This is a genomic window from Pseudomonas sp. (genome assembly GCF_035497915.1).
Classification (GTDB): Bacteria; Pseudomonadota; Gammaproteobacteria; order Pseudomonadales; family Pseudomonadaceae; genus Serpens.
Genome location: NZ_DATJCS010000039.1, coordinates 171,087 through 212,957, shown reverse-complemented (window position 1 = coordinate 212,957; position 41,871 = coordinate 171,087). Strand labels below are relative to the sequence as shown.

The following is a 41,871-nucleotide window of genomic DNA, read 5'->3' as shown; positions in this document are numbered from 1 at the left end:
AGACTCGGGTCGCTCATAGCTACGCTATGCCCGCCCGAGTCTCTATACAGCGGAATAGCTGCTTTTTCGGCTTTCCGCCACCCTGATTCCTTGCCATTTACAGTTCCACTACTACATTGCGTCATATTGTCTGGGCAACAGCGATTAGATGGAATCCATGCCAACGGATAACGATGGAGGTCGATATAACCCCCCTCGGCGCTCCGCAGCCTCCGAAAAATTCTTTTTTAATTTCATACGGATAAAGCCTTCCAGCCACAACCAGGCGTATTCGCTTGGCTTCCATATAACACTCAGTCCGACGCTACTATTACGCCATCACCCTGTCCACCCCATCTTTCCTCCCTTCCCTTTTCCCAAGCCCAACAAAAAACCCCGCCCGGCCTGCGCCGAGCGGGGTTTTCTTTATCCCGAACTAACAGTGCGTAAGGCAGTACGCCTTACAGCCCCGCCGCCGCGCGCAGGGCTTCGGCCTTGTCGGTCTGTTCCCAGCTGAAGGTGGTAAAGGTGTCGTTGCCGACGGTCTTCTGTTGCGGAGTGCGGCCGAAGTGGCCGTAGGCCGCGGTGGCCTGGTACATCGGGTGCAGCAGGTCGAGCATGCGGGTGATGGCATACGGACGCAGGTCGAACACTTCGCGCACCAGGTTGACGATGGTGGCTTCCGGGACCTTGTTGGTGCCGAAGGTATTCAGGGAGATGGACGTCGGTTGGGCCACGCCGATGGCGTAGGACACCTGGATCTCGCAGCGCTCGGCCAGGCCGGCGGCGACGATGTTCTTGGCCACGTAGCGGCCGGCGTAGGCGGCGCTGCGGTCGACCTTGGACGGGTCCTTGCCGGAGAAGGCGCCGCCGCCGTGGCGGGCCATGCCGCCGTAGGAGTCGACGATGATCTTGCGGCCGGTCAGGCCGCAGTCGCCCACCGGGCCGCCGATGACGAACTTGCCGGTCGGGTTGATGTGGTACTGGGTGTCCTTGTGCAGCAGCTCGGCCGGCAGGGTGTGCTTGACGATCAGCTCCATGACCGCTTCCTTCAGGTCGGCCTGGCTGATCTCCGGGTTGTGCTGGGTGGACAGCACCACCGCGTCGATGCCGACCACCTTGCCGTTCTCATAGCGGCAGGTGACCTGGCTCTTGGCGTCCGGGCGCAGCCACGGCAGCAGGCCGGACTTGCGCGCTTCGGCCTGGCGCTCGACCAGGCGGTGGCTGAACACGATGGGCGCGGGCATCAGCACGTCGGTGTCGTTGCTGGCATAGCCGAACATCAGGCCCTGGTCGCCGGCACCCTGGTCTTCCGGCTTGGCGCGGTCGACGCCCTGGGCGATGTCCACGGACTGCTTGCCGATGATGTTGATCACGCCGCAGGTGGCGCCGTCGAAGCCGACTTCGGAGCTGGTGTAGCCGATGTCGCAGATCACGTCGCGGACGATCTGTTCCAGGTCGACCCAGGCGCTGGTGGTCACTTCACCGGCGACGATGGCCACGCCGGTCTTTACCAGGGTTTCGCAGGCCACGCGGGCGTGCTTGTCCTGGGTGATGATGGCGTCCAGCACGGCATCGGAGATCTGGTCGGCGATCTTGTCCGGGTGCCCTTCGGAGACGGATTCGGAGGTGAAAATCGAGTATTCGCTCATCGGTTCATTCCTGTGAGGGGCTTCGTGCATCCGTCCGGGCGAAATGCCGCAGCTGAATCTGAAAGCCGTTTTTCAAGCCTATGTACACGCTTTCGCCGCAGGCCAGGCCGGCGGCGGTGGCCCAACGGGCCAGGTCTTCCTGTTCGAACCCCAGCCAGACATCCCCGCAGGCGTCGCGGGCCCAGCTCTGGTCGTGGCTGCACAACTCGCTGACCAGCAAACTGCCGCCCGGCCTCACCAGGCCGGCCAGCGCACGCAGCGCCTCGGCCGGGGCGGCGAAGTGGTGCAGCACCATGTTCATCACCACGCAGTCGGCCTGCACCAGGGGCGATGCCAGGGCATCGGCCAGGCGCAGTTCCACATTAGCCAAGCCGTCCCGCAGGCAGCGCTCGCGGGCCAGCTCGAGCATTTCCGGGCTGTTTTCCAGCGCGGTGACCCGGGCGAAGCGCCGCGCCAGTTCCGGCAGGAAGGCACCGTCGCCGGGGCCGACTTCGATGGCGCTCGCGTCGCCGGCGAAACCCAGCGCGTCGATCAGCGCCAGCAGGCTGTCGCGGTACTGGCCGATGCTGGCGATCAGGTCCTGGCGCGCCTGGAAGCTGCCGGCCATGCGCGCGAAGAAGTCGCGGCTGGCCTCGGCGCGCCGGGCATGCACCTGGGCGATGCGCGCCTGTGCGTCCAGAGGCAGTTCGAGGCGGTCCACTTCTTCCAGCAACGCGCTCTGCAGCGCGCCGCCCAGTTCTCCGGCCTGCGCCAGCGCGCGGCGGTAGAAGATGGCGTTGCCTTCACGACGGGTGGCCACCAGACCGGCCTGCGCTAGCACCTTGAGGTGGTGGCTCATGCCCGACTGGCCAACGGCGAAGATCTGCGCCAGCTCCAGGACGCCGAACGAATCGTTGGCCAGCGCGCGCAGGATGCTCAGCCGCAGCGGATCACCGCCGGCCTTGCACAGGGCGGCGAGGGTGTCGCTGGCGGGCGGCGCGGAGGCGGGAAGCGGCAGGTTCATGAGGCCGGCAGTCTAGTCGGTCAACTTTTCAGCGGCAATGACCAATATCAAAATCATTTGATATAGCCTGCTGGCATTGTGGTTATAAGGTGAGAATTTGTTGATCCTTTGGCTGCTAACGGTTTTACCCGTATCCTCCGCCCCCGGACGGCCTGACCGCCGCCAGCCCGCCTGTCGTACCCAGGATGACCATAGAAAATGACCCCACGCCTTGCTTCCCTGCTACTGGCCGCCGTCTGCCTGTTGGGCGGTCCGCTGGCCTTCGCGCTTGAACACCCCGCCGCGCTGCTCAGCGCGGAGCAACTGAAACCACTGATTGGCCAGCCGAACGTGCGTCTGCTGGATATCCGCGCACCGAAGGATTTCGCCGCCGGCCATATCCCCGGCGCGGTGAACACGCCCTACGGCCAGTACCGCGGCCCGGCCGACAACCCCGGCAAGCTGCCGACCGCCGAGCACCTGACCCAGGTGGTGCAACGCGCCGGCATCCGCGCCGACCAGCATGTGATCGTCATTCACGGCGGCAGCAACCACACCGAATTCGGTGCGGCGGCCCGCGTGTACTGGACGCTGAAGGTCGGCGGCCTCACCAAGCTGTCCGTGGTCGACGGCGGCACCCGCGCCTGGAAGGACGCCGGCGGCGAGCTGGCCACCGAAGCGCGCCAGGTCGAGCCCAGCGACTTCACCTACGTCTACGACCAGCGCCAGATCGTCACCCGCGAGGAGCTGGCGCAGATCATCCGCAGCGACGACACCCCGCGCCTGCTGGATGCCCGCCCCGCGCCCTTCTTCAAGGGCGAGGTGAAGCCGGCCACCGCCGCCCGCTACGGCACCCTGCCGGGCGCCGACTCCTTCGACAACGCGCAGTTCTTCGCCGCCGACGGTTTCCGCCTGAAGCCCCGCGCCGAGCTGCTGGCGCTGGTGCAACAGACCGGCGCCGACCGGGGCGACACCGTGTCCTTCTGCAACACCGGCCATTGGGCCGCCACCAACTGGTTCGTCATCTCCGAGATCGCCGGCAACAAGGCGGCGCGCATGTACCCGGCGTCGATGGTGGAGTGGAGCCGCAGCGAGCTGCCGATGAAAAACCAGCCGTCGCGTTTCGGTGCGCTGCTGCAGGACCTGACCCACGCGATCAACAAGTAATCCCGGAAGCCTTCCCATGCTGTCTTTCACCCGTCTGTTATTCGTTCTCGGCGGCCTGACCGGCGCGCTGGCCGTGGCCTACGCCGCCGGCGTGCGCCAGGGTCTGCTGGTGCTGTTGGGCATCGGCTTCGGTGTCGTGCTGCAAGGCGCGCGCTTCGGCTTCACCACCGGCTGGCGCGATTTCATCGAGTCGCGCAACCCGCAGGGCCTGTGGGCGCAGATGCTGCTGCTCGGCCTGGCCGCCGCGCTGACCCTGCCGCTGATCGCCGGCAGCGGCGGCGAGCTGGTCGGCGCGGTGTCGCCGCTGACCATCAGCCTGATCCTCGGCGCCTTCCTGTTCGGCCTGGCCATGCAGATCACCGATGGCTGCGGCTCGGGCACCCTGTACAAGGCCGGCGCCGGCGCGCCGCTGTCCTTCGCGGTGCTGCCGACCTTCATGCTCGGCAGCTTCCTCGGTGCCTCGCACCAGCCGACATGGATCGCCCTCGGCGGTCTGCCGGCGGTGGATCTGCTGCAGTTCGGCGTGCCGACGGCGGTGCTGATCACCGTGGCGGGTTGTGCACTGGTGGCGCTGGTCGCCGGTCTGATGGCCAGGCGCGAACCGGTTTCCACCGCCCTGAACGTTTCCTGGTTGGGCGGCGCGGCTTCGGTCAGTTGCCCCACCCCGCCGGCCCTCTGGGCGCGCCGCTGGTGGCTGGGCGCGCTGCTGCTTGCCGGCCTGTACGTGCTGCACCTGCTGGTTGCCGGTCAGCCGTGGGGCATCGTCTACGGCATCGGCCTGTGGGGCGCGAAGATCGCCGGCGCGGTCGGCTGGAGTCCGGTCGGCGATGCCTTCTGGGGCGTCGATCCGCATGCGCTGCGCCTGGCCGAGCCGCTGCTGGCGGACGTTACCTCGGTGACCAACATCGGCCTGATCTACGGCGCACTGGCCGCCTCGCGCTGGAACGGCACGCCGAACATCAGCTCGCCGTCGACCAAGCGCCTGATCATCGCCTCCATCGCCGGCCTGGTGCTGGGCTACAGCTCGCGCATGGCCTTCGGTTGCAACGTCGGCGCCTACCTGGGCGGCATCGCCTCGGCCAGCCTGCACGGCTGGGTGTGGTTCGTCCTGGCCTTCATCGGCTCGATCTATGGCGTGCGCCTGCGCAAGCGCCTGGCCCAGTAAGCGGAGCGATTTTCCATGAGCAAGCAAGCCTTTCTGACCTGCACCCTGCTGTTCTGGCTGGTGGCCGTGGGTCTGGTGATTCTCGATACCGCCGCCACCGCCACCGTGCGCGTCGAGCCGCCACCGTTCGCCTTCGGCAGCGGCCAGGCCGCCTCCGGCGGCCACTGTTCGGGACGCTAGTTCTGCAAAAAGGGTGTCGGGCAACCGACACCCTTTTTTTCCAGGCGCCTACAGGCGCTGCAGCCCGACACTCAGCGCCAGCCCGCCGAAGCCGATCAGCACATAACCGGGCAACTGCCGCAGCCAACGATCCACCTGCGGGTGCCCCGCCAGGCGCTGAAACAGCAACCCGTAGCTCAGCAGCACGGCCAGATCGATGGCCACCCAGATCAGCAGCAGGATCAGGGCCTGCTGCATGAACGGCGCCCCGACCCGAATGAAGCCGGGCAGGAAGGCCAGGAAGAACAGGATGTCCTTGGGGTTGGACAGACCCACCGCCAGGGCCTTCCAGAAGCGCCGTACCGCAGGTTGGTCCGTGCACTCTCCGGGACTTTCCGGCGCCGCACGCAAGGCGTCGAGCCCCAGCCACAGCAGATAGCCGCCACCCAGCACCTGTCCCCAGCTCAGCACCCCGGGGTGGACTTGCAGCGCCATGGCGATCATCACCAGGGCGCCAACCATCAGCACCTGCGCCGACAGCACGCCGCCAAGCAGGGTCCACCACAGCCCGCCCCGACGGGCATCCGCGATCACCAGCGCAACCACGGGACCGGGGGAGGCGATCAGCAGGGTCACGGCCCCGGCAAAAGTCAGATACGTTGCACTCATGATTGTTCCCGGCCGTCGAAGGCGTTGCGAAACGCTGAAAGGCCGTGAATTATCCGCAGGCAACCCAAGGGGCCAAAACGGATAAGACGCCCCATTTCTATGACTCAAACTCATGGACTTGCGCATGCCTGGCCGACTGCCACCCCTGTACGCCCTGCGCGCCTTTGAAGTCGCCGCCCGCTGCGATTCGTTCACCCAGGCCGCCGAGGTGTTGTGCCTGACGCAGAGCGCCGTCAGCCGCCATGTCAAAGGACTGGAGCAGGCGCTGGGCTGCCAACTGTTCGAACGGCGCGGCCCGAAACTGCGCCTGACCGACGCGGGCACCCAGCTGGCCCAGGAGCTGAGCCGCAGCTTCCGCCGCATGGAGCAGGCGTGCAGCGCCGTCCGCCAGCAGGGCGGCGCATTGCGCCTGAAGGCGCCCACGACCATTACCCTGCGCTGGCTGCTGCCGGCGCTGGAAGGTTTCCATGCCGAGCATCCCGATCAGCGCGTGCAACTGACCAGCGTGTGGATGGACCCGGACGCGGTGGACTTCCAGGGCGAGCCCTTCGATTGCGCCGTGCTGCTGGCGGACGGACGCTTTGCCGAAGGTTGGGGCTATCAGAAGCTGTTTGATGAATGGCTGGTCCCGGTGTGCTCCCCGGCCGTGCAGGCCAGCCGCAGCTGGACAACCGACGCACTCGCTTGCGCTCCCCTGCTCCATCCCTCCCGGGACGGTCGCGACTGGCGCCGCTGGCTGCAGCGCCTGGGCCTGGAAGAGACCGTGGACTGGCGCACCGGCACGCGCTTCGACAGCCTGGAACTGGGCATGTCGGCCGCCGCACAGGGGCACGGTGTGTCGATTGCCGATCTGGCGCTGGTGAATGCCGACTTGCAGCGGGGCGCCCTGAGCATTCCCCTGCCGACGGCGGTGCGCACGGGTGATGCCTATTATCTGGTGTGGCCGCAACAGCGCGCGAACCACCGCGCACTCGAGGCGTTGCGGGCCTTCCTGGCGGAGCGCGCGCCGGGTCCGCCAGAAGCGCACCTGGATTTTCTCGAATAGCCGCGAACCGCAAGGAAACGTTTATCCGCCCCGGCATTTCAGTCGTTGCCCCGCCTCTCGCGCTGGGGGAAAATGGCGGCCTTTTTAACCGCACTACCCCCCGCAGGAGAATTCAGCGATGCCCAGCCGTCGTGAGCGAGCCAATGCCATTCGTGCCCTCAGCATGGATGCCGTGCAGAAAGCCAACAGCGGCCACCCGGGTGCCCCGATGGGCATGGCGGACATCGCCGAAGTCCTGTGGCGCGATTACCTGAAGCACAACCCGAGCAACCCGCTGTGGGCCGACCGCGACCGCTTCGTGCTGTCCAACGGCCACGGCTCGATGCTGATCTATTCGCTGCTGCACCTGACCGGCTACGACCTGTCCATCGACGACCTGAAGAACTTCCGCCAGCTGCACAGCAAGACTCCGGGCCACCCGGAGTTCGGCTACACCGCCGGCGTGGAGACCACCACCGGCCCGCTGGGTCAGGGCATCGCCAACGGTGTCGGCTTCGCGCTGGCCGAGAAGGTGCTGGCCGCGCAGTTCAACCGCCCTGGCCACAGCATCGTCGACCACCACACCTACGTGTTCCTCGGCGACGGCTGCATGATGGAAGGCATCAGCCATGAAGTCTGCTCGCTGGCCGGCACCCTGGGCCTGGGCAAGCTGATCGCTTTCTACGACGACAACGGCATCTCCATCGACGGCGAAGTGGAAGGCTGGTTCACCGACGACACCCCGAAGCGCTTCGAAGCCTACGGCTGGCAGGTGATCCGCAACGTCGACGGCCATGACGCCGACGAGATCAAGCAGGCCATCGAGACCGCGCGCAAGAGCAACGAGCAGCCGACCCTGATCTGCTGCAAGACCACCATCGGCTTCGGCTCGCCCAACAAGCAGGGCAAGGAAGAGTGCCATGGCGCGCCGCTGGGCAACGACGAGATCGCCCTGACCCGCGCCGCGCTGGGCTGGAATCACGGTCCGTTCGAGATTCCCGCCGACATCTATGCCGAATGGGACGCCAAGGCCGCCGGCGCCAGCCGCGAGAACGAGTGGAACCAGCGCTTCGCCGCCTACGCCGCCGAGTTCCCGGAACTGGCCGCCGAGTTCAAGCGCCGCATGGCCGGTGAGCTGCCCGCCGACTTCGCCGAGAAAGCCTCGGCCTACATCCGCGACGTGGCCAGCAAGGGCGAAACCATCGCCAGCCGCAAGGCCAGCCAGAACGCGCTGAACGCCTACGGCCCGCTGCTGCCGGAACTGCTCGGCGGCTCCGCCGACCTGGCCGGTTCCAACCTGACCCTGTGGAAGGGTTGCCAGTCGCTGACCCACACCGACCTGTCCGGCAACTACGTGCACTACGGTGTGCGCGAGTTCGGCATGAGCGCCATGATGAACGGCGTGGCCCTGCACGGCGGCTTCATCCCCTACGGCGCCACCTTCCTGATGTTCATGGAATACGCCCGTAACGCGGTGCGCATGTCCGCCCTGATGAAGCAGCGCGTGCTGTACGTGTTCACCCACGACTCCATCGGCCTGGGCGAGGACGGCCCGACCCACCAGCCGGTCGAGCAGCTGACCAGCCTGCGCAGCACCCCGAACCTGGACACCTGGCGTCCGGCCGATGCGGTGGAATCCGCCGTGGCCTGGAAGCACGCCATCGAGCGCAAGGACGGCCCGAGCGCGCTGATCTTCAGCCGCCAGAACCTGCCGCACCAGCTGCGCGACTCGGAAACCGAGGCGGCCATCGCCCGCGGCGGCTACATCCTCAAGGACTGCGCCGGCGAGCCGGAACTGATCCTGATCGCCACCGGCTCGGAAGTCGGCCTGGCCATGCAGGCAGCCGAAAAGCTGACCCTCCAGGGCCGCAAGGTGCGCGTGGTCTCCATGCCCTGCACCAGCGTGTTCGACGCCCAGGACGCCGGCTACAAGCAGCGCGTGCTGCCGGTGGAAGTCGGCGCGCGCATCGCCATCGAGGCCGCCCATGCGGACTTCTGGTACAAGTACGTCGGCCTGGAAGGCCGCATCATCGGCATGACCACCTACGGCGAATCGGCCCCGGCCGCCCAGCTGTTCGAGGAGTTCGGCTTCACCGTCGACAACCTCGTGGCCACCGCCGAAGAACTGCTGGAAGACTGATGCCGCACGGGGTGGATGGCTGCGGCCCTTCACCCCTGCCCGGTGTAGGGTGGAAAACCCGCAACGCGGTTTTCCACCCATTGCCTCCCCCAAACAGAGCCGCCATGCCCAACCGCCCCTACAACATCGCGCTCAACGGTTACGGCCGCATCGGCCGTTGCGTGCTGCGCGCCTTGTACGAGCGCAACGCGGGTAGCCTGCGGATCGCGCTGATCAACGATCCGGCCGACCTGGCCAGCATCGAGTACCTGACCCGTTTCGACTCCACCCATGGCCGCTTTCCCGGCGAGGTCGGCCTGGACGGCGACGCCCTGCTGCTCGGCGGCCAACGCCTGCCCGTGCTGCGCGAAAGTACCCCGGAAGCCGTCGACTGGGCCGCCCATGGCATCGACCTGGTGCTGGAATGCTCCGGCGTCTACCACACCCGCGCCGAGGGCCAGCGTTTCCTGGCTGCCGGTGTGCCCCGCGTGCTGTTCTCCCAGCCGATGAACAGCGAAGCGGATATCGACGCCACGCTGGTCTACGGCATCAATCACCAGAGCCTGCGCGGCGACGAGCGCCTGCTCTCCAACGCTTCCTGCACCACCAACTGCGGCGTGCCACTGCTCAAGCTGCTGCACGAGGCCATCGGCCTGGAGCAGATATCGATCACCACCCTGCACTCGGCGATGAACGACCAGCCGGTGATCGACGCCTACCACCACACCGACCTGCGCCGCACCCGCTCGGCGTTCCAGTCGATGATCCCGGTGTCCACCGGCCTGGCGCGCGGCATCGAGCGCCTGCTGCCGGAGCTGAGCGGACGGGTGCAGGCCAAGGCGATCCGCGTGCCGACGGTGAACGTCTCCTGCCTGGACATCACCCTGCAGACCCGCCGCGACACCAGCGCCGCCGAGGTCAACCGCATTCTGCGCGATGCCGCCACGGCGGGGCCGCTGAAAAACCTGCTGGCCTACACTGAACTGCCGCACGCCAGCTGCGACTTCAACCACGATCCCCACTCGGCCATCGTCGATGGCAGCCAGACCCGCGTGTCCGGCCCGCGCCTGGTCAACCTGCTGGCCTGGTTCGACAACGAGTGGGGCTTTGCCAACCGGATGCTCGACGTGGCGGAACATGTTCTGCGCGTCGCTCACCGCCCACAGCCCAAGGACTGATCCATGACCGTTTTGAAGATGACCGACCTCGATCTCGCCGGGAAGCGCGTGCTGATCCGCGAGGACCTCAACGTCCCCGTGAAGGACGGTGTGGTCACCAGCGACGCCCGCATCGTGGCTTCCCTGCCGACCATCAAGCTGGCCCTGGAGAAAGGCGCGGCACTGATGGTCTGCTCGCACCTGGGCCGTCCCACCGAGGGCGAGTTCAGCGCCGAGAACAGCCTGGCGCCGGTGGCCGCCTACCTGAGCAAGGCGCTCGGTCGCGAGGTACCGCTGGTCAAGGACTACCTGGACGGCGTGGACGTGCAGCCCGGCCAGATCGTGCTGTTCGAGAACGTGCGCTTCAACAAGGGCGAAAAGAAGAACGCCGATGAGCTGGCGCAGAAGTACGCCGCGCTGTGCGATGTGTTCGTGATGGACGCCTTCGGCACCGCGCACCGCGCCGAGGGCTCGACCCACGGCGTAGCCAAGTTCGCCAAGGTCGCCTGCGCCGGCCCGCTGCTGGCCGCCGAGCTGGAAGCCCTGGGCAAGGCGCTGGACAAGCCGGCCCGTCCGATGGTCGCCATCGTCGCCGGCTCCAAGGTGTCCACCAAGCTGGACGTGCTGAACTCGCTGAGCCAGACCTGCGATTCGCTGATCGTCGGCGGCGGCATCGCCAACACCTTCCTGGCCGCGGCCGGCTACAAGGTCGGCAAGTCGCTGTACGAGGCCGACCTGGTCGACACCGCCAAGGCCATCGCCGCCAAGGTCTCCGTGCCGCTGCCGGTGGACGTGGTGGTGGCCAAGGCCTTCGCCGAAGACGCCGAAGCCACCGTCAAGGCAGTGGCCGACGTGGCCGACGACGACATGATCCTCGACATCGGCCCGCAGACCGCGCGCCTGTTCGCCGAGATGCTCAAGGCCTCGCAGACCATCCTGTGGAACGGCCCGGTCGGCGTGTTCGAGTTCGACCAGTTCGGCAATGGCACCCAGGTGCTGGCCCAGGCCATCGCCGCCAGCCCGGCGTTCTCCATCGCCGGCGGCGGCGACACCCTGGCGGCCATCGACAAGTACGGCGTGGCCGAGCAGATCGGCTACATCTCCACCGGCGGCGGCGCCTTCCTGGAATTCGTGGAAGGCAAGGTGCTGCCGGCGGTCGCCGTGCTGGAAGAGCGCGCCTCGGCCTGAAAACTTGAACCCGGCCTGCCCCTGCGGCAGGCTGGCCCCGAATAAAACCCCCTACATCTGGGAGCTACACCGATGGCCCTTATCAGCATGCGTCAACTGCTGGACCACGCCGCCGAATACGGCTACGGCGTGCCGGCATTCAACGTCAACAACCTCGAACAGATGCGCGCCATCATGGAAGCGGCCGACAAGACCGACTCCCCGGTGATCGTCCAGGCCTCGGCCGGTGCCCGCAAGTACGCCGGCGCGCCCTTCCTGCGCCACCTGATCCTCGCCGCGATCGAAGAATTCCCGCATATCCCGGTGTGCATGCACCAGGACCACGGCACCAGCCCTGACGTCTGCCAGCGCTCCATCCAGCTGGGCTTTTCCTCGGTGATGATGGACGGCTCGCTGAAGGAAGACGGCAAGACCCCGGCCGACTACGACTACAACGTGCGCGTGACCCAGCAGACCGTCGCCTTCGCCCACGCCTGCGGCGTGTCCGTGGAAGGCGAGCTGGGTTGCCTGGGCAGCCTGGAAACCGGCTCGGCCGGCGAGGAAGACGGCATCGGCGCCGAGGGCATCCTCGACCACAGCCAGATGCTCACCGATCCGGAAGAAGCCGCGCAGTTCGTCAAGGCCACCCAGGTGGATGCCCTGGCCATCGCCATCGGCACCAGCCACGGCGCTTACAAGTTCACCAAGCCGCCGACCGGCGACATCCTGGCCATCGAGCGCATCAAGGAAATCCACAAGCGCATCCCCAACACCCACCTGGTGATGCACGGCTCCTCCAGCGTGCCGCAGGAATGGCTGAAGGTGATCAACGAGTTCGGCGGCGACATCAAGGAAACCTACGGCGTGCCGGTCGAGGAAATCGTCGAAGGCATCAAGTACGGCGTGCGCAAGGTGAACATCGACACCGACCTGCGCCTGGCGTCCACCGGCGCCATGCGCCGCATGATGGCCCAGCAGCCGAGCGAGTTCGATCCGCGCAAGTTCTTCGCCGCGACCGTCACCGCCATGCGCGACATCTGCATCGCCCGCTACGAAGCCTTCGGCACCGCCGGCAACGCCTCCAAGATCAAGCCGATCTCCCTGGAAGGCATGTTCCAGCGCTATGCCAAGGGCGAGCTGAACGCCAAGGTCAACTGAGCCTTGCCGCTTTAACGAAACAGCCCCGCCCTGCGGGGCTGTTTCGTTTTGGCCACAAAAAATACTGTTCCGCGCCTGCCGGCGCCCTTTAAAATCCGCGCCCTCTCCGCCCCGCTGCGGGCCTCTCGCTGTACATCCCCATGAAACCCACCCTGATCGCCGCCGCCGAACTCGACCGCCTGGAAACCTGGGCCAAATACCACAAGGGGCTGTGCGACAGCTGCCAGGCCGTCTGCTGCACCCTGCCGGCGGAAGTGCGCGTGGCGGACCTGATCCGACTCGGCGTGCTGGATGAGTTCGACGCCGGCGAGCCGCCCCGGCAGCTGGCCAAGCGCCTGATGAAGGAAGGGGTGATCCAGCACTTCAACCAGAAGCGCGAGCTGTTCACCTTGCAGCAGATGTCCAATGGCGACTGCCTGTACCTGGACCGCAAGAGCCGCCGCTGCACGGTGTACGACAAGCGCCCGGATACCTGCCGCAACCACCCGCAGATCGGCCCGCGCCCCGGTTATTGCGCGTATCGGCCACGCTAGAAAATTGTCTTTCCGCGAAGCCGAGCTAGGGTTTCCGGGGATAGCGCCGGCCGCCTGCCCAGGAACGGAACGGCTGTTGTGAAGTCAACTTCACATATCCCCCCTTGCTAGCGAGGCTTCACATGGAACGTCCCTCTCCCCGCCATCTGCTCGGCCGCTTTCGCCGCAAATTGGAAAAGCTGGGGCCGGGCCAGACGGCTCACTTAATGCTGGTGCGCCTGCTAGACCGGATCAGCCTGTTCAAGATCATGCGCGGCATCCTGCTGGTGAAGGTCGACCCGGCCTTCCTGGAGTGCCCACCCCACCTGACACCCGGTTTTCTCGATGAATCCCGGCTCTGGCAGCTGGCCCGCGACCCGGAGAATGCACTGGATGCCAGCTTCCTCAACGAGGCGCTGGCCAAGGGTGACCGCTGCTACGCCATTCTCGAAGGCGAGAAGCTGGCCGCCTACGGCTGGTATTCACGCCAGCCGACGCGCGTTGATCCTCCGCAGCTGCTGCTCAGCTTCGATGCGAACTACGTGTACATGTACAAGGGACTGACCAAGCCGGACTATCGCGGCCAGCGCCTGCACGCCATCGGCATGAACCTGGCCCTGCAGCAGTACCAGGAGCAGGGCAAGAAGGGGCTGATCTCGTACGTGGAGTCGACCAACGTCGAGTCGCTGAAGTCCTGCTTCCGCCTCGGTTACCGCCTGTTCGGCTCGATCTACCTGTGGCGGGTGTTTGGCCACTACCTGCGCCTGTACAGCCCCGGCTGCCGGCGCTATGGCTTCAGCCTGCAGGACGCCGAGCCGCGCAGCGACGGCTGGGGCGCGCGCAAGGCCTGAGGACGCCTGGCGGGATGTGGGAGCGAATTCATTCGCGAGCGGTTGCGCGCGGTCAGCACGAAAGCTCGCGGACAAGTCCGCTCCCACCAAAGCGGCGGGGCATCACCCCAGCTCGTAACCCAGCACACGCGGCAGCCACAGGGCGATTTCCGGGAACACCGCCACCAGCAGCAGCGCCAGGCCCATGGTGCCCACGAACAGCATTGCCCAGCCGGCCGTCTGCTCCAGGCGAATCTTCGCCGCCTCGGTGGTCACCAACAGGTTGACCGCCACCGGCGGGGTGAACTGGCCGATGGCGATGTTCATCGCCATGAGGATGCCGAACCACACCGGGTTCCAGCCGAAGTGCTGCATCACCGGGATCAGCACCGGCATCAGGATCATGTAGATCGAGATGGCGTCCAGCAGCATGCCGGCCAGCAGGATCGCGATCATCACCAGCAGCAACAGCATGGCGCCGTTGTCGGACAGCGAGATCAGCCACTCGGCCAGGTGGCGGAAGGTGCCGAGTAGTGTGCCGGACCAGGCGAAGATGCCGGCCAGGGCGATGATCAGCATCACCACGGCGGAGATCACCGCCGCCTCGCCGATCAGCTCCCACAGGTGCTTCCACTGCAGCTCGCGGGTCACCCACAGGCCGACCACGATGCCATAGGCCACCGCCACCACCGCCGCTTCGGTGGGGGTGAACAGACCGCTGCGCAGGCCGCCGAGGATCAGCACCGGGGCGAACAGCGCCGGCAGCGCCTGCCGGAAGGCCGGCCACAGCGGCGGGCGCGGCTCGCCGCTCGGCGGTTCCCAGCCGTTGCGCCGCGCCAGCCACCAGGCCGGCAGCAGCAGCACCAGGCCGGCGAGGATGCCGGGGAACAGGCCGGCGGCGAACAGCGCGCGCAGGTCGACGCCCGGCACGATGATCGAATACAGGATCAGGGCGATGGACGGCGGAATCAGGATCGCGGTCGACGCCGACGCGGCGATCAGCGTCGCCGAGAACGGCTTGGGATAGCCGGCCTTGGTCATGCTCGGCAGCATCACCATGGCCACCGCGGCGGCATCCGCCGGGCCCGAACCGCTCATGCCACCCATGATCAGGCAGACCAGCACCGCCACTGCGGCCAGGCCGCCATGCCGCTGGCCGATCAGCGCCTGGGCGAACTGCACCAGACGCAGCGCCACGCCGGACTTCTCGAAGACCAGCCCGGTGAGGATGAACAGCGGAATGGCGATCAACGGGTACTTGGCGATGCCGTTGTAGGTATTGGTGCCCAGGGTGGCCAGCATATCCGGCGACAGCCCGGTGAGAATGCCCACCGCGCCGGCCAGGCCGAGGGCGAAGGCCACCGGCACGCCGAAGGCCAGGAAGGCGATGAAGCTCAGCAGCATCCAGAGATCAGGACTCATCCTTCAGCCTCCCGCGCAGGCGGTCCAGGGTCATCTGGGTCAGGCGCCAGGCCACGGCCAGCGCCAGCAGCGGCAGCCAGACCACGTACCACCAGTTGGGCAGGCCCAGGCCCGGCGACTGCGATTCCCACTGGTATTCCTGCCAGGCGAAGACCCCGCCGTACCAGACCACCAGGCCGAGCACGGTCATGCCGCACAGCCACTGGAACAGGATCAACGGCGTGCGCAGACCGGGCAGCTTGTCCTCGATCAGCGCGATACGGATATGCCCGTTGCGGCGCATGGCCACGGCGGCGCCGGCGAAGGTCAGCACCACCAGCATGAAGATGGAGATTTCCTCGGTGAAGGCGAACGAGGCGTCGGTGACGTACCGCACCACCACGTTGGCCAGGCTGATCAGGCTGATCACCGTCAGGGCGAGGGTGGCCAGCCAGCGTTCGGGCCTGGCGTCCGGTCGATGACTCATAACTAGAACCTCAAGGGCCGGCACCGGGGTGCCGGCACGCACAACCGAAGGCGCAAAGAGTGCGCCTTCGCTACCTCAATTGCCGGCGACGGCGTCGCGAGCGGCCTTGAGCAGGTCGGCGCCGATGCGCTTTTCCCACTTGGCGTACAGCGGCGCGGTGGCCGCGACGAAGGCCTGGCGTTCGGCCTCACTCAGCTCGACCACCTGTACGCCACGCTCACGAATGGCGGCCAGGCGCTGGGCTTCCTCGGCACGGGACTTCTCGATCTCCCACTGGCCGGCATCGATGGCAGCCTGCTTGAGCAGTGCCTGATCCTCGGCGGAGAAGCCCTTCCAGATGCTCGGGCTGACGGCGAAGATCAGCGGGTCGGCCATGTAGCCCCACAGGGTCAGGTACTTCTGGTCCACCTGATCGATGCGCGCCACGTCGAATACCGACAGCGGGTTCTCCTGGCCGTCCACGGCGCCGGTGGTCAGTGCCGGCTTGGCGTCTGCCCAGCTCATCTGCGTCGGGTTGGCGCCCAGGATGCTGAAGGTGTCCTGGAACAGCGGCGAGCCGACCACGCGGATCTTCATGCCCTTGAGGTCTTCCGGGCTGCGGATCGGCTTCTTGGAGTTGGAAAGCTGGCGGAAGCCGTTCTCACCCCAGGCCAGCGGCACCACGCCGCGCTTTTCGATAGCCTTGAAGACGGTCTCGCCGGCCGCGCCGCGGGTGATGGCGTCGGTATCGGCGTTGTCGGCCACCAGGAACGGCAGCGAGAACAGGTTCAGCTCCGGAACCTGGGGCGACCAGTTGATGGTCGAGCCGACGGCCATGTCGATCAGGCCGGACCGCATGGCGGAGAATTCCTTGGTCTGGTCGCCGGCAACCAGTTGGGCGTTGTCATAGACACGCAGGGTGATGCGGCCGTTGGAGCGTTCCTTGACCAGTTCGGCCCACTTGCTGGCGGCCTGGCCCCAGGGGAAGGCGTCGGACAGTACGGTGGACACGGAGTATTCGCGAGCGTGCGCACTAAAGGCGGCGGTCAGCGTGGCGGCAGCGGCCAGCGCCGTGAAACAACGGCTGAGCTTCATGGGAGCGTCCTTGGGATCGTGATCTTTTTATGGAATGCGAACAGCCATTGCCCGAGAGGCATGGCGGATCCGATGACAACCGGATAGGTCGTCTGGGCGCGCCGGGTAGACGCTAGGAGGGATGACGCCAATTGGCGTCGAGTGTCGCCGGGGCTTTTTGGGCTCGCGACTGGGTCAGCGGATGCGCTTAGGCGGCTAACTATCGCAGAAGCTTCGGGCAATTGCCACGCTCCGGGAACGAGAGATCCGTGCGGAGCACGGCTTCGGCCACAGAAGAAATTTCCGGAAGCGCAAAAAAGAAAACCCCGCAGTGCGGGGCTTGCAGATTGAATCCTGACATCCTTGTTTGACCCGCCATCCTGGGGGTCCGGAAATTCCATTTTTGTTTTTCACGCTTCCTGCGCGTTTTCCGTTGCAGGCAAGACTACGCAGGCGCTCCGAGAGGCGACAGCGCCAATCACCAGTAGACCCTGTAAGCCTTTTCCTACAACAGCGTCGGCCTTTGCCGGGTGGGCATCCGTGGCGCAAGGGGCGCAGAATCGAACGGCCCAATAACAACAACAGACGCCGACACGGTGTCCAAGGGTCGAAACATGCGCAACCTCGCTCTGTCCCTGCTAATAGTTGCCGCAGGCGTCCACGCTCACGCTCTGGCCGCCGACGTCCAGACCCGCTTCCACGGCCAGGACGAGGCCGAGCAGGCCTTCTGGTCCGAGCTGTATGCCAGTGGCGGCGAAACCCTGTTCTGCGGCCAGACGTTCGCCAGTGATGAGGGCCTGGCCATCAGCGCCATCTACGGCGTACGCGAGATCCGCCAGGCGCTGCGCTGCACCACCACCAACCAGTGCGCGGTGCAGACGCCACGCTACCTGAACATGGTCGGCGACCTGCACAACCTTTACCCGAACGAGGCGCGCCTGGAGGAACAGCGGCGCAACGACCGTTTCGGCGAGGTCGCTGGCGGCAGCCCGGCCGGCGAATGCGGGCTGCGCAGCGGCTTCAAGCTGCTCGAACCACCCACCTCGGCCCGCGGCAACGTGGCCCGCGCGCTGTTCCACATGCATGCCGAGTACGACCTGCCACTGCCGGTGGCGCTGGACGTGCTGCAGCGCTGGCATCGCGAGGATCCGGCCGATCAGATCGAACGCATCCGCAATGACCGCATCGCCCTGCTGCAGGGCACCCGCAACCGCTTCATCGACGATCCCGCCCAGGCCGAGCGATTGGCCAAGCACTGAGGACCTGTGGGGCCGGGTTTATCCCGGCCGATGGGGGTGGGACCCGCGCCCCGGGCCGGGAGCCGGGTCCGCTGGCCGGGATAAACCCGGCCCTACCGGCTCAAGCCCACCGTTACGGTGGTCCCACAAACAAAAATGCCCGTATCTCGCGATACGGGCATTTTCATTCAACGCTCAGTCGAGGCTCAGAACTGCTCGGCGTCGAGCAGGAACAGCGACTCGCTGCCGGCGCGCACCGCCGCGCTCAGCGACTGTACGCGCGGCAACAGGCGAGCGAAGAAGAAGCGCGCGGTGCCCAGCTTGCTGGCGTAGAAGGCTTCCTCGCCTTCCTTGCCCAGCGCGGCCTTGGCCATCTGTGCCCACATGTAGCCGTAGGCGACGTAGCCGAAGGCCTGCAGGTATTCCACCGACGCGGCGCCGATCTCGTTGGGGTTGGACTTGGCGCGATCCAGCACCCAGGCGGTGAGTTCGTCGAGCTGATTGACGGCGACCTTCAGCGGCGCGGTGAATTCGCCCAGCGAGGCGTCGGCACCGTTGATGAACGCGGTGATCTCGTCACGGAACTGCGCATAGAAGGCGCCGCCGTTGCCCACCACCTTGCGGCCCACCAGGTCGAGCGACTGGATGCCGTTGGTGCCTTCGTAGATCTGCGTGATGCGGCAGTCGCGCACCAGCTGCTCCTGGCCCCACTCGCGGATGAAACCGTGACCGCCGAAGATCTGCTGGCCGTGCACGGTGGTTTCCAGCGCCATGTCGGTGAGGAACGCCTTGGCCACCGGGGTCAGCAGCGCAATCAGGTTCTCGGCGCGCTGGCGAGCGGCGGCGTCTTCGCTGTACTTGGCGATGTCCAGCTGCACGGCCACGTAGCTGGAGAACGCGCGACCGCCTTCGTTCAGCGCCTTCATGGTCAGCAGCATGCGGCGCACGTCCGGATGCACGATGATCGGGTCGGCCGCCTTGTCCTGGGCCGCCGGACCGGTCGGTGCGCGGCTCTGCAGACGCTCGCGGGCGTATTCGATGGCGCTCTGGTAGGAGCGCTCGCCCAGGGCCAGACCCTGGATGCCGACGCCCAGGCGCTCGTAGTTCATCATGGTGAACATCGCCGCCAGGCCCTTGTTGACCTCGCCGACCAGCCAGCCGGTGGCGCTGTCGAAGTTCATCACGCAGGTGGCCGAAGCCTTGATGCCCATCTTGTGCTCGATGGAGCCGCACGACAGGCTGTTGCGCGCGCCCAGGCTGCCATCGGCGTTGACCATCACCTTGGGTACCAGGAACAGCGAGATGCCCTTGGAACCGGACGGCGCATCGGGCAGCTTGGCCAGCACCAGGTGGATGATGTTCTCGGTCAGGTCGTGTTCGCCGCCGGTGATGAAGATCTTGGTGCCGGTGACCTTGTAGCTGCCGTCGGCCTGCGGTTCGGCCTTGGTGCGGATCAGGCCCAGGTCGGTGCCGGCATGCGGCTCGGTCAGGCACATGGAACCGGCCCACACGCCGGCGTACATGTTGGGCAGATAGGCCTGCTTCAGCTCTTCGCTGGCATGGGAGTTCAGCGCCAGGCAGGCGCCAGCGGTGAGCATCGGGTAGAGGCCGAAGGACAGGTTGGCGGAGTTGACCATCTCCTCGACCTGGGCGCCGATCACCTTGGGCATGCCCATGCCGCCGAACAGCGGGTCGCCACCGACGCCGACCCAGCCGCCCTCGGCGTAGGTCTTGTAGGCCTCGATGAAGCCGGCCGGGGTCTTCACCGCACCCTCGTTCCAGCTGCAGCCTTCCTCGTCGCCGCTACGGTTGAGCGGTGCGATGCTGCCGGCGATCACCTTGCCGGCTTCTTCCAGCACGGCGATGGCGGTGTCGCCGTCGATCACCTCGGCCAGGCCGGGCAATTCACTCCACAGGTTGGCAACGTCGAAAACCTCATTGAGGACGAAACGCATGTCACGCAGGGGCGCTTGGTAATCAGCCATGTAAACCTCGATTCAACGGTGACCGCAAAGGCCGGGAACGAAGAAAACGCGAGTCTAGCCGAACAACGCTGGAGACATGTAGCGTCAGTTGGTGACCATAAGGTCACTAATGGTCACTCACGAGCGCGCCGCCGCCTTGCGACCGCTCGCCGCACGCGCCGGCTTCGGCTGTTCGTAGGAAACCACACAGTTGCGCCCCGCGCCCTTGGCCTTGTAGAGCGCCTCGTCCGCGGCCTTGATGACCTCCTCCGGCTCGCGATGCGCCGCGCTGCGCTCGGCCACCCCGATGCTGATGGTGACCGAAACGAAGGGGTTGGTGGCCGCCTTGCCGCGCTGCTGGCGCCCCTTGGCGGCATCCTCCGGGCGATTCGACTTGTCGCGTACGACCATCTGGTAGTGCTCGATGTTGCGGCGCAGCACCTCCAGATGGGGCTTGCAGTGCTCCAGGCTCTTGCCCGGGAACAGCACGGTGAACTCCTCGCCGCCGTAGCGGTAGGCGGTGCCGCCGCCGGTGACCTTGCGCAACTGGCCGGCCACCATGCGCAGCACGTCATCGCCGACGTCATGGCCGTAGGTGTCGTTGAATTTCTTGAAGTGATCGACGTCGGTCATGGCGATCACGTAGTTGCGCCCCAGCCGGCCCAGGCGTTCGTTCAGCGCCCGGCGGCCCGGCAGCCCGGTGAGTTCATCGAGGAAGGCCATCTGGTAGGCCTCGTGCGCCACCGCCACCACCAGCGCCAGCAGCACCATGCTGCTCATGGCCGACAGCGCGTAGGGCCGCATGTAGATCTCCGGCACCATCCAGAACAGACCGAGCACGCCGACCAGTTGCGCGGCATGCAGCACGCGCGGCCGCAACAGGTACTGGACGAGGAGTCCGATAAAGGCCAGCAGGAACAGCGGATAGGCCAGTTGCACCATCTTCATCCACTGGCCCTGCAGCAGCGGCCAGTGCAACAGGCTCAGCCACTGCAGCAGCGGCTCGGGATAGCGCAGCGCCATGCCGACCGCTACGCCGAGCAGCGCCAGCAGCACCGCGCCGCGCGCCACCAGGTCCTGCAGCAGCTGCGCGCGCTCCGACCAGATGCCGTACAGACCATAGAGCAGCGGCAGCAACAGGCTGCTCAGATGGAAGATCAACTGGGCCTGGGTGTAATCACTGACCGCGCGATGCTCGCGGAAGTGTTCGACTTCGCCATTCAGCGCCAGGTAGGCCAGATAGACCACCACCAGCAGCATGGCCTGGCGCATGCGCCCGTAGAACATGCACAGCGCGCCGCCGAGCACCGCCAGCAGGGTGGGCAGCACTTCCAGCAGACCGGTCAGGAAGCCCTCCGTTTCCAGCCATGCGCCCAGCACCCAGCCGGCCAGGATGATCAGCACGGATGGCAGGAAGTGACTTGCCCGGTAGGCAGAGATATTCGGCAAAACGGCCTCGCAGCACTCAAAGACGGCGGTCGAAAAATAGCGGGCATTATGATGGCATTTTTTCCGTAATGGCCAGTCCGCCACTTTTTCCGGCGCCAAAAAACAAGCCGCCGGGCACAGGCCCGGCGGCTTATCAACCGAACGGTCTTGCGCCGGGCTATCAGTAGCCCAGGGCGAAGTCCTCGTCGGCCATTTCCATCAGGTTGTTCGCGCCGGACTGCATGGTGACCACCAGCGCGCGGGTACGCGGCAGGATGCGCTCGAAGTAGAAGCGCGCGGTCTGCAGCTTGGCCTTGTAGAAGCCTTCCTCGGCGGTACCGGCAGCCAGCTTCTCGGCGGCCACGCGAGCCATGTCGGCCCAGAAGTAGGCCAGGCAGGCGTAACCGGAGTACATCAGGTAGTCCACCGACGCGGCGCCGACTTCCTCGCGATCCTTCATGGCGGCCATGCCGACCTTCATGGTGATCTCGCCCCACTCCTTGTTGATCTGCGCCAGCGGTGCGACCAGGTGCTTGATCGCCTCGTTGCCTTCGTTGTTCTGGCAGAACTTGTGGACGATCTTGGTAAAGCCCTTCAGCGCTTCGCCCTGGGTCATCAGCACCTTGCGGCCCAGCAGGTCGAGGGCCTGCACGCCGGTGGTGCCTTCGTACAGGCAGGAGATACGGCTGTCGCGCACGTTCTGCTCCATGCCGTGCTCGGCGATGAAGCCGTGGCCACCGTAGATCTGCACGCCATGGTTGGCGGCTTCGAAACCGGTTTCGGTCATGAAGGCCTTGGCGATCGGGGTCAGGAAGGCCAGCAGGGAATCGGCGGCCTTGCGCTGCTCCTCGTCCTGGCTGCGCTGCACGATGTCGACCTGCTTGGCGGCGAAGTACAGCATGGCGCGGTTGCCTTCGGCGAAGGCCTTCATGGTCAGCAGCATGCGGCGCACGTCCGGATGCACGATGATCGGGTCGGCGGCCTTTTCCGGAGCCTTCGGACCAGTCAGCGCACGCATCTGCAGACGCTCGCGGGCATAGGCGATGCCGCCCTGGAAGCCCAGTTCGGCGTGGGCGATGCCCTGCAGGGCGGTGCCCAGACGCGCGGTGTTCATGAAGGTGAACATGCAGTTCAGGCCCTTGTTCGGCGGGCCGATCAGGAAGCCGGTGGCGCCGTCGAAGTTCATCACGCAGGTGGCGTTGCCGTGGATGCCCATCTTGTGTTCGAGCGAGCCGCAGGACACGGTGTTGCGCTCGCCCACTTCGCCGGCGGCGTTGGGCAGGAACTTCGGCACGATGAACAGGGAAATACCCTTGGTGCCGGCCGGAGCGTCGGGCAGGCGGGCCAGCACGATGTGCACGATGTTCTCGGCCATATCGTGGTCGCCGGCCGAGATGAAGATCTTGGTGCCGGTCACCTTGTAGGAACCATCGGCCTGGGGTTCGGCCTTGGTGCGCAGGATGCCCAGGTCGGTGCCGCAGTGCGGCTCGGTCAGGCACATGGTGCCGGTCCACTGGCCGGACACCAGCTTGGTCAGGTAGGTGTGCTGCTGTTCGGGGGTGCCGTGGGCGCTCAGGGTGTTCATGGCACCGTGGGACAGGCCCGGGTACATGCCCCAGGACCAGTTGGCCTCGCCGATCATTTCGCTGACGGTCATGCCGAGGGATTCCGGCAGACCCTGGCCGCCGTGGGCGACGTCATGGGCCAGGCTCGGCCAGCCGCCTTCGACGAACTGCTGGTAGGCTTCCTTGAAGCCGGTCGGCGTGGTGACGCCCTCGGGCGACCACTTGCAGCCTTCCTGGTCACCGACGCGGTTCAGCGGAGCGATGACCTGCTCACAGAACTTGGCGCCTTCCTCGATGATGGCGTTCACCATGTCCGGGGTGGCGTCTTCGCAACCGGGCAGGCTCTGGTAGTGGGCTTCATAGCCGAGCAGCTCGTCACGAACGAAACGGATATCGCGCAAGGGGGCCTTGTAGTCGGGCATTGCGGTAAACCTCAGCAGTAGGTCTTGGGGGTGGCGAGCTGCGACACAACCACGCACGCTCAAACAGTTGTTTGAAACTTACGTTTAGCTCCCAGCCTTGTCAAGCCTGCGACCCCCGACTCAATGCTCCAGCAGCGCCTCCAGCGACAGGTGTGCGGCAACGTTCGCCGCCCCCGGCATCGCCAGGCGCGGCACGCAACCCAGGCAGGGCGCGCCCAGGCGCGCTTGCAACTCCCGCAGATTGTCGTCCAGCCGTGGCATGTGCGGGTCGACCTGATTAGCGACCCAGCCCGCCAGTTGCAGACCATCCGCCCGAATGGCCTGAGCCGTCAACAGCGCATGGTTCAGACAGCCCAGGCGCAGGCCGACCACCAGGATCACCGGCAGCTGCAGCGCCACGGCCAGATCGGAGAGGCAGGCCGCGTCCGACAGCGGCACCCGCCAGCCGCCGGCGCCTTCCACCAGGGTGAAATCCGCGCCCTGCGCCAGCACCCGTTGCACGGCGGCGGCCAGCTGCGGCACCTCGAGGGCGACGCCCGCCTCGCGCGCCGCCACATGCGGAGCGATGGCGGGCTCGAAAGCGCAGGGATTGATCAGCGCGTAGGGCAGCGGCGGATCGCACTCCGCCTGCAGCGCCAGGGCGTCGGCATTGCGCAGACCGTCCGCAGTCGCCTGGCAGCCGGACGCCAGCGGCTTGGCCGCCGCCGTGCTCAGGCCCCGCCGGCGCGCGGCGTGCAGCAGGCCGGCGGCGACCGTGGTCTTGCCGATATCGGTGTCGGTACCGGTGACGAAGAAGGCGCGGCCCATCAGCCTTTCTCCAGCACGACATAGACCACCTGATAGGTGGCCGGCAGCCCCTGCGGCTGGCGGAAGCGTTCGTAGGCTTCGCCCAGCGCGCGCAGTCGCGCCCGCCCGGTCAGACCCAGCGGCCGGCCGGGATTGCGATTCTGCGCACCAAGCGCCTTGAGCTCGCGGGTCAGTGAAAACAGATCGGCGAAGTGCAGCGCCAGCGGACGCTGCTGCAGATGCCGCACGCGCAGGCCGCTGCCGGCGCACAGCGCCTGGTACTCCGCGAAGTGGCGAAAGCGGTTGACGTGCACCCGCTCATCGACCTGTCGCCAGCTCTGGCGCAGCTCGTCCAGGGTGCCGTCGACCAGAGAGGAGAACGCCAGCACACCGCCCGGGCGCAGTACGCGCAGCGCTTCGTCGAGCACCGCCGGCAGATTCGCGCACCACTGCAGCGCCAGACTGGAGAAGATCAGTTCGCAGCTGACTTCGCGCAGCGGCAGGGCCTCGGCGTCGCCGGCCAGGAAATGTCGCGCGCCGCCCAGCGGCCGGGCATGGCGCAGCATGCCTTCGGCGATGTCCAGCGCCAGCCCTTCGCCCTGCGGATAGCGCGCCGCCAGCTGACGGGCGAAGTGTCCGGTGCCGCAGCCCAGATCGAGCCAGCGCTCCGGTGCCAGATCGGCCGGCAGCAGGCCCAGCAGTTGCTGGCCGACCCGGCGCTGCAGATCGGCCACCGCGTCGTAACTGCCGGCCGCGCGGGAAAACGAGGCCGCAACCAACGCCTTGTCGGGCAATGCGGACTGGGCATTCATCGGGAGGTTTCCTTAATAAAGGCGAGAATCGCCGCTGCCGTCTGAGCGGCATGACTCAGCGGCAGGGCATGGCTGGCGTCGTCCAGCAGCTCGATGCGGGCATTGGGCGCCAGCTCGCCAAGGGCGCGGGCCACCTCACGAGGCACCAGCGCGTCCCGACCACCCAGCAGGTGCAAGTGCGGGCCCGCCCATTCGCGCAACGCCGCACGCAAGTCCAGCTGCGCCAGACAGTCCAGGCCGGCCAGCAGAGCGGCCGAGGAGTCGCCGCGCGCCGCCAGTTGGCGGGCCAGCGCGCGCGGCTCGTCGGCATCGCGCACCGCCAGCAGATCGAAACGCTTGAGGGCGGCCGCCGGCGCGGCGGCCACGCCATCGCGAAAATCCGCGAACTGCGCCGCCGGCATCGCCGCCGGCCAATCGTCGCGCTGCACGAAGCAGGCATTGCTGGCCAGGGTGACCAGCCCGCGACAGGCTGCGCCGCGCCGCGCCGCCAATTCAGCGGCCAGCATGCCGCCCAGCGACCAGCCGCCCAGCCAGCAGTCCGCCGGCAAGCGCGCCTCCAGCTCGTCCAGCCACTGTTGCGGATTCTCCAGCGCCGGCAGTTCGGCCAGCTCCACGCGCAGCGCGTCGCCGTGCAGCGCGTCGGCCAACGGTTGCAGCACGGCGGCGGGATAGGACCAGCCCGGCAGCAGCACCAGCCGCTCACTCATCGCCCAGCTCCCGCCAGGCCAGCGCCAGGCCGTCCAGCAGGCGATCGACCTGCGCCTCGTCGTGCGCCGCCGTGAGGGTGATGCGCAGCCGCGCGGTGCCGGCCGGCACGGTCGGGGGGCGAATGGCGCCGACCAGCAACCCCCGCTCGCGCAGCCGCGCGGACAGGCGCATGGCCCGCCCGCTGTCGCCGACCAGCAGCGGCTGGATCGGCGTCGGGCTGTCCATCAGGGTCAGGCCGAGCGCCGTCGCGCCCTCCCGGAAGCGGGCGATCAGGCGTTGCAGATGCTCTCGTCGCCAGCCTTCCTCGCGCAGCAGCCGCAGACTCTGCAGGGTCGCGCAGGCCACAGCCGGCGGCTGGCTGGTGGTGTAGATGTAAGGCCGAGCGAACTGGATCAGCGTCTCGATCAGCTCCTCGCTGCCGGCCACGAAGGCGCCTGCGGTGCCGAAGGCCTTGCCCAGCGTGCCGACCAGTACCGGCACTTCGCTCATCCCCAGGCCGAAATGCTCCACGCAGCCGCCACCCGACGCGCCGAGCACACCGAAGCCGTGGGCGTCATCGACCATCAGCCAGGCGTCCCGGGCTCGCGCGGCCGCGCTCAGCGCTGGCAGATCGGCGAGATCGCCATCCATGCTGAACACGCCGTCGCTGACCACCAGGGTGTCGCCCTCGGCCTTGTCCAGGCGCGCAGCCAGACTGGCCGCATCGTTGTGCAGGTAACGGGAGAAGCGCGCGCCACTGAGCAGCCCGGCATCCAGCAGCGAGGCGTGGTTGAGGCGATCCTGCAGCACCGTGTCGCCGCGCCCGACCAGCGCGGTGACGGCGGCCAGGTTGGCCATGTAGCCGGTGGAAAACAGCAGCGCGCGCGGGCGGCCGGTGAACGCCGCCAGCGCTTCTTCCAACTGATGGTGCGGCCCGCTGTGGCCGATCACCAGGTGCGAGGCGCCGCCGCCGACGCCCCAGCGCTCGGCGCCTTCGCGCAGCGCGCGGATCACCTCGGGATGGCTGGCCAGCCCCAGGTAGTCGTTGGAACAGAAGGCCAGCAGGCGCCGGCCATCCACCAGCACCTCCGGCCCTTGCGGGCTTTGCAGCAGCGGGCGGCGGCGGTACAGATCCTCGGCACGGCGGGCGGCAAGGCGCGAAGCAAGGTCGAAACTCATGGGCAACCCCGGAAACGGGTAGAAAGCGTTGGGCCTGGCGTAGGGTGGATGGCGCTTCATCCATCCACCGAACGGACCATCAGACCGCCGCGGCGTTGTAGAACAGCTTTGAATCGCGCTGCTCGACCAGCGCCTGTTCGATGGCCGCCTGGTGCACCTCGTCGGCGTGTTCCTCGCGGGCTTCCGGCTGGATGCCCAGGCGCTTGAACAGCTGCATGTCCTTGTCGGCCTGCGGATTGGCGGTGGTCAGCAGCTTCTCGCCATAGAAGATCGAGTTGGCGCCGGCCAGGAAGGCCAGGGCCTGCATCTGCTCGTTCATCTGCTCGCGGCCGGCGGACAGGCGCACATGGGATTTGGGCATCATGATGCGCGCCACGGCGAGCATGCGGATGAAGTCGAACGGATCGACGTCCTGCTCCTCGGCCAGCGGCGTGCCCTGCACCTTGACCAGCATGTTGATCGGCACGCTTTCCGGATGCTCCGGCAGGTTGGCCAGCTGGATCAGCAGGCCGGCGCGGTCGTCCAGCGACTCGCCCATACCGAGGATGCCGCCCGAGCAGATCTTCATCCCCGCCTCGCGCACATAGGCCAGGGTCTGCAGGCGCTCGGCATAGGTGCGGGTAGTGATGATGTTGCCGTAGAACTCCGGCGAGGTGTCCAGGTTGTGGTTGTAGTAGTCCAGGCCGGCGGCGGCCAGCGCCTGGGTCTGCTCCTGGTCGAGCCGGCCGAGGGTCATGCAGGTTTCCAGGCCCATGGCCTTCACGCCCTCGACCATCTTCAGCACGTAGGGCATGTCCTTCGCCGACGGGTGCTTCCAAGCGGCGCCCATGCAGAAGCGCGTCGAGCCGATGGCCTTGGCCTCGGCGGCCGCCTCCAGCACCTTCTGCACCTCCATCAGCTTTTCCTTGTCCAGGCCGGTGTTGTAGTGGCCGGACTGCGGGCAGTACTTGCAGTCCTCCGGACAGGCGCCGGTCTTGATCGACAGCAGGGTCGAGACCTGCACGCGATTGGCGTCGAAGTGCCGGCGATGCACGGTCTGCGCCTGGAACAGCAGGTCGTTGAACGGCTGCGCGAACAGCGCGCGCACTTCGTCGAGGGTCCAGTCGTGGCGGACGGTGGCACTCATCGGGGGTTCCCTTTTGTGGTTATGGCGCCTGCTAGAGTTTGGCGCGGCACGGTGCGGCATACGCTAGGGAAGGCGCCATGGGCTGTCAACCAACATCAGGCTTCAAGGTTTACAACTGGTTAACAAGCAACCAGTACTGTCTGCTGTGCGACGAGCGCGCCGATGGCCCGCTGGCCCTGTGCGGCGCCTGCGAGAACGAGCTGCCGTGGCTCGCCGCGCGCTGCCGGATCTGCGCCCTGCCGCTGGGCGATGGCGGGCCGCTGTGCGCCGAATGCCTGCGGCGGGCGCCGAGCTTCAGCCGGGTGGAAGCGCCCTGGCGCTACGCCTTTCCGATCGACAGCCTGATTACCCGTTTCAAGCATCAGGCACGCTGGCCCATGGGCCGGCTGCTGGGCGAGCTGCTCGCCCGCCATCTGCGCCACGCCTACCGGGAGGATCTGTCGCGCCCCGAGCTGCTGCTGCCAGTGCCCCTGGGCCGTCGGCGCCAGCGCCAGCGCGGCTTCAATCAGGCCGCCCTGCTGGCCCGCTGGCTGGGCCCGGCGCTCGACCTGCCGGTGCGCGAGCGCTGGCTGCTGCGCCCGCGGGAAACCGATGCCCAGCAGACGCTGGATGCCCAGGCGCGGCGCGGCAACCTGCGCCACGCCTTCACCCTGGCGCCGGGCGCCGAGGTGCACGGCCGTCACCTGGCCCTGGTCGACGACGTGCTGACCACCGGCGCCACCTGCGAAGCACTGGCCCGCCTGCTGCTGCGCGCCGGCGCCGCGCGGGTGGATGTCTACTGCCTGGCGCGCACACCCAAGCCCGGCGCGCCGACTGCTGCGCGGCCGGCAAATGCGTATACTTCTTCGCCATTCAGACCAACCGCCACTTAGGGATTGTCCATGAAAGCGTTCGGCAAAATCCTGGGCCTGGTGCTGCTCGGACTCCTGCTGCTCGTCGTAGGTCTCGGGTTCGCGCTCACGCACTTCTTCGACCCCAACGATTACAAGGAACAGATTCGCCAACTGGCCCGCGACAAGGCCAACCTGGAGCTGAACATCCACGGCGAGATCGGCTGGAGCCTGTTCCCCTGGCTCGGTCTTGAGCTGCATCAGACCAGCCTGGCCAGCACCGCAAGCCCGGAACAGCCGTTTGCCGACCTGCGCATGCTCGGCCTGTCGGTGCGCGTGCTGCCGCTGCTGCGCCGCGAAGTGCAGATGAGCGATGTCCGCATCGACGGCCTGGCCTTGATGCTGCGCCGCGACGAACAGGGTCATGGCAACTGGGAGAACATCGGCAAGCCCGCCAGCGCGCCGACCGGCGAACAGCCGAGCGCCCAGCCTGACGCCGAATCCCGCGACACGCCCGCCGCTCGCGCGGGCCTGCCCATCAAGCTGGACATCGACAGCCTGACCGTCAACGACGCGCGCATCACCTACCAGGATGCGCAGACCGGCCAGCAGTTCAGCGCCGAGAGCATCCAGCTGGAAACCGGCGCCATCCGCGAGGGCAGCGCCATTCCGGTGAAGCTCACCGCCTTCTTCGGCAGCAACCAGCCGCTGATCCGCGCGCGCAGCGAAATTCTCGGCGAGCTGCGCTTCGACCTGGGCCAGCAACGCTACCAGTTCGAGAAGTTCCGCCTCAGCGGCGAGGCCTCCGGCGAACCGCTGGCCGGCAAGACCCTGAACTTCAGCGCTCAGGGCGAACTGCTCGCCGACCTGGACGCGCAGATCGCCGAATGGACCGGCCTGAAATTTTCCGCCAACCAGCTGCGCGGCCTGGGCGACATCAAGGTGCGCGAGCTGGACCGCGAACCGCGCATCAGCGGCGGCCTGTCGGTGGCCAGCTTCAACCTGCGCGACTTCCTCGCCGACCTGGGCCGCGAACTGCCGGCGACCGCCGACGCCAACGCGCTGTCCCGCGTGGAACTGGCCACCCGCCTGAACGGCACGCCGGCCAGCTTCGCCCTGGAGGAACTGACCCTCAAGCTGGACGACACCATCCTCACCGGCCGCATCGCCGTGGAAGACTTCACCCGCCAGGCCCTGCGCCTGCAGCTCAAGGGCGATCGCCTGGACGTCAGCCGTTACCTGCCGCCCAAGACCACCGACGGCGCCAGCGCCGCGCGCCAGAGCGAAGTGCAGGAAACCGCCCAGGCCGCCTCGGCCGGCGATTCGCCGCTGCCGGCCGCGCCGACCCGGCATGCCTGGAGCGACGCGCCGGTGCTGCCCATGGACGCCCTGCGCCTGCTGGATGTGCAGGCCACCGTCGATTTCGACGAGCTGCTGTTCGATGAACATCCGTTCAGCAACCTGAACCTGAATGCCCAGAGCCGCGACGGCCTGCTGACCCTGCAGACCCTGCGCGGCAACGTCTATGACGCGCGCTTCGAGGCCAGCGGCAAGGTCGACGTGCGCCAGGCGCTGCCGCAGCTGAGCCTCGACGCCCAGCTCGGCAAGCTGCCGGTGGAGAAGTTCATCAAGCTGGAGAAGCAGGAATCGCCCGTGCAGGGCCTGCTTGACCTCACCACCTCGCTGACCACCCGCGGCAACAGCCAGAAGTCCTGGGTGGACAACCTCAACGGCAAGGCCAACTTCCGGCTCAGCGACGGCCTGCTGGTCGGCGCCGACCTGGAGCACTACCTGTGCCGTGCGGTGGCCACCCTCAACCGCAAGTCGCTGACCCGCACCTCCAGCAAGGACACGCCCTTCGAGGCGCTGCGCGGCAGCCTGCTGATCAGCGATGGCGTGGCGCGCAACCCGGACTTCAAGGCCAGCGTTCCCGGCCTGACGGTCAACGGCAACGGCACCCTGGACCTGCGCGTGCTCGGTCTCGACTATCTGATCGGCATCATCATCGAAGGCGACAAGCGCCAGATGCCCGACCCGGCCTGCCAGGTCAACGAACGCTACGTCGGCCTGGAATGGCCGCTGCGCTGCCGTGGCCCGCTGGAGCTGGGCGCCAAGACCTGCCGCATCGATCAGGACGGTCTCGGCAAGATCACCGCCAAGCTGGCCGGCGAGAAGCTCACCGAAAAACTCGACGAGAAGCTCGGCGACAAGGTCAGCCCGGAACTCAAGGACGCGCTCAAGGGCCTGTTCAAGCGATGACCGACGCGCAGTTCGGTCCGGCCGTGCTGGCCTGGTATGACCAGCACGGCCGCAAGGACCTGCCCTGGCAGCAGGGCGTCACCCCCTACCGGGTGTGGGTTTCGGAAATCATGCTGCAGCAGACCCAGGTCGCCACCGTGCTCGGCTACTTCGACCGCTTCATGGCCGCCCTGCCCACCGTACAGGCGCTGGCCGAAGCGCCCGAGGACGAAGTGCTGCACCTGTGGACCGGGCTCGGCTACTACAGTCGCGCGCGCAACCTGCACAAGGCGGCCAAGATCGTCGTCGAGCGGCACGCCGGCGAGTTTCCCCGCGATGTGGAACAGCTCTGCGAGCTGCCCGGCATCGGCCGCTCCACCGCCGGCGCCATCGCCAGCCTGAGCATGGGCCTGCGCGCACCGATCCTGGATGGCAACGTCAAGCGCGTGCTGGCCCGCTACCTGGCGCAGGACGGCTATCCGGGCGAACCGCAGGTGGCCCGCCAGCTGTGGGCCGCCGCCGAACGCCTGATGCCGCACGAACGCTGCAATCACTACACCCAGGCGATGATGGACCTGGGCGCCACCCTGTGTACGCGCGGCAAGCCCAGCTGCCTGATCTGTCCGCTGCGTTCCGGCTGCCGGGCGCACCTGTTGGGCCGCGAAACCGCCTACCCCGAACCCAAGCCACGCAAGGCCCTGCCGCAGAAACGCACGCTGATGCCGCTGCTCACCGACACGCAGGGCAACGTGCTGCTCTACCGGCGCCCGTCCACCGGACTGTGGGGCGGGCTGTGGAGCCTGCCAGAAATGGACGCCCTGCCCGACCTGCATACCCTGGCCGAACGCCACGGCCTGCAACTGGGCGAACCGCGCGCCCTGCCGGCCTTCACCCACACCTTCAGCCACTTCCAGCTGAGCATCGAGCCCTGGCTGGTGCCGGCCAGTCCGCGGGTTGGCGTCGTGGCCGAGGGCGACTGGCTCTGGTATAACCTCACCGCCCCGCCGCGCCTGGGCCTGGCCGCCCCGGTGAAGAAGCTGCTCAAGCGCGTCGTTGAAGATTCGATTGGAGAACTGCCATGACCCGTACCGTACATTGCCGCAAGTACAACGAGGACCTGCCCGGCCTGGATCGCCCGCCGTATCCCGGCGCCAAGGGCGAGGACATCTTCAACAACGTCTCGCGCAAGGCCTGGGAAGAATGGCAGAAGCACCAGACCATGCTGATCAACGAGCGCCGACTGAACATGATGAACGCCGATGACCGCAAGTTCATCCAGGCCGAGATGGACAAGTTCTTCTCCGGCGAGGAATACGCCCAGGCCGAAGGCTACGTTCCGCCGAGCCAGTAAGCCGGCAAGTGCTTAAAAAAACTGATTTTTCCGTCGCGCGCGGTTGACTCGCCGACGGTAAAACCGGTTTAATGCCGCCCGTTGTTGCCCAGGTAGCTCAGTTGGTAGAGCAGGGGATTGAAAATCCCCGTGTCGGCGGTTCGATTCCGTCCCTGGGCACCATATTCCAGACCCCCGCAGCCGCAAGGCTTCGGGGGTTTTTCATTTCCGGGGCCGCAGCGCCTAGTCGGCACGCCACACCCAGCGTGGAACGGCTCGGCGACATCCCGTAGAATGCCGCGTTTTCGAGCCCCGTTTCCGGGAGCTGCACGATACTTCACCCGCAAGGCTCGCAGGGCCGCGCGAGCGCCTGGCTGGCCGTGCCGGCCGCCGCCCCTGCGCCAAGGCCCGCCGCCGTCCCGCAGCGGAGCCACACAAGAGGACAACATATGGTTCAGGCCACGCCTGCACTGGAAATCCGCAACCTGCACAAGCGTTACGGCGATCTGGAAGTGCTCAAGGGCATCTCCCTCACCGCCCGCGATGGCGACGTGATCTCCATCCTCGGCTCGTCGGGCTCGGGCAAGTCCACCTTCCTGCGCTGCATCAATCTGCTGGAAAACCCCAACGAAGGGGAAATCTACGTGGCCGGCGAACAGCTCAAGCTGAAGTCCGGCAAGGCCGGTGAGCTGGTCGCGGCCGACAGCCGGCAGATCAACCGCCTGCGCAGCCAGGTCGGCTTCGTGTTCCAGAACTTCAATCTCTGGCCGCACATGAGCGTGCTGGACAACATCATCGAGGCCCCGCGCCGCGTGCTCGGCCAGAGCAAGGCCGAAGCCATCGAAGTGGCCGAGGCGCTGCTGGCCAAGGTCGGCATCGCCGAAAAGCGCCACGCCTACCCCAACCAGCTGTCCGGCGGACAGCAGCAGCGCGCCGCCATCGCGCGCACCCTGGCCATGCAGCCCAAGGTGATCCTCTTCGACGAGCCCACCTCGGCGCTCGACCCGGAGATGGTACAAGAAGTGCTTAACGTGATCCGTGCGCTCGCCGATGAGGGACGCACCATGCTACTGGTGACCCACGAGTTGAACTTCGCCCGCCAGGTGTCCAGTGAAGTGGTCTTCCTGCACCAGGGTCTGGTCGAGGAACAGGGCTCGCCCGAGCAGGTGTTTGACAACCCGCAATCGGCACGCTGTAAACAATTCATGTCCAGCCACCGCTAACACGGAGCAATACCGCATGCAGACCTACAAGAAGATCCTGCTGGCCGCCGCAACCCTCCTCGCTCTCGGCCAGGCCGTAGCGGCAGAAAAGCTCAGAATCGGCACCGAAGGCGCCTACCCGCCCTTCAACCTGATCGACGCCAGCGGCCAAGTGGTCGGCTTCGACGTCGAGATCGGCCAGGCGCTGTGCGCCAAGATGAAGGTCGAGTGTGAAGTCGTCACCTCCGACTGGGACGGCATCATCCCCGCCCTCAACGCCAAGAAGTTCGACTTCCTGGTCGCCTCCATGTCGATCACCGAGGAACGCAAGCGCGCCGTCGACTTCACCGACCACTACTGGAGCAACAAGCTGCAGTTCGTGGCGCCCAAGTCCGTGAACTTCAAGACCGACAAGGCCAGCCTCGAGGGCAAGGTGATCGGCGCCCAGCGCGCCACCATCGCCGGCACCTGGCTGGAGGACAACCTCGGCAAGCAGGTCGACGTGAAGCTCTACGACACCCAGGAAAACGCCTACCTGGACCTGGCCTCCGGCCGCCTGGACGCCATCCTCGCCGACGCCCTGGTGCAGTGGGAGTGGCTCAAGAGCGACGCCGGCAAGGACTTCGAGTTCAAGGGCGACGCGGTGTTCGATGACGACAAGATCGGCATCGCCGTGCGCAAGGGTGACCCGCTGCGCCTGCGCCTGAACCAGGCCCTGAAGGAAATCATCGCCGACGGTACGTACGAAAAAATCAACGCCAAGTACTTCCCCTTCAGCATCTACTGATCGATCCCGGCGCGCCTTCGGGCGCGCCGGCCTCACGTTAGCCCTACCCCATGATTCCTGATCTCCACGGATTCGGCCCGGCGCTGCTGGCCGGCACGCTGATGACCATCCAGCTCGCCCTGGCCTCCCTGGCCCTGGGCCTGGTCCTCGGCCTGCTCGGTGCGCTGGCCAAGACTTCGCCGCTCAAGCCGCTGCAATGGCTGGGTGGCACCTATTCCACCCTGGTGCGCGGCGTGCCCGAGCTGCTCTGGGTGCTGCTGATCTACTACGGCACCGTGAGCCTGATGCGCGGCCTGGCCGACCTGCTCGGCATGGAAAGCCTGGAACTGTCCGCCTTCGCCGCCGGCACCATCGCCCTGGGTCTGTGCTTCGGCGCCTACGCCACAGAAGTCTTTCGCGGCGCCATCCTGGCCATCCCCAAGGGTCACCGTGAAGCCGGCCTGGCGCTGGGCATGTCCGCCCCGCGCATCCTCTGGCGACTGATCCTGCCGCAGATGTGGCGGATCGCCCTGCCCGGCCTGGGCAACCTGTTCATGATCCTGATGAAGGACACCGCGCTGGTTTCGGTGATCGGCCTGGAAGAACTGATGCGCCGCTCGCAGATCGCCGTGACCGCCAGCAAGGAGCCGTTCACCTTCTACATGGTGGCGGCCATGATCTATCTCGGCCTGACCGTCGTCGCGATGATCGGCCTGCATTTCCTTGAGCGGCGCGCCAGCCGCGGCTTCGTGAGGAGCGCGGCATGAACTGGGATGTGATCGTTCAATACCTGCCGCGCCTGCTCGACGGCGCCGTGCTGACCCTGCAGCTGGTAGCCATTTCCGTGCTGGCCGGGCTGATCCTCGCCCTGCCGATGGGCGTCGCCCGCGCCTCGCAGAACCTCTACGTGCGCGCCCTGCCCTACGCCTACATCTTCTTCTTCCGCGGCACCCCGCTGCTGGTGCAGCTGTTCCTCGTCTACTACGGCATGGCGCAGTTCGAGGTGGTGCGCCAGAGCGCGCTGTGGCCCTACCTGCGCGACCCCTACTGGTGCGCCATCATCACCATGACGCTGCACACCGCCGCCTACATCGCCGAGATCATCCGTGGCGCCATCCAGGCGGTGCCGCCCGGCGAAGTGGAGGCGGCCCGCGCGCTGGGCATGTCGCGCACGCAGACCCTGTTGCACGTAACCCTGCCGCGCGCCATCCGCATCGGCTTGCCGGCCTACAGCAACGAAGTGATCCTGATGCTCAAGGCCAGCGCCCTGGCCAGCACCATCACCCTGGTGGAGCTCACCGGCGCGGCGCGCACCATCATCGCGCGCACCTACCTGCCGGTGGAGTTCTTCTTCGCCGCCGGGGTGATCTACCTGATCATCGCCTTCCTGCTGGTCCAGGGCTTCAAGCTGCTGGAACGCTGGCTGCGCGTGGACGCCTGCCAGGGACGCTGACACTTTTCCCATGCCCCTCGCCCGAGGGGCAGGACTTTTCGACCCATCATGCTCACCGGCCCCGACCTGCTCGCCCGCTTCCAGGCCCTGGACGACTTCCTGACCGCCCACCAGGTGCTCTGGCGCCCCAAGCCCTTCACCCACCTGCAGCTGCCCTGGGAAGCGGACCATCCGCAACTGGCCCAGTGGCTGCGCGCGCGCACGCTGGAGCAGGCCGACGCCGACCAGTCGCAGCCGGAGCGCCTGCAGGCACCGGCGCCGTTCCGGGAACTGGCCGCCACCGCCTGGGAACTGGGTCATGCGCATGAGTTGCCGGACCATCCGGGCGCGGAGCCGCCCGCGCGACTGAGCGTCGACGTGCCGGGTCGCAAGTGGCAGCAGATCCTCGCCTTCGCCTCACGCCTGCAGTTCGCCGAGCCGCCGCGCCACTGGCTGGACTGGTGCTCGGGCAAGGGCCATCTCGGCCGCCTGTTGGCCCAGGACGGCGCCGACCTGACCTGCCTGGAATACGATCCCGCGCTGGTGGAAGCCGGCGCCGCGCTCAGCCAACGCCAGCAGCTTGAGGCCCGGTATATCCAACAGGATGTGCTCGCCGCCGACGCCGCCCAGCAGCTAGCGCCCGAACACAGCCCGGTGGCCCTGCATGCCTGCGGCGACCTGCATGTGCGCCTGCTGCAACTGGCCAGCCAGCGCGGCTGCGCGCACCTGGCCGTGGCGCCCTGCTGCTACAACCGCATCGGCACCGACGAATACCAGCCGCTGTCGGCAGCGGCCCGCGATTCCCGGCTGCGGCTCAGTCGCGACGACCTAGCCCTACCCCTGTGCGAAACCGCCACCGCCGGCGCCCGGGTGCGCCGCCAGCGCGATCAGTCCATGGCGCGCCGGCTGTCCTTCGACCTGCTGCAGCGCCAGCTGCGCGGCTGCGATGACTACCTGCCCACCCCGTCGCTGCCGAGCCACTGGCTGGACAAACCCTTCGCCCAGTACTGCCGCGACCTCGCCGAACTACGCCAACTGCCCGACCCGGGCGAACAGGACTGGCTCGCCCTGGAGCACGCCGGCTGGCAACGCCTGGCCGAAGTGCGCAACCTGGAGCTACTGCGCAACCTGTTCCGCCGCCCGCTGGAGCTCTGGCTGGTCCTCGACCGGGCCCTGTTTCTGGAAGAACAGGGCTACCGGGTGCGACTGGGCCAGTTCTGCGAACACCGGCTCACGCCACGCAATCTGCTACTCCTGGCCGAGCGCAACGATGCCCACAGAATCTGTGGATAACTCTGTGAACGACATTGGGGTAAGGCCCGCAAAAGCCCGCCGCACGGGCCTCTGCCCGCGCTGATCCATTTCTGAACAGCCAGGAAATAATCAATAAAAACAATAAGTTGCGAATTCGGCCGAACGCTTCACAAAATCCCGCGCGTGCCGCGCGGATTTCATTCGCTTTGTGCATAAGGCCCGCCAGCCGTGACCCCATCGACACCACGGCGGTTTACTCGCACGCCCCGGTCGGTATAATGCCCGACGTTTTCGCCGGTATAGCTCAGCTGGTAGAGCAACTGACTTGTAATCAGTAGGTCCCGGGTTCGACTCCTGGTGCCGGCACCATCTAGATCAAAAAGGCTCACCTTCGGGTGGGCCTTTTTTGTTATGGCTTTCTGGCCTCGTTTTGGTTACAGATTGAGCTGTTTCGATGTCACCAGGACCGGCATCCGCGACGGGTGCCCACAAGGGATTCCGCAATGCCCCTCACACTGCAACAACTGGAACGCCACCTTTTCAAGGCCGCCGACATTCTGCGCGGCAAGATGGATGCCTCGGAGTTCAAGGAATACATCTTCGGCATGCTGTTTCTCAAACGCTGCTCCGACGTATTCGAAGAGCGCTATGAGCAGGTGGTTGCCGAGGAGTTGGAGGCTGGCAAGAGCAAAGCCGAGGCCTTTGTCACAGCGGAAAACCCGCGCTGGTACAAGCGCGACGGCAGCTTCTGGGTACCCAGCCAATCGCGCTTCAAACATTTGCTCAACGAAGCGCATGTCAACGTTGGCAACCTACTGAACAAAGCTCTGAGCGGAATCGAGGACAACAACGCTTCCCTGGACGGCGTTCTGGAGCATATCGACTTCACCCGCAAGGTCGGCCAGAGCAAGATTCCCGACCAGAAGCTGCGCCAGCTCATCACACATTTCAGCGAAGTACGCCTGCGTAACAGCGACTTCGAATTCCCCGATCTGCTGGGTGCGGCCTACGAGTACCTGATTGCCGAATTCGCCGACTCTGCCGGCAAAAAGGGCGGCGAGTTCTACACGCCACGCGCAGTGGTACGCCTGATGGTGCGCCTGCTCAAGCCGCGCCTCGAACACGACATCTACGACCCGTGCTGCGGCTCGGGCGGAATGCTGATTGCCGCCAAGGAATATATCGACGAGCACGGCGAGGACGGCCGCAAGGCCAACCTGTTCGGCCAGGAGTTCAACGGCACTGTCTGGTCGATTGCCAAGATGAACATGCTGCTGCACGGCATCAGCACGGCCTGGCTGGAGAACGAAGACACCCTGGCCGATCCGCGGCATATCGAGGGCGGCGAGCTGCGCCGCTTCGACCGCATCCTCACCAACCCGCCGTTCTCCATCAACTGGGGGCATACCGAGAAAAACCCAGACGGCAGCCTCGCCTGGAACCCGACGTTCCGCGAGGAGCGTTTCCGTTTCGGCGAGGTGCCGCTGGGCTCGAAGAAAGCCGATCTGATGTTCCTGCAGCACATGCTCGCAGTCACCCGCGATGAAGGCTTGGTCGCCACTGTGCTGCCCCATGGCGTGCTGTTCCGGGGCGGCGAGGAAAAGAGCATCCGCGCCGGCATTATTGAGGAAGACCTGCTCGAGGTCGTGATCGGTCTGCCGGCCAACCTGTTCTATGGCACCGGTATTCCCGCCTGCATCCTGATCCTGCGTCAGCACAAGCAGAACGGCGCCAACCGGGTCAGCGGCAAGCCGGCCGAGCGACAGGGCAAGGTGCTGTTTATCAATGCCGACCGCGAATACTTCGAGGGCCGCGCGCAGAACTTCCTGCTGCCCGAACACATCGAGAAGATCGCCACCGCCTACGACGAATTCCACTGTATCGACGGCCTGAGTGACGTGGTGGACATCGCCACCCTGCGCGACAACGACTACAACCTGAACATCCGCCGCTACGTGGACAACGCTCCGCCGCCCGAGCCGCACGATGTGCGCGCCCACCTGCTCGGCGGCGTGCCCAAATCTGAAGTGCAGGCCAAGGCCGCGCTATTCGCCGCTCACGGCCTTGATCCGCTGGACCTGTTCGAGCCCCGCGACGAGCGCTACTTAGACTTCCGCAGTGGGCTGACCCGCCGCGCCGATCTCAAGCCAGCCATCGAAGGCAACACGGGCCTGCAGCGCAAGGAAGCCTCGATACGCGCCGCCTTCGAGGCCTGGTGGAGCGAACACAGCCCGCGCATCACCGCCCTGGCCGGGCAAATGGATAACAGCGCCGCGCTGGTCAACCTGCGCGGCGAGCTGCTGGCCAGCTTCAGCCAGACCCTGGAGCGCATCGGGCTACTCGATCCCTTCCAGGTGCGCGGCATCGTGGCCGGCTTCTGGTACCAGAGCAAATTCGACCTCCTCGGCCTGATGGCGCGTGGCAGCCGGGGCGTAATGGATGCCTGGCGCACCAGCATCGTTACCGCCCTGGAAGACAAGGCCAGCAAACAGAGTCCGCTGGAGCACAAGCTGGTCAAGTTCCTGCTCGGCGATTTCGTCGCCGACCTGGCCGAACTGGAAGCGAAAAAGGCCGAACTGGAGAGCCAGATCAAGGCCGCTACCCCGGCCAAGGGCGAGAATGGCGAAGAGCCTGATGACGAGGCGGAAGCCAGCGACGAGGAACCCCCCATCGACGAGGCTCAACTCAAGGAATGGAAGGCCGAGCTGACCAAGGTGAAGAAGCAGCTCAAGACCAAGAAAGAAAATTTCGCCAGCCACCTGAACAAGGCCGTCGATGGCCTGGACGAGCAGCAGGCCGCCGAGTTGCTGCTGACCATCCTGCACAATGATATGCAGGCCATCTTCGAGCGTTATATCGCCGCCCAGCGCAAGCAGATCGTCGCCGCCTTCGAGAACTGGTGGGACAAGTACCGGGTGACGCTGAATGAGATCGAGCAAAAGCGCGATGCGGCGGCGGTGGCGTTGCAGGGGTTCTTGAAGGGGTTGGGGTATGTCTGAGTGGCAACAACGCAGCCTTGCCTCGCTGGGGAACTATGAGAACGGCTTTGCGTTCAATGAGCTGCATTGGTCAGAGCATGGCCTGCCAATTATCCGAATAGCTCAAATCACCGGCAGCCAAGGCATCGTTGATTGCTTTCCTGGTGTGCTACCGGAGAGTTACCGGATTGATGAAGGTGATCTGATCTTTTCGTGGAGCGGCACACTCGCGGTCGTGCGTTGGTCTGGCGGTCCAGCTTGGCTGAACCAGCATCTGTTTAAAGTTGTGCCCGCTGCCGGGATTGATCGGTCATTCCTTTTTCATGTGCTGCAAGCATCTGTTGCTGAAATGGGCAAGCGGACGCATGGCAGCACGATGAAACACATCAAGCGCGGAGAGCTTCGAGAGTTTTCCGTTGAAATACCAGGCAATGAATGTGAGCAGAGGAAGATCGCCCAAGTCCTCGACACCCTCGATACCGCCATCCGCGAAACCGAGGCGCTGATCGACAAGCTCAAGGCCGTCAAGCAGGGCCTGCTGCATAACCTACTCACCCGCGGCATCGACCCCAACGGCCAACTGCGCCCGCCGCAAAGCGAAACGCCACAGCTCTACAAGGAGTCGCCGTTAGGGTGGATCCCGAGGGAATGGAGCTATGGATCGCTCGGGACTTGGCTAATGGGGAAACCTAAGAACGGTTATTCGCCTCAGGAGGCCGGAGAGTGGACAGGTGTTCAAATGCTCGGATTGGGGTGCCTTACGAAGGAGGGCTTCTTTGGAGCTCAGCTCAAGCTCGCACCCGCCGGAGATAGAGGACTGGAGAAGGCATTGCTCAATGATGGTGACCTTCTCATCAGCCGAGCAAATACAAGGGACCTGGTCGGCGTTGTGGGCGTGTACCGCGATATTGGTACGCCTTGCACTTATCCGGATTTAATGATGCGGCTGATGCCGTCCGAGGAAACCAGCGCCGAGTTCCTGCAGTTAGTTTTGCAATCGAGCAAGGTGCGTCGGCAAATCCAGGGTTCTGCATCTGGAACGTCTGAAAGCATGGTGAAAATCAGCTCAGCAATCGTTACCGGCTTAAAAGTTGCCATTCCGAAACCTGATGAGCAGAGCGTAATCCTGTGTCGCTCCAAGGCACTAGATGCTCAACTGCAAAGCGAGCTGCAGGAGCTAGAGGTCCTGCGGGCGATCAAAGCCGGCCTTATGGACGACCTGCTAACCGGCCGCGTCCGCGTCACCCCGCTGCTGAAGTCTCTACAGCAGACTGCTGCACAAACGGGAGCCTGATATGCCCCAACGCCTGCCCTCCCGCGAATCTCTTACCGTCGAATTCAAAAGCGACGTAAAGAAGCTCTCCGACCGCGAGTTGATCGAGGCACTGGTCTGTCTGGCGAACGCCGAGGGCGGCGAGTTGTGGCTGGGCGTCGAGGACGACGGCACGCCCACCGGCGTGCATGCCGAACATCACCTGTTGGAAGGCCTGACCGGAATGGTGGCGGCGCGCACCTCGCCGTCGTTAAGCATTCAAGCTGAGGCGGTCGAGCTAGGCGATGTAACCGTGGCGCGCATCCGCGTGCCCAAGGCGCACGGCGAGGTGGCCACCACCAGCGGGGTCTACCTGCGCCGCCGCCTCAAGCACGATGGCACCCCGGAGTGCGTGGCCATGTTGCCCCACGAGCGGACCAGCCGCGCCTCCAGCTTCGGGCTGATCGACGTGTCGGCCCAACCGGTGGCCGGCGCCACCCTCGCCGACCTCGACCCGCTGGAGCGCGAGCGTCTGCGTCAGGCCGTGCAGCAATATGGCGGCGACCGCGTGCTCTTGGAGCTCGACGACGAAGCCCTGGACGGCGCGCTGCTGCTGACCGCCCGCCAGCCGGACGGCTCGCGGGTACCGACCCTCACCGGCCTGCTGCTGGTCGGCCGGGAAACCTCGCTGCGCCAACTGG

At 66.2% G+C, this 41,871-nt stretch carries 37 protein-coding genes and 2 tRNA genes (1 of these 39 cut by a window edge); 25 read left to right on the top strand and 14 right to left on the bottom strand.

Annotation, left to right across the window (positions count from 1 at the left end; genetic code table 11):
• Positions 1 to 440: 440 nt before the first annotated feature.
• Both metK and VL129_RS12875 read right to left on the bottom strand, forming a co-directional pair.
• Positions 441 to 1,631 (bottom strand): methionine adenosyltransferase, encoded by a 1,191-nt coding sequence (gene metK, locus VL129_RS12880; protein WP_325413298.1) that lies wholly within the window; start codon positions 1,629 to 1,631, stop codon positions 441 to 443.
• 4 nt (positions 1,632 to 1,635) lie between these two features.
• The gene (locus VL129_RS12875) at positions 1,636 to 2,634 is read right to left on the bottom strand and encodes an ArsR/SmtB family transcription factor (protein ID WP_325413296.1); all 999 of its coding nucleotides are present in this window, start codon (positions 2,632 to 2,634) and stop codon (positions 1,636 to 1,638) included.
• Positions 2,635 to 2,832: 198 nt separating this feature from the next.
• On the opposite strand from VL129_RS12875, the gene VL129_RS12870 reads away from it, so the two are divergent.
• The 3 genes from VL129_RS12870 to VL129_RS12860 are packed head-to-tail and all read left to right on the top strand — an operon-like array spanning position 2,833 to position 5,125.
• Entirely contained in the window at positions 2,833 to 3,780 is a 948-nt protein-coding gene (locus VL129_RS12870; RefSeq protein ID WP_325413294.1) for a sulfurtransferase, read from the top strand.
• A gap of 16 nt (positions 3,781 to 3,796) precedes the next feature.
• Positions 3,797 to 4,945 carry a YeeE/YedE thiosulfate transporter family protein gene (locus VL129_RS12865; RefSeq protein WP_325413292.1) on the top strand — a complete coding sequence of 383 codons (1,149 nt, stop codon included), beginning with the start codon at positions 3,797 to 3,799 and terminating at the stop codon, positions 4,943 to 4,945.
• A gap of 15 nt (positions 4,946 to 4,960) precedes the next feature.
• Positions 4,961 to 5,125 (top strand): hypothetical protein, encoded by a 165-nt coding sequence (locus VL129_RS12860; protein WP_325413290.1) that lies wholly within the window; start codon positions 4,961 to 4,963, stop codon positions 5,123 to 5,125.
• 48 nt (positions 5,126 to 5,173) lie between these two features.
• Here VL129_RS12860 and VL129_RS12855 read toward each other — a convergent pair whose 3' ends face one another.
• Entirely contained in the window at positions 5,174 to 5,773 is a 600-nt protein-coding gene (locus VL129_RS12855) for a LysE family translocator (protein WP_325413288.1), read from the bottom strand.
• A 124-nt stretch (positions 5,774 to 5,897) separates the two neighbouring features.
• On the opposite strand from VL129_RS12855, the gene VL129_RS12850 reads away from it, so the two are divergent.
• The 7 genes from VL129_RS12850 (at position 5,898) to VL129_RS12820 (ending at position 13,761) form a co-directional block, all read left to right on the top strand.
• Positions 5,898 to 6,818: a LysR substrate-binding domain-containing protein gene (locus VL129_RS12850; protein WP_325413286.1), complete on the top strand. Its 921-nt coding sequence runs from the start codon at positions 5,898 to 5,900 to the stop codon at positions 6,816 to 6,818.
• Between the two features lie 118 nt (positions 6,819 to 6,936).
• A complete protein-coding gene (tkt, locus tag VL129_RS12845; protein WP_325413284.1) occupies positions 6,937 to 8,937 on the top strand; it encodes a transketolase in 2,001 nt (666 codons plus the stop codon).
• A gap of 104 nt (positions 8,938 to 9,041) precedes the next feature.
• On the top strand, positions 9,042 to 10,094 hold the full coding sequence (locus VL129_RS12840; protein WP_325413282.1) for a glyceraldehyde 3-phosphate dehydrogenase NAD-binding domain-containing protein: 1,053 nt from the start codon (positions 9,042 to 9,044) through the stop codon (positions 10,092 to 10,094).
• 3 nt (positions 10,095 to 10,097) lie between these two features.
• Positions 10,098 to 11,261: a phosphoglycerate kinase gene (locus VL129_RS12835; RefSeq protein WP_325413280.1), complete on the top strand. Its 1,164-nt coding sequence runs from the start codon at positions 10,098 to 10,100 to the stop codon at positions 11,259 to 11,261.
• A gap of 72 nt (positions 11,262 to 11,333) precedes the next feature.
• Positions 11,334 to 12,398 (top strand): class II fructose-bisphosphate aldolase, encoded by a 1,065-nt coding sequence (gene fba, locus VL129_RS12830; protein ID WP_325413278.1) that lies wholly within the window; start codon positions 11,334 to 11,336, stop codon positions 12,396 to 12,398.
• A 140-nt stretch (positions 12,399 to 12,538) separates the two neighbouring features.
• Positions 12,539 to 12,931, top strand: a complete 393-nt coding sequence (locus VL129_RS12825; protein WP_325413276.1) for a YkgJ family cysteine cluster protein — start codon at positions 12,539 to 12,541, stop codon at positions 12,929 to 12,931.
• 122 nt (positions 12,932 to 13,053) lie between these two features.
• Positions 13,054 to 13,761: a GNAT family N-acetyltransferase gene (locus VL129_RS12820; RefSeq protein WP_325413274.1), complete on the top strand. Its 708-nt coding sequence runs from the start codon at positions 13,054 to 13,056 to the stop codon at positions 13,759 to 13,761.
• A 102-nt stretch (positions 13,762 to 13,863) separates the two neighbouring features.
• Here VL129_RS12820 and VL129_RS12815 read toward each other — a convergent pair whose 3' ends face one another.
• From VL129_RS12815 to VL129_RS12805, 3 genes are all read right to left on the bottom strand, one after another.
• Positions 13,864 to 15,162 carry a TRAP transporter large permease gene (locus tag VL129_RS12815; RefSeq protein WP_325413272.1) on the bottom strand — a complete coding sequence of 433 codons (1,299 nt, stop codon included), beginning with the start codon at positions 15,160 to 15,162 and terminating at the stop codon, positions 13,864 to 13,866.
• The gene (locus VL129_RS12810) at positions 15,152 to 15,628 is read right to left on the bottom strand and encodes a TRAP transporter small permease (RefSeq protein ID WP_325413270.1); all 477 of its coding nucleotides are present in this window, start codon (positions 15,626 to 15,628) and stop codon (positions 15,152 to 15,154) included. The genes VL129_RS12815 and VL129_RS12810 overlap by 11 nt, the downstream gene beginning before the upstream one ends.
• A 75-nt stretch (positions 15,629 to 15,703) precedes the next feature.
• Positions 15,704 to 16,702, bottom strand: a complete 999-nt coding sequence (locus VL129_RS12805) for a DctP family TRAP transporter solute-binding subunit (RefSeq protein ID WP_325413268.1) — start codon at positions 16,700 to 16,702, stop codon at positions 15,704 to 15,706.
• 593 nt (positions 16,703 to 17,295) lie between these two features.
• Between VL129_RS12805 and VL129_RS12800 the strand changes: the two genes are divergently transcribed.
• Positions 17,296 to 17,940 carry an endonuclease gene (locus VL129_RS12800; protein WP_325413266.1) on the top strand — a complete coding sequence of 215 codons (645 nt, stop codon included), beginning with the start codon at positions 17,296 to 17,298 and terminating at the stop codon, positions 17,938 to 17,940.
• A gap of 185 nt (positions 17,941 to 18,125) precedes the next feature.
• Here VL129_RS12800 and VL129_RS12795 read toward each other — a convergent pair whose 3' ends face one another.
• The 8 genes from VL129_RS12795 to bioB all read right to left on the bottom strand — a co-directional run bounded on the left by VL129_RS12795 (position 18,126) and on the right by bioB (position 27,888).
• Positions 18,126 to 19,904 (bottom strand): acyl-CoA dehydrogenase C-terminal domain-containing protein, encoded by a 1,779-nt coding sequence (locus VL129_RS12795; protein ID WP_325413264.1) that lies wholly within the window; start codon positions 19,902 to 19,904, stop codon positions 18,126 to 18,128.
• Between the two features lie 117 nt (positions 19,905 to 20,021).
• Positions 20,022 to 21,332 carry a GGDEF domain-containing protein gene (locus VL129_RS12790; protein ID WP_325413262.1) on the bottom strand — a complete coding sequence of 437 codons (1,311 nt, stop codon included), beginning with the start codon at positions 21,330 to 21,332 and terminating at the stop codon, positions 20,022 to 20,024.
• Between the two features lie 160 nt (positions 21,333 to 21,492).
• Positions 21,493 to 23,298, bottom strand: a complete 1,806-nt coding sequence (locus tag VL129_RS12785; protein WP_325413260.1) for a phenylacyl-CoA dehydrogenase — start codon at positions 23,296 to 23,298, stop codon at positions 21,493 to 21,495.
• Between the two features lie 120 nt (positions 23,299 to 23,418).
• On the bottom strand, positions 23,419 to 24,105 hold the full coding sequence (gene bioD / locus VL129_RS12780) for a dethiobiotin synthase (RefSeq protein ID WP_325413258.1): 687 nt from the start codon (positions 24,103 to 24,105) through the stop codon (positions 23,419 to 23,421).
• On the bottom strand, positions 24,105 to 24,896 hold the full coding sequence (bioC, locus tag VL129_RS12775) for a malonyl-ACP O-methyltransferase BioC (RefSeq protein WP_325413256.1): 792 nt from the start codon (positions 24,894 to 24,896) through the stop codon (positions 24,105 to 24,107). The genes bioD and bioC overlap by 1 nt, the downstream gene beginning before the upstream one ends.
• Positions 24,893 to 25,603 (bottom strand): alpha/beta fold hydrolase, encoded by a 711-nt coding sequence (locus VL129_RS12770; protein ID WP_325413254.1) that lies wholly within the window; start codon positions 25,601 to 25,603, stop codon positions 24,893 to 24,895. Before VL129_RS12770 ends, bioC begins: the two co-directional genes overlap by 4 nt.
• Positions 25,596 to 26,762, bottom strand: a complete 1,167-nt coding sequence (bioF, locus tag VL129_RS12765) for an 8-amino-7-oxononanoate synthase (RefSeq protein ID WP_325413252.1) — start codon at positions 26,760 to 26,762, stop codon at positions 25,596 to 25,598. The genes VL129_RS12770 and bioF overlap by 8 nt, the downstream gene beginning before the upstream one ends.
• Before the next feature lie 79 nt (positions 26,763 to 26,841).
• On the bottom strand, positions 26,842 to 27,888 hold the full coding sequence (gene bioB, locus VL129_RS12760; protein ID WP_325413250.1) for a biotin synthase BioB: 1,047 nt from the start codon (positions 27,886 to 27,888) through the stop codon (positions 26,842 to 26,844).
• Between the two features lie 77 nt (positions 27,889 to 27,965).
• Between bioB and VL129_RS12755 the strand changes: the two genes are divergently transcribed.
• The 14 genes from VL129_RS12755 to VL129_RS12690 all read left to right on the top strand — a co-directional run.
• The gene (locus VL129_RS12755; protein ID WP_325413248.1) at positions 27,966 to 28,760 is read left to right on the top strand and encodes a ComF family protein; all 795 of its coding nucleotides are present in this window, start codon (positions 27,966 to 27,968) and stop codon (positions 28,758 to 28,760) included.
• A 9-nt stretch (positions 28,761 to 28,769) separates the two neighbouring features.
• A complete protein-coding gene (locus VL129_RS12750; RefSeq protein WP_325413246.1) occupies positions 28,770 to 30,977 on the top strand; it encodes an AsmA family protein in 2,208 nt (735 codons plus the stop codon).
• Positions 30,974 to 32,038, top strand: a complete 1,065-nt coding sequence (mutY, locus tag VL129_RS12745) for an A/G-specific adenine glycosylase (protein WP_325413244.1) — start codon at positions 30,974 to 30,976, stop codon at positions 32,036 to 32,038. The genes VL129_RS12750 and mutY overlap by 4 nt, the downstream gene beginning before the upstream one ends.
• Complete coding sequence (locus tag VL129_RS12740) at positions 32,035 to 32,307, top strand: oxidative damage protection protein (RefSeq protein ID WP_325413242.1); 273 nt, start codon at positions 32,035 to 32,037, stop codon at positions 32,305 to 32,307. Before mutY ends, VL129_RS12740 begins: the two co-directional genes overlap by 4 nt.
• An 86-nt stretch (positions 32,308 to 32,393) precedes the next feature.
• Positions 32,394 to 32,469, top strand: a tRNA-Phe gene (locus VL129_RS12735).
• A gap of 266 nt (positions 32,470 to 32,735) precedes the next feature.
• Positions 32,736 to 33,509: an ABC transporter ATP-binding protein gene (locus VL129_RS12730; protein ID WP_325413241.1), complete on the top strand. Its 774-nt coding sequence runs from the start codon at positions 32,736 to 32,738 to the stop codon at positions 33,507 to 33,509.
• Between the two features lie 16 nt (positions 33,510 to 33,525).
• Positions 33,526 to 34,275 (top strand): ABC transporter substrate-binding protein, encoded by a 750-nt coding sequence (locus tag VL129_RS12725; RefSeq protein ID WP_325413240.1) that lies wholly within the window; start codon positions 33,526 to 33,528, stop codon positions 34,273 to 34,275.
• A 50-nt stretch (positions 34,276 to 34,325) separates the two neighbouring features.
• Complete coding sequence (locus tag VL129_RS12720) at positions 34,326 to 35,021, top strand: ABC transporter permease (RefSeq protein WP_325413237.1); 696 nt, start codon at positions 34,326 to 34,328, stop codon at positions 35,019 to 35,021.
• Positions 35,018 to 35,707 (top strand): ABC transporter permease, encoded by a 690-nt coding sequence (locus tag VL129_RS12715; RefSeq protein ID WP_325413235.1) that lies wholly within the window; start codon positions 35,018 to 35,020, stop codon positions 35,705 to 35,707. Before VL129_RS12720 ends, VL129_RS12715 begins: the two co-directional genes overlap by 4 nt.
• A 48-nt stretch (positions 35,708 to 35,755) precedes the next feature.
• Entirely contained in the window at positions 35,756 to 36,979 is a 1,224-nt protein-coding gene (locus VL129_RS12710; RefSeq protein ID WP_325413233.1) for a methyltransferase, read from the top strand.
• Positions 36,980 to 37,233: 254 nt separating this feature from the next.
• A tRNA-Thr gene (locus VL129_RS12705) sits at positions 37,234 to 37,309 on the top strand.
• Between the two features lie 134 nt (positions 37,310 to 37,443).
• A complete protein-coding gene (locus tag VL129_RS12700) occupies positions 37,444 to 39,939 on the top strand; it encodes a type I restriction-modification system subunit M (RefSeq protein WP_325413231.1) in 2,496 nt (831 codons plus the stop codon).
• A complete protein-coding gene (locus VL129_RS12695; RefSeq protein ID WP_325413230.1) occupies positions 39,932 to 41,212 on the top strand; it encodes a restriction endonuclease subunit S in 1,281 nt (426 codons plus the stop codon). Before VL129_RS12700 ends, VL129_RS12695 begins: the two co-directional genes overlap by 8 nt.
• Position 41,213: 1 nt before the next feature.
• On the top strand, positions 41,214 to 41,871 hold the start of the coding sequence (locus tag VL129_RS12690; protein WP_325413228.1) for an ATP-binding protein. 1,004 nt of this gene lie beyond the right edge of the window; 658 of the gene's 1,662 nt are visible here — the first part of the coding sequence; the start codon lies at positions 41,214 to 41,216; its stop codon lies beyond the right edge, outside the window.

Coding starts and splice junctions, on each gene's coding strand:
- VL129_RS12710 (WP_325413233.1), top strand. CDS start 35,756: ATGCTCACCGGCCCCGACCTGCTCGCCCGCTTCCAGGCCCTGGACGAC.
- bioF (WP_325413252.1), bottom strand. CDS start 26,762: ATGAGTTTCGACCTTGCTTCGCGCCTTGCCGCCCGCCGTGCCGAGGAT.
- VL129_RS12870 (WP_325413294.1), top strand. CDS start 2,833: ATGACCCCACGCCTTGCTTCCCTGCTACTGGCCGCCGTCTGCCTGTTG.
- tkt (WP_325413284.1), top strand. CDS start 6,937: ATGCCCAGCCGTCGTGAGCGAGCCAATGCCATTCGTGCCCTCAGCATG.
- fba (WP_325413278.1), top strand. CDS start 11,334: ATGGCCCTTATCAGCATGCGTCAACTGCTGGACCACGCCGCCGAATAC.
- bioB (WP_325413250.1), bottom strand. CDS start 27,888: ATGAGTGCCACCGTCCGCCACGACTGGACCCTCGACGAAGTGCGCGCG.
- VL129_RS12730 (WP_325413241.1), top strand. CDS start 32,736: ATGGTTCAGGCCACGCCTGCACTGGAAATCCGCAACCTGCACAAGCGT.
- VL129_RS12860 (WP_325413290.1), top strand. CDS start 4,961: ATGAGCAAGCAAGCCTTTCTGACCTGCACCCTGCTGTTCTGGCTGGTG.
- VL129_RS12750 (WP_325413246.1), top strand. CDS start 28,770: ATGAAAGCGTTCGGCAAAATCCTGGGCCTGGTGCTGCTCGGACTCCTG.
- VL129_RS12785 (WP_325413260.1), bottom strand. CDS start 23,298: ATGCCCGACTACAAGGCCCCCTTGCGCGATATCCGTTTCGTTCGTGAC.
- VL129_RS12795 (WP_325413264.1), bottom strand. CDS start 19,904: ATGGCTGATTACCAAGCGCCCCTGCGTGACATGCGTTTCGTCCTCAAT.
- VL129_RS12725 (WP_325413240.1), top strand. CDS start 33,526: ATGCAGACCTACAAGAAGATCCTGCTGGCCGCCGCAACCCTCCTCGCT.
- VL129_RS12840 (WP_325413282.1), top strand. CDS start 9,042: ATGCCCAACCGCCCCTACAACATCGCGCTCAACGGTTACGGCCGCATC.
- VL129_RS12715 (WP_325413235.1), top strand. CDS start 35,018: ATGAACTGGGATGTGATCGTTCAATACCTGCCGCGCCTGCTCGACGGC.
- VL129_RS12875 (WP_325413296.1), bottom strand. CDS start 2,634: ATGAACCTGCCGCTTCCCGCCTCCGCGCCGCCCGCCAGCGACACCCTC.
- VL129_RS12700 (WP_325413231.1), top strand. CDS start 37,444: ATGCCCCTCACACTGCAACAACTGGAACGCCACCTTTTCAAGGCCGCC.
- VL129_RS12740 (WP_325413242.1), top strand. CDS start 32,035: ATGACCCGTACCGTACATTGCCGCAAGTACAACGAGGACCTGCCCGGC.
- VL129_RS12805 (WP_325413268.1), bottom strand. CDS start 16,702: ATGAAGCTCAGCCGTTGTTTCACGGCGCTGGCCGCTGCCGCCACGCTG.
- VL129_RS12835 (WP_325413280.1), top strand. CDS start 10,098: ATGACCGTTTTGAAGATGACCGACCTCGATCTCGCCGGGAAGCGCGTG.
- VL129_RS12855 (WP_325413288.1), bottom strand. CDS start 5,773: ATGAGTGCAACGTATCTGACTTTTGCCGGGGCCGTGACCCTGCTGATC.
- VL129_RS12755 (WP_325413248.1), top strand. CDS start 27,966: ATGGGCTGTCAACCAACATCAGGCTTCAAGGTTTACAACTGGTTAACA.
- VL129_RS12850 (WP_325413286.1), top strand. CDS start 5,898: ATGCCTGGCCGACTGCCACCCCTGTACGCCCTGCGCGCCTTTGAAGTC.
- VL129_RS12810 (WP_325413270.1), bottom strand. CDS start 15,628: ATGAGTCATCGACCGGACGCCAGGCCCGAACGCTGGCTGGCCACCCTC.
- VL129_RS12820 (WP_325413274.1), top strand. CDS start 13,054: ATGGAACGTCCCTCTCCCCGCCATCTGCTCGGCCGCTTTCGCCGCAAA.
- VL129_RS12865 (WP_325413292.1), top strand. CDS start 3,797: ATGCTGTCTTTCACCCGTCTGTTATTCGTTCTCGGCGGCCTGACCGGC.
- VL129_RS12815 (WP_325413272.1), bottom strand. CDS start 15,162: ATGAGTCCTGATCTCTGGATGCTGCTGAGCTTCATCGCCTTCCTGGCC.
- VL129_RS12770 (WP_325413254.1), bottom strand. CDS start 25,603: ATGAGTGAGCGGCTGGTGCTGCTGCCGGGCTGGTCCTATCCCGCCGCC.
- VL129_RS12800 (WP_325413266.1), top strand. CDS start 17,296: ATGCGCAACCTCGCTCTGTCCCTGCTAATAGTTGCCGCAGGCGTCCAC.
- bioC (WP_325413256.1), bottom strand. CDS start 24,896: ATGAATGCCCAGTCCGCATTGCCCGACAAGGCGTTGGTTGCGGCCTCG.
- VL129_RS12720 (WP_325413237.1), top strand. CDS start 34,326: ATGATTCCTGATCTCCACGGATTCGGCCCGGCGCTGCTGGCCGGCACG.
- VL129_RS12825 (WP_325413276.1), top strand. CDS start 12,539: ATGAAACCCACCCTGATCGCCGCCGCCGAACTCGACCGCCTGGAAACC.
- mutY (WP_325413244.1), top strand. CDS start 30,974: ATGACCGACGCGCAGTTCGGTCCGGCCGTGCTGGCCTGGTATGACCAG.
- bioD (WP_325413258.1), bottom strand. CDS start 24,105: ATGGGCCGCGCCTTCTTCGTCACCGGTACCGACACCGATATCGGCAAG.
- VL129_RS12695 (WP_325413230.1), top strand. CDS start 39,932: ATGTCTGAGTGGCAACAACGCAGCCTTGCCTCGCTGGGGAACTATGAG.
- metK (WP_325413298.1), bottom strand. CDS start 1,631: ATGAGCGAATACTCGATTTTCACCTCCGAATCCGTCTCCGAAGGGCAC.